40 protein-coding genes and 2 pseudogenes (2 of these 42 cut by a window edge) are annotated in these 57,671 nt (G+C 59.5%); 16 read left to right on the forward strand and 26 right to left on the reverse strand.

The annotated features are described in order from the left end of the window. The 12 genes from KGB18_RS05780 to KGB18_RS05835 form a co-directional block, all read right to left on the reverse strand. Positions 1-941, reverse strand: partial view of an MMPL family transporter gene (locus KGB18_RS05780; RefSeq protein WP_223569515.1) — the 5' end (the start) only. It extends 1,399 nt beyond the left edge of the window; only the first 941 of its 2,340 coding nucleotides appear in the window; it begins with the start codon at positions 939-941; the stop codon falls past the left edge of the window. After that, positions 925-1,497, reverse strand: coding sequence for an outer membrane lipoprotein carrier protein LolA (locus KGB18_RS05785; RefSeq protein WP_201061427.1), 573 nt, complete (start codon positions 1,495-1,497; stop codon positions 925-927). Before KGB18_RS05785 ends, KGB18_RS05780 begins: the two co-directional genes overlap by 17 nt. Before the next feature lie 161 nt (positions 1,498-1,658). Beyond that, complete coding sequence (locus KGB18_RS05790) at positions 1,659-2,084, reverse strand: acyl-CoA thioesterase (protein ID WP_123721562.1); 426 nt, start codon at positions 2,082-2,084, stop codon at positions 1,659-1,661. Then, positions 2,077-3,621: a histidine ammonia-lyase gene (gene hutH / locus KGB18_RS05795; RefSeq protein ID WP_223569516.1), complete on the reverse strand. Its 1,545-nt coding sequence runs from the start codon at positions 3,619-3,621 to the stop codon at positions 2,077-2,079. The genes KGB18_RS05790 and hutH overlap by 8 nt, the downstream gene beginning before the upstream one ends. Continuing rightward, a complete protein-coding gene (locus KGB18_RS05800; protein WP_123721560.1) occupies positions 3,602-4,549 on the reverse strand; it encodes a glycosyl transferase in 948 nt (315 codons plus the stop codon). The genes hutH and KGB18_RS05800 overlap by 20 nt, the downstream gene beginning before the upstream one ends. Continuing rightward, complete coding sequence (locus tag KGB18_RS05805) at positions 4,546-5,280, reverse strand: glycosyltransferase family 2 protein (protein ID WP_223569517.1); 735 nt, start codon at positions 5,278-5,280, stop codon at positions 4,546-4,548. The genes KGB18_RS05800 and KGB18_RS05805 overlap by 4 nt, the downstream gene beginning before the upstream one ends. Then, positions 5,273-6,955, reverse strand: coding sequence for an acyl-CoA synthetase family protein (locus KGB18_RS05810; protein WP_223569518.1), 1,683 nt, complete (start codon positions 6,953-6,955; stop codon positions 5,273-5,275). The genes KGB18_RS05805 and KGB18_RS05810 overlap by 8 nt, the downstream gene beginning before the upstream one ends. Beyond that, on the reverse strand, positions 6,952-7,497 hold the full coding sequence (locus KGB18_RS05815) for a membrane protein (RefSeq protein ID WP_038978633.1): 546 nt from the start codon (positions 7,495-7,497) through the stop codon (positions 6,952-6,954). Before KGB18_RS05815 ends, KGB18_RS05810 begins: the two co-directional genes overlap by 4 nt. Then, the gene (locus tag KGB18_RS05820) at positions 7,494-7,748 is read right to left on the reverse strand and encodes an acyl carrier protein (protein WP_123721557.1); all 255 of its coding nucleotides are present in this window, start codon (positions 7,746-7,748) and stop codon (positions 7,494-7,496) included. The genes KGB18_RS05815 and KGB18_RS05820 overlap by 4 nt, the downstream gene beginning before the upstream one ends. Positions 7,749-7,757: 9 nt before the next feature. Continuing rightward, positions 7,758-8,018, reverse strand: a complete 261-nt coding sequence (locus KGB18_RS05825; protein ID WP_123721556.1) for a phosphopantetheine-binding protein — start codon at positions 8,016-8,018, stop codon at positions 7,758-7,760. After that, on the reverse strand, positions 7,999-8,808 hold the full coding sequence (locus tag KGB18_RS05830; RefSeq protein ID WP_123721555.1) for a lysophospholipid acyltransferase family protein: 810 nt from the start codon (positions 8,806-8,808) through the stop codon (positions 7,999-8,001). Before KGB18_RS05830 ends, KGB18_RS05825 begins: the two co-directional genes overlap by 20 nt. Continuing rightward, entirely contained in the window at positions 8,784-9,509 is a 726-nt protein-coding gene (locus tag KGB18_RS05835; RefSeq protein ID WP_123721554.1) for a beta-ketoacyl synthase chain length factor, read from the reverse strand. Before KGB18_RS05835 ends, KGB18_RS05830 begins: the two co-directional genes overlap by 25 nt. Positions 9,510-9,866: 357 nt before the next feature. On the opposite strand from KGB18_RS05835, the gene KGB18_RS05840 reads away from it, so the two are divergent. Then, positions 9,867-10,637 (forward strand): ParA family protein, encoded by a 771-nt coding sequence (locus KGB18_RS05840; RefSeq protein ID WP_008009127.1) that lies wholly within the window; start codon positions 9,867-9,869, stop codon positions 10,635-10,637. A 130-nt stretch (positions 10,638-10,767) separates the two neighbouring features. Here the strand turns inward: KGB18_RS05840 and trxC are convergent, their stop codons facing one another. Next, the gene (gene trxC / locus KGB18_RS05845; RefSeq protein ID WP_030129872.1) at positions 10,768-11,202 is read right to left on the reverse strand and encodes a thioredoxin TrxC; all 435 of its coding nucleotides are present in this window, start codon (positions 11,200-11,202) and stop codon (positions 10,768-10,770) included. A 194-nt stretch (positions 11,203-11,396) separates the two neighbouring features. Between trxC and KGB18_RS05850 the strand changes: the two genes are divergently transcribed. Further along, positions 11,397-11,693, forward strand: a complete 297-nt coding sequence (locus KGB18_RS05850; protein ID WP_123721553.1) for a type II toxin-antitoxin system HigB family toxin — start codon at positions 11,397-11,399, stop codon at positions 11,691-11,693. After that, positions 11,690-12,091, forward strand: a complete 402-nt coding sequence (locus tag KGB18_RS05855) for a type II toxin-antitoxin system HigA family antitoxin (RefSeq protein WP_123721552.1) — start codon at positions 11,690-11,692, stop codon at positions 12,089-12,091. Before KGB18_RS05850 ends, KGB18_RS05855 begins: the two co-directional genes overlap by 4 nt. 5 nt (positions 12,092-12,096) lie before the next feature. On the opposite strand, the gene selO is transcribed toward KGB18_RS05855, so the two are convergent. From selO to KGB18_RS29955, 5 genes and pseudogenes are all read right to left on the reverse strand, one after another. Next, positions 12,097-13,560, reverse strand: a complete 1,464-nt coding sequence (gene selO, locus KGB18_RS05860) for a protein adenylyltransferase SelO (RefSeq protein ID WP_123721551.1) — start codon at positions 13,558-13,560, stop codon at positions 12,097-12,099. 48 nt (positions 13,561-13,608) lie between these two features. Further along, a complete protein-coding gene (mscK, locus tag KGB18_RS05865) occupies positions 13,609-16,959 on the reverse strand; it encodes a mechanosensitive channel MscK (RefSeq protein ID WP_123721550.1) in 3,351 nt (1,116 codons plus the stop codon). 34 nt (positions 16,960-16,993) lie between these two features. Beyond that, the gene (locus KGB18_RS05870) at positions 16,994-18,736 is read right to left on the reverse strand and encodes a potassium/proton antiporter (protein ID WP_123721549.1); all 1,743 of its coding nucleotides are present in this window, start codon (positions 18,734-18,736) and stop codon (positions 16,994-16,996) included. 231 nt (positions 18,737-18,967) lie between these two features. Continuing rightward, complete coding sequence (locus KGB18_RS29950) at positions 18,968-19,840, reverse strand: methyl-accepting chemotaxis protein (protein WP_390176098.1); 873 nt, start codon at positions 19,838-19,840, stop codon at positions 18,968-18,970. Further along, a pseudogene (locus tag KGB18_RS29955) lies at positions 19,823-20,659 on the reverse strand (MCP four helix bundle domain-containing protein); the annotation flags it as partial. The pseudogene KGB18_RS29955 and the gene KGB18_RS29950, both read right to left, overlap by 18 nt. A gap of 209 nt (positions 20,660-20,868) precedes the next feature. Between KGB18_RS29955 and KGB18_RS05880 the strand changes: the two are divergent. From KGB18_RS05880 to KGB18_RS29965, 4 genes and pseudogenes are all read left to right on the forward strand, one after another. Continuing rightward, positions 20,869-21,099 carry a hypothetical protein gene (locus KGB18_RS05880; protein WP_007903194.1) on the forward strand — a complete coding sequence of 77 codons (231 nt, stop codon included), beginning with the start codon at positions 20,869-20,871 and terminating at the stop codon, positions 21,097-21,099. Beyond that, positions 21,096-21,398: a cell division protein ZapA gene (locus KGB18_RS05885; protein ID WP_048396096.1), complete on the forward strand. Its 303-nt coding sequence runs from the start codon at positions 21,096-21,098 to the stop codon at positions 21,396-21,398. Before KGB18_RS05880 ends, KGB18_RS05885 begins: the two co-directional genes overlap by 4 nt. Positions 21,399-21,543: 145 nt before the next feature. Further along, positions 21,544-22,581 (forward strand): annotated as a pseudogene (locus KGB18_RS29960) (cache domain-containing protein); the annotation flags it as partial. Positions 22,582-22,716: 135 nt separating this feature from the next. After that, complete coding sequence (locus tag KGB18_RS29965) at positions 22,717-23,448, forward strand: methyl-accepting chemotaxis protein (protein WP_411736811.1); 732 nt, start codon at positions 22,717-22,719, stop codon at positions 23,446-23,448. 146 nt (positions 23,449-23,594) lie between these two features. Here the strand turns inward: KGB18_RS29965 and KGB18_RS05895 are convergent, their stop codons facing one another. Then, positions 23,595-25,397 carry an acyl-CoA dehydrogenase gene (locus KGB18_RS05895; RefSeq protein ID WP_223569520.1) on the reverse strand — a complete coding sequence of 601 codons (1,803 nt, stop codon included), beginning with the start codon at positions 25,395-25,397 and terminating at the stop codon, positions 23,595-23,597. 257 nt (positions 25,398-25,654) lie between these two features. Continuing rightward, the gene (gene putA / locus KGB18_RS05900; protein WP_223569521.1) at positions 25,655-29,608 is read right to left on the reverse strand and encodes a trifunctional transcriptional regulator/proline dehydrogenase/L-glutamate gamma-semialdehyde dehydrogenase; all 3,954 of its coding nucleotides are present in this window, start codon (positions 29,606-29,608) and stop codon (positions 25,655-25,657) included. A 461-nt stretch (positions 29,609-30,069) separates the two neighbouring features. Here putA and putP point away from each other — a divergent pair, with 461 nt between their 5' ends. From putP to KGB18_RS05935, 7 genes are all read left to right on the forward strand, one after another. Next, on the forward strand, positions 30,070-31,554 hold the full coding sequence (gene putP, locus KGB18_RS05905) for a sodium/proline symporter PutP (protein WP_030129880.1): 1,485 nt from the start codon (positions 30,070-30,072) through the stop codon (positions 31,552-31,554). A gap of 286 nt (positions 31,555-31,840) precedes the next feature. Further along, positions 31,841-33,859, forward strand: coding sequence for a type VI secretion system tip protein VgrG (locus KGB18_RS05910; protein WP_223569522.1), 2,019 nt, complete (start codon positions 31,841-31,843; stop codon positions 33,857-33,859). Next, a complete protein-coding gene (locus tag KGB18_RS05915) occupies positions 33,849-34,586 on the forward strand; it encodes a DUF4123 domain-containing protein (RefSeq protein WP_223569523.1) in 738 nt (245 codons plus the stop codon). Before KGB18_RS05910 ends, KGB18_RS05915 begins: the two co-directional genes overlap by 11 nt. After that, positions 34,586-39,391, forward strand: a complete 4,806-nt coding sequence (locus KGB18_RS05920; protein ID WP_223569524.1) for an RHS repeat-associated core domain-containing protein — start codon at positions 34,586-34,588, stop codon at positions 39,389-39,391. Before KGB18_RS05915 ends, KGB18_RS05920 begins: the two co-directional genes overlap by 1 nt. Continuing rightward, entirely contained in the window at positions 39,391-39,807 is a 417-nt protein-coding gene (locus KGB18_RS05925) for a hypothetical protein (protein WP_123721542.1), read from the forward strand. The genes KGB18_RS05920 and KGB18_RS05925 overlap by 1 nt, the downstream gene beginning before the upstream one ends. 495 nt (positions 39,808-40,302) lie before the next feature. Further along, positions 40,303-40,626: a hypothetical protein gene (locus KGB18_RS05930; RefSeq protein WP_123721541.1), complete on the forward strand. Its 324-nt coding sequence runs from the start codon at positions 40,303-40,305 to the stop codon at positions 40,624-40,626. A gap of 384 nt (positions 40,627-41,010) precedes the next feature. Beyond that, complete coding sequence (locus tag KGB18_RS05935) at positions 41,011-41,850, forward strand: 23S rRNA (adenine(2030)-N(6))-methyltransferase RlmJ (protein WP_008009107.1); 840 nt, start codon at positions 41,011-41,013, stop codon at positions 41,848-41,850. A gap of 141 nt (positions 41,851-41,991) precedes the next feature. On the opposite strand, the gene msrA is transcribed toward KGB18_RS05935, so the two are convergent. The 6 genes from msrA to aceE all read right to left on the reverse strand — a co-directional run bounded on the left by msrA (position 41,992) and on the right by aceE (position 53,611). Then, on the reverse strand, positions 41,992-42,639 hold the full coding sequence (gene msrA / locus KGB18_RS05940) for a peptide-methionine (S)-S-oxide reductase MsrA (protein WP_123721540.1): 648 nt from the start codon (positions 42,637-42,639) through the stop codon (positions 41,992-41,994). A 252-nt stretch (positions 42,640-42,891) separates the two neighbouring features. Then, positions 42,892-45,585 carry a putative bifunctional diguanylate cyclase/phosphodiesterase gene (locus tag KGB18_RS05945; protein ID WP_123721539.1) on the reverse strand — a complete coding sequence of 898 codons (2,694 nt, stop codon included), beginning with the start codon at positions 45,583-45,585 and terminating at the stop codon, positions 42,892-42,894. A gap of 220 nt (positions 45,586-45,805) precedes the next feature. After that, complete coding sequence (locus KGB18_RS05950; RefSeq protein ID WP_201061393.1) at positions 45,806-47,200, reverse strand: alkaline phosphatase D family protein; 1,395 nt, start codon at positions 47,198-47,200, stop codon at positions 45,806-45,808. Between the two features lie 120 nt (positions 47,201-47,320). Then, positions 47,321-48,718, reverse strand: a complete 1,398-nt coding sequence (locus tag KGB18_RS05955) for an alkaline phosphatase D family protein (RefSeq protein ID WP_123721537.1) — start codon at positions 48,716-48,718, stop codon at positions 47,321-47,323. A gap of 283 nt (positions 48,719-49,001) precedes the next feature. Beyond that, the gene (aceF, locus tag KGB18_RS05960) at positions 49,002-50,954 is read right to left on the reverse strand and encodes a dihydrolipoyllysine-residue acetyltransferase (RefSeq protein ID WP_223569525.1); all 1,953 of its coding nucleotides are present in this window, start codon (positions 50,952-50,954) and stop codon (positions 49,002-49,004) included. Between the two features lie 11 nt (positions 50,955-50,965). Continuing rightward, positions 50,966-53,611, reverse strand: a complete 2,646-nt coding sequence (gene aceE, locus KGB18_RS05965) for a pyruvate dehydrogenase (acetyl-transferring), homodimeric type (protein WP_123721536.1) — start codon at positions 53,609-53,611, stop codon at positions 50,966-50,968. A gap of 384 nt (positions 53,612-53,995) precedes the next feature. Here aceE and glnE point away from each other — a divergent pair, with 384 nt between their 5' ends. Then, positions 53,996-56,935 (forward strand): bifunctional [glutamate--ammonia ligase]-adenylyl-L-tyrosine phosphorylase/[glutamate--ammonia-ligase] adenylyltransferase, encoded by a 2,940-nt coding sequence (gene glnE, locus KGB18_RS05970; RefSeq protein WP_123721535.1) that lies wholly within the window; start codon positions 53,996-53,998, stop codon positions 56,933-56,935. 346 nt (positions 56,936-57,281) lie between these two features. After that, positions 57,282-57,671, forward strand: partial view of a lipopolysaccharide heptosyltransferase II gene (waaF, locus tag KGB18_RS05975; protein ID WP_123721534.1) — the start only. The gene runs 645 nt beyond the window's last position; only the first 390 of its 1,035 coding nucleotides appear in the window; its start codon is at positions 57,282-57,284; the stop codon falls past the right edge of the window.

The raw sequence follows: 57,671 nt of genomic DNA on the forward strand, positions 1-57,671 counted from the left end.
ATCAGGCTGGAGCCCAGCACCAGCGTCATCACATGCATGTGACCGAACAGCGCCACGCAAGCCACCGCACCGAACAGCATGCCCACCAGCACCGGGACGAACGCCAGCAACACCCGCCAACGCCGGAAGGCCAGCAACAGCAGCAACAGAATCCCGACCGTGGCGCCGCCGCCGACCCAGGTCATTTCGCGAGCGGCTTGCCGTTGACCGCTGGCGGCATACAACAGGCCACTGGCGGCGAGTAGTTGCACGTCCGACCGGGCGGCTTCTTCACGACTGTGCTGGAGCAGGTCAGCCACTTGCAGTGGGAGGTTCATGTCGAACGCGTTGCCGACGGTTCGCGCCCGCAGCATCACCCAACTCATGCCGTCGGCATCGGCAACCAGCGCACCGCTGCCGATGTCCAGTTGCACCGAGCCGTGCTGTGGCTGGCTGTTCTGGATGCGCCCGGTCAGGCCGAGCCAGTCGTCCTGGCTCGGCACCAGGCTGAAGCCGGTGAACGGGTCGAACAGGGCTTGTACCCGTTGCTGAATAAAGGCGTCGGGGTGCTCGATAAGTTGCTGCCGGTCGGCCGCGGACAGCATCGCCAGGCGGCCTTGCAGCAATTGCGTGCGTAGCGCCGGCAAGTCGGCCTGCAGGTTCCACTGGACCTTTTCGAATACGCCGCTGGCCTGCCATTGCTCGCCCAGCTTTTGCGCCATGGCGATGGCTTGCTGGCGGTCTTTATGGCCGACCAGTACCAGCATTTCCCGGTTCAGCGGTTCTTGCATGCGTTGTTCGGCGCGCAGTTCCAACGCGTCCGGCGCGGTACCAGGCACCAGTTCCATCAGGTTGGCCGACAGCGGCGCGTTGTCACGCCATTGCCAGCCGGCGAGCGCGAGCACTGCCAGCAGCAGGATCAGAAACAGCCGCGGCAGCATCCGTTCACTCGGCAAAGTCATGTTGCTCCGCATCGCTCAAAGGTTGTGCGCTAGTGCTGTCCTGCATGCGCAACAGGGTTCGGTCACCCTGGGTTTCGAGCAGCTCGATGCTGTGCACCAGTTCGCCGCCGTCAATGTTGATCTGATTGAACACCTGCTTGAGCAGCATCGAACGCGGGGTCAGGGTCAGTTTCCAGTTTTGTGCGTCGCCGCTCAGCGAAAGCTCGAAATCCCGTTGCAGGCCACTGCTGTCGCCTTGCAGCACCGCGAGGAACAAGCGGTTCTGTTCGGCGCCGGCGCTCTTGTTCGGCAGCATTTGCCAACCGTTGGCATCACGCCGGGCAATGCCCTTGTCGCTGATGCGATAGTCCTGTTGCAGCGGGGTTTTCAGCAGCCAGAGCAGGCCGTGATTCTTCGCCAAAACGAAGGTGCCCTTGCTGGTCAGCGGCTGGGGCAGGGCGCGCAGGTGTTTTTCCTGGATGAAGCTGCCGTGGATCACATCGGGTTTGGCCAGTTGATCGCTGAGTTGCTGTAGATCGAAAGCCTGCGCCAGCGAAGTAAAACTCACCATCAACATGCCCAGCGCAATCCGGTAGCAGCTGCCGAGCCTGCGAGGCTGCGTCCGGCGGCGAAGCCGTCGTAAAACCTGAAAATGCGATACATCAGAAGAAACGCAGGGCGACTGCTGCGCCGCCGAACGCAGGCTTCGCCAGCTGCTACAGAGGGTTTTCAGCAGGTTCATGGCAGCATCCTTTCAACCGCGTCGGTGAACACCTTCGGTGAGGCCAACAGCATTTCGCGGCTGCTCATGTCGACGGCGACCTGCACGGAACAGGCGCGGGTCAGGCGCTCGCCGGTGGCCAGATCGCTGATCAGGTAACTGATCTTCAGGCGGTTTTCCCACTCCACCAGGCTGGCGCGCACATTCAGCTTCTGGCCGAACACGGCGCCACGCACATAGCGCAGCTGCAAGTCGATCACCGGCCACGCGTAACCTGACGCCACCATGGCGTCGTAGTTATGGCCGATCTTGTCCAGCAGCGCACAGCGGGCGACTTCCAGGTATTTGACGTAATGGCCGTGCCAGACCACGTTCATGGTGTCGACGTCAAAGAACGGTACGAGGATTTCCGTGTCGGTGTGAAGCACTCCCTTGCTACGCATGCAGCCTCCAGTGTTGTTCGGCGATGCGTTGCAGGCACAGGCGCAATTCGCCTTCCAAGGCACGGTCTTCGATGACCGGCGGGAAGTCCTTGGCCAATTCTTCGTGCATCGCGGCCAGTGCTGGTGGCAGCGGGCGCGCGTCTTCAGCCTGGCCGCGCAGCCAGACACCTTGGTTGGCGGCCAGCAGCGTGGCAGCAGCGACTTGTTCGGTCAGCTCCAACACGCGGATGGCGTCGCGGGCGGCGATGGTGCCCATGCTGACTTTGTCCTGGTTGTGGCACTCGGTGGAACGCGAAAAGACGCTGGCCGGCATGGTGTTTTTCAGGGCTTCGGCGGTCCAGGCGCTGGTGCCGATCTGCACCGCCTTGAAACCGTGATTGAGCATTGCGCGGTCGGCGGTGGCGCCAGACAGGTTGCTCGGCAAACCATGGTTGTAACGCTCGTCCACCAGCAGCGCGAGCTGACGGTCGAGCAAGTCGGCGACGTTGGCCACCAGGGTTTTCAGACTGTCCATGGCGAACGCGATATGGCCGCCGTAGAAGTGCCCGCCGTGCAGCACGCGTTCGGCTTCGGCGTCGATAATCGGGTTGTCGTTGGCGCTGTTGAGTTCGATCTCGATGAACGAGCGCAGCCAGTTCAGGCTGTCGGCCAATACACCGAGCACGTGCGGCGCACAACGCAGGGAATAGCGGTCTTGCAGGCGATGCAGCGGCGCGGTCGGCGCATCGATCGCCAGATCCTTGCGCAGCCACGCGGCGACTTGCATCTGCCCTGGATGGGGTTTGGCCGCGAACAGGCGCTCGTCGAAGTGCTCCGGATTGCCCTGCAAAGCGACCACGTTCAGCGCAGTGATACGCGTGGCCAGTTGCAGCAGGTAATCAGCGCGGGCGTAAGCCAGGCAGGCAAGGCCGGTCATCACGGCGGTGCCGTTCATCAGCGCCAGCGCTTCTTTGGGGCGCAATACGAGCGGTTCCCAACCCAGTTCGCTGTGCACATCGGCGGCTTGTCGACGCCCACCACGGAACATCACTTCGCGCTCGCCGGACAAAGTCGCGGCGACGTAGGACAGCGGCGTCAGATCACCACTGGCGCCCACCGAACCTTCTTCCGGAATCAGCGGCAGAATGTCGTGTTCGAGGAAGGCTTGCAGACGCTCCAGCAGTTCCACGCGTACCCCGGACACGCCGTAGCAAAGCGATTGCAAACGCGCCGCCAGCACCGCGCGGGTGGCTTGGGCGTCGAGCAGTTTGCCCAGGCCGCAACCGTGGAAGGTATACAAATGACGGGGCAGGGCTTCGACGTGGTGCAGCGGCACCGCTACCACGCAAGAATCACCATAACCGGTGGTCACACCGTAGATCACGCCTTCCTTGTCCAACAGGGAATCAAGGAACTGCGGGCCCTTGGCGATGCGCTGGCGAAACTCAGCGTCGCCCTGCAACTGCGTCGGCACCTGACGGTTGGCCAGGGCCAGCACGTCTTCGATGCGCAAAGGGAGTTCGCCGAAGGTTACCGGCTCAAGCGTTGGCGTCGTCATCGGTCTTCCAGAAAGGGTAAAAGTTGAACCATTGTTGGGGCGCTTCAAGGCAATAGTGACCCAGGCGTTCGGCGTAGCGGGAGGCCCACTGATGAATGACCTGTTCGCGGTCGCTGCGTTTCCACACGATGGCGTCGGCGAACGGTTCGAGGGTCAGCCGATAGTCGCCAGCGGGTTTCTTCAGGCACAGCATCAGGTTTATCGGGCATTTCAGCAGACCGGCCAGCAACCATGGGCCCTGAGGGAACGCGGCTTGATGGCCGAGGAAATCCACGCTCACGCTGCGTCCGCCATGCAGCGGCACGCGGTCGCCGGCAATCGCCAGCCATTCGCCGCGCTCGAGGCGTTCATGCAGTTGCAGCATGATCACCGGGTCCAGCTCGCTGACCTGAATCAACCGCAGATTGGTCGCCCCGGCTTCGCCCAGCAGACGGTTGAATTGTTCGGCGTGCTTGGTGTGCACCAGCACGTTCATGGTGACTTTCTCACCGATCTCGGCCAGCGCCCGGCAGACCTCGAGATTGCCCAGGTGCGCACCCACCAGCATTTGCCCACGTGTGCCGCGCAGTTTATTGCGCAGCAGCGCCGGGTCGATGATTTCGATCTGATCGATGCTCAGCTTGCCGTTCCACACATCGAGTTTGTCGAGCATGGAGTCGGCGAAGGCCATGAACTGGCCGAACACCCGCCAATGGCTCGGGCGCAATTCGCTACGACCGCTCCAGTCGGCAAGCCGCTGCTGGTATTGCCAGGCGCTTTGGCGGGCGTTGCGCCCGAACAGGAAAAAGTACAGCACGATGCCGTACAGCAGCGGGCTCAACAACCGACGGCCCAAGACTTTTGCGCAGAGCGCGGTGAACTTCATCAGCCAGAAGCTGCCACGCTCCTGGCGGTCGGCCCAGTGCTGTTTGTCTGCGTTGTCGCTCATGCTCGCCACCGTCGCCAGAGGATTACTGGTGCCCGCAGCAACATGCCGAAGAACAGCCGGGTGTGCATGCTCGAAATCAGTACATTGTCGTGGAACAGGCGGAAATGCGAGACGCCATCCGAAGGGTAATGGACCCTGGTTTTCAGCCACTGCATCGGCAGATTGCGCCAGGCCAGGCGCACCAGGATGTCGGAGTCGAAGTCCATGCGCTTGCCGATCCTGGCCGAGTCGATCAGTGCCAGGGTCGGCGGCAATGGATAGACACGGAAGCCGCACATCGAGTCGCGAATCTGCAACGACAGGGTGTTGATCCAGACCATCACGTGCGTCAGGTAGCGGGCGTACAAACGGCCCTTCGGCACGCTGGCGTCGTATTGCGGATAGCCGCAGATCACCGCCTCGGGGTGAGCGCGCGAATGCTCGATGAAAACCCTGACGTCTTGCAAGTCGTGCTGGCCGTCGGCGTCCACCTGCAAGGCGTGGCTGAAGCCCAGGCGCGAGGCTTCTCGCAAACCGGTCATTACCGCGCCGCCCTTGCCTTGATTGATGGTGAGCCTGATCAGGTAAACCCGGTCACGCTGGGCCAGTTGATCAAGGACCTTGGCGCAGGCCGGGCTGCTGGCGTCGTCCACCAGAATGCACGGCAGGCCGCTGGCAAGCAGCGCATCGACCACGGCAGTGATTGCGGTTTCGTGGTTGTAGACCGGGATTACGGCGCAGGGGTTATGCATCGCCTGGGGCCTCCAGCAAAATCCGCCCACTGGAGCAGGTGGCGGTTTCATTGCGATAGGCGAAATACAACTTGCTGCGCGCCGAGTCGAAGCGCAGGTGCAACTGGATTTCATCACCGGGACGCACCAGTTGCTGAAATTTCAGCACTTCCATACCGGCGAATTTTGCCGGCAGGTCCATCAATTGCTGACCAAGGTTCAGCGCCCAATCCACCTGCACCACGCCGGGCAATACCGGCGCTCGGGGAAAGTGTCCGCTGAAATACGCCAGGTCTGGCGGGACAGCCAGTTGCAGGCTCCACTCGCCATCGGTGTCGATCTGTTCCAGCACTTCCGGCGCCTTTGGGCGTGGCGCCAGCAATATGTTCTCCACTTCGGCCTGAGGCAGTTTGCCTTGAGCGTTCAGTGGCAATTGTCGCAACAGGCGCCAGCGACGGGGCAGGGCGAGTGCTTCGCAATGCAGGCTCAGGTGTTGGCGCAACTCCTGAGTAAGAGTACGTCGACCCTGATTGCGCAAGGCATGCAAACCCTGCTCACTCAACACCAGCAGTGCGCCCAGCGAAGCACGGTTTTCCTGGACGACGCCAAGCCGCGCTTCAGCGACCCACTCATGGGTCATCAGCGCTTGTTCGAGCATCGGTAGCGAGATACGTTTTTCTTCCAGTTTGACGATTCGGTCCAGCCGTCCCAACAGCTCGAAACGGCCGTCGGCGGCGATGCGCGCGGCATCGGCGGTGTGTTCAATATGGCCGGCCGGCAAGTAAGGTGAGGCGATAAGCAAGGCGCCATCGCTGTCCTGGCTCAGCGCAACATCGGCGAAGGGCTGCCAGAGATTCTGGCCCTGACGCCAGGCGATGCCGCCGGTTTCCGAGCTGCCGAAGATTTCTGTCGGCCATTGTTGCAGGCGTTCATGCAGGCTTTGCGCCGCTTCGACGGGCAACGCACCACCGGAGGAAAACACTCGGCGCACCGCGCTCAGCGCTGGCCAGTCGAGGTTGTCGCCCATGCGTTTGAGCAGCGCTGGGCTGGCGACCCACGCGAAGGCCGGGTGTTCGCGGCTGGCGCGCTGCAGGTCTTCCGGGAAGGCCAGTTGTTTACGCACGAACGAGCGCCCGGCGCACAGCGGCCACAGCACCCGAAACAGCAAGCCGTAGATGTGTTGAGTGGCGACGCTGCCGATGATGCAGGCCTCGCCCAAATCTGCGCCCCACAGGTGCTCCAGCGCTTCGACTTCATTGGCCAGCTGGCGCAGGGTTTTGTCGATGCGCTTGGGTTCGCCACTGGAGCCGGAGGTGCACAGGCTCAGCTGACAGCGATCCAGATCCAGCGGGCTGGCCGGCAGCGGTGAATGGCGATAATCGCTCAGGTGCGCATCGTCGGCCTGATCGGTCAGCCACAGATCGACCTCGGTCGACCAGCGCTGGCGAGTCTGCGCTTGCAGGTCGGCGGGCAGCAGCACGCTGACCCCGGCGCGCCAGGCGCCCAGCAGGGCAATGGCCAGGTCGGCAGCGTCCTCAAGGTGCACGGCGATGCGCTGCACGCCTTGTGCTTGCAGGCCGGCAGCCAGGCTCAGGGCCTGTTCGCACAATTGCGCGTGATTCAACGCCGGTTCGGCCGTCACGGCACGGTCCGGCTGAGCCTTGAGCAACAGTTGCTCAAGTGTTATCCAATTCATGGGCGGCCTCTTACCCGTTGTCGTATCAGCCATTCAATGGCAAACATCAGGCCGATCAATCCGTAGGAGATCAGGCCGGTGTACAACATCCACCAACTCAGCGGCGCCCAAAGGGTCAGGGCGGCGGCGCACAAGCCGTTGCAGAGAAAAAACACGCTCCAGGCAATCGTCACCTGGCGGGTATAGCGAATGGCCCTGGCCGGTAATTCCGGCTCTCGCAGACGGGCCAGGCGTTCAATCATCGGTGGGCCGTATTTCAGGCTCAGGCCGAACAGCACCAGCATGAATCCGCTGATCAACACCGGGTACCAGCGCAGCAGTACCGGGCTGTCGAAGAGCGCCAGCAGCAGGCAAAACCCGATGGCGACCGTGGCCATCCACAGGCTTCCGGGGCGCCGCTCGCCGGTCAGCGCTCGCGCCAGCCACAGGCTACCCAGCAGCAGACCGAACTGCCACGGGGCAAAATGCTCCATGCCGAAATACACCGCAAAGGGGTACAACAGGCCTGCCAGCAGCAGGCCCAGGCCGATCAATCGGCTCATGCGGCGGGTTGAACCAGACGGTAGACCGCCTCGACCACGTCGCTGACGGTACGCACCGATTTGAATTCTTCGGCGGCGATTTTCTTGCCGGTCTGGCGTTTGATGTGATCGATCAGGTCGACCGCATCGATGCTGTCGATTTCCAGATCCTGATACAGGTTGGCCCCCAGGCTGATGCGCTCGGGCTCCAGCTCGAAGAGTTCGACCAGAGCATCGCGCAGGGTATTGAAAATATCGTCACGAGTTTGCATGGTCCGGTCTCAAGCTGCCTGTTTTGCAGTGACGAACGCCGCAAGGCTCGCCACGTTGGTGAAGTGATTACGGGTGTCCTTGGCGTCGGCATCGATTTTGATGCCGTACTTTTTCTGAATCGCCAGGCCGAGTTCCAGGGCGTCTACCGAGTCCAGGCCCAGGCCTTCGCCGAACAGTGTCTGGTCATCGCCAATGTCGTCGACGCTGATGTCTTCGAGGCCCAGGGCGTCAATGATCAGTTCTTTGATTTCACGGTGTAGATCGCTCATCTTCGGCGAGCTCCTTAATAAAGTAATGGTGCAAATAATCATTGAGCTTGCGCGAGGCCTGCGGTGCAGGTCCTTGTGTAGCGAAGGCCTGTGGGTCTATATCGGCCCCGACACGAAAACTGAAGTGCACGCGGCGTTTTGGAATCCGATACCAGGGTTCGGCCTTGGTCAATGTGGTCGGATTGACCTCGATAATCACCGGGGTGAGGATTTTCGCACCGCGCACAGCGATTGCCGCGCCTCCCCGATGAAATGCCGGTGGTTTGCCGGGTTGAGTGCGGGTGCCCTCGGGGAAAATGATCAGGGTCTGACCGCTTTTCAGCGCGTCGGCAGCGGCGTCGAGCATGTCCATGCTGCCGTCGTTGCTGATGTAGTCGGTGCGGCGTAGCGGGCCGCGGGTGAACGGATTTTCCCAGAGGCTTTTCTTGACCACGCAGTTGGCGTGGCCCACCAGGCCGATCAAAAACACCACATCGATCAGCGAAGGGTGATTGGCGACGATCATCTGGCCTGGGCGCCCGAGCTTTTCCGCACCCTGAATGTCATAAGTCAGCACGCCAGTGCGAGCCATGAACCGAATGAAAAACCAGAAACAGCGGCTCACCGTCTGTCGTGCCCGCTGACGATGGGCCTGGGCGTCTCCCGGCAAGCAGCTCAACAGCGGGAACACCACCAGTCGCAGGCATAGCCCGCCCAACCCGAACAGGGTGAAGCTTGCGGCAGTGGCCAGCAGGCGCCAGTAATAGGCGTCGCGGTTTTTATCGGTTACAGGTTGCGTTGCCAGGTCCATAGACGATTTTTCCAGGCATGTTGGCAGGTGGTCTGCTGGCCGAGCAGGGTACGCAACAGATTCAGGGCATGGGGCCAGTGGGTTTTGGACAACGCTTGCGAGGTGCTGTTCAGCGACAGCTGCCACTGATTGCCGGGCGTAATCAGCAGGCCGACCGCATAAGGGAATGGCACGTCGTCGATCCAGGCCGAGTAGGCCGCGGGCGGTTGCTCTTCCGTCACTACCAGCAGTACCGCAGGCGCTCCTTCATCAAGCAATGCCGCCGCCTCTAGCATGCCGTGTTCAAGGCCATCACCGGCCGCAGCGAGGGCGGTCATTTCGCTGGTTTCGCCGCGCATGATCGACCATAGGCCGATGACCGCGTTGTGCACCGACAAGCTGAACTGAGTGGGCGACAACGGTTGGTCAGTCGCCAGATCGCTGAGAATTTCGAAAGTGCGCGGGGTTTCGCCGTGGCGGGAAATAAAGACCAACGGTAGGTCCTGGCGACCATCAGCCAACGGCCAGCCAACGCTGAATGCCATCCGCGCCAGACGGCTGAGTCGCCGACGCTGCATAGCCGGCAAAAACGACACATCGGGGGCGGCATCGCTGGGCTCGAGCACGACCGGTTGTCGGCTCCAGGCCTGCCAATCATCCACGCTTTCAAGCCCAGGGGCCCACGCGCGCCATTGGGCGATGTTGAAATTGATCACAGACATTCATCCCGCCCCTGCGGGCTTCCTTGACGCGGTGAGTCGCAAAAAAGCGCGGCTGACCTTACGTGGCGCTTAACGCCGAGTGGTGCGCATTATCCCGGTGCGGCGGGCGTGTAGCAAATGCTGGTTACATTTTACGCAACGAAATGTACCGTCTGGTTCGCGAAAAAGCTGTCGTTTGGCCATTATCCACGTTGCAGCGGACATGTCTGTCGGCTCTATCGGCTGTCGATGGACGAGTTGGCGGTTTTTTCCGACGGATATTTACCAATGACTGTGTAGTCCCGATGCCGGCGAGGTAGCTAAGCAGCGCCGTGGACTACTACACTCGGTCATTCTTTGATACACGGAGGTTTTGACATGCGGCGCGTGGTGTTCAATCAGAAAGGTGGCGTGGGCAAGTCAAGCATTGCCTGTAATCTGGCGGCGGTCAGCGCCAGCGAAGGCTATCGTACGTTGTTGGTGGATCTCGATGCTCAGGCCAACTCCACTCAATACCTGACAGGACTCACCGGTGATGATATCCCGATGGGGATCGCTGACTTCTTCAAGCAGACTTTGTCCTCCGGGCCGTTCTCGAAGAAAAACCAGGTCGACATTTACGAAACCCCATTCGACAACCTTCACGTCGTCACCGCCACCGCCGAGCTGGCGGACTTGCAGCCCAAGCTTGAGGCCAAGCACAAGATCAACAAGCTGCGTAAATTGCTCGAGGAGCTGGACGGCGATTACGACCGAATTTACCTCGATACACCGCCAGCACTGAATTTCTATGCCGTCTCGGCCTTGATCGCCGCTGATCGTGTACTGATTCCCTTCGACTGCGACAGTTTCTCGCGTCAGGCGCTGTATGGCCTGCTGGCGGAAATCGAAGAGTTGAAGGAGGACCACAACGAAGGGCTGGAAGTTGAAGGCATCGTCGTCAACCAGTTCCAGGCCCGCGCCAGCCTGCCCCAGCAAATCCTCGACGAACTGATCGCCGAAGGGTTACCGGTGTTGCCGGTGTACCTGGCCAGCTCGGTGCGCATGCGCGAATCCCACCAGGCCAACACGCCGCTGATCCACCTCGACCCGCGGCACAAACTGACCCAGCAGTTCGTCGACCTGCACAACCTTCTCGAAAACGCCTGATTCCTGCAAACAACACCGAACCACTGTGGGAGCGAGCCTGCTCGCGAAAGCGGAAGTCCAGTCAACAGAGATGTTGAATGTGAAGCCCTCTTCGCGAGCAGGCTCGCTCCCACATTTATTTGTGGTGGCTCTAAATCCCTTGGCTACGCAGCCAGCTCATCAACTGCGGCAACGGGAAGGCCCCGCTCTGGCGAGCCACTTCCCGGCCGTTCTTGAACAGAATCAGGCTCGGAATCGAGCGAATCCCCAGCTGTGCCGACAATTGCTGATTCGCCTCGCTGTCCAGCTTGGCCAACCGACACTTGCCCGCCAACTGACCCGCCGCTTGCTCGAACACCGGCGCAAACGACTTGCACGGCCCGCACCAGTCCGCCCACACGTCCACCAGCAACGGCAGGTCGCCCTTGATCTGACTGGCGTAATCGCCTTGCTTCAATTCGAACGGCTTGTTGAGCAGGACTTCGGCCTTGCAGCGACCGCACTTTGGGTGGTCATTGAGACGCTCGGCGGGAATGCGATTCAGCCCGTTGCAATGGGGGCAGGGGATGAGGAGTGGGTCAGTCATGAGGATGGTCCTGTTAAGAAGCCGATTACTTCTATTTGGAGACGTTTGCTCATGTTTTCAATCGTGCAGCGACCTGCGATGTAACTAGGCTGGGTTGTACTGAGCGACACCGTTGGTCTGCTTAGAATTATCGCAACTTGCGATATTTTTTATCTGTGATTAACCTCCATAGCAGAATGCGATAAGGATGTTGCATGCATGTGTTCACCGAAAAACCAGTCCGTGAGGCCAAGGAAAAGTGGCCGCGGGCAGCCAATGCACTGGAGCAGTGGTATCGACTTGCCAAAGGGAGTAACCCAAGAGACTTCGCGGCGATGAAGTCGATTTTTCCCGCGACTGACAAAGTCGGCGAGTTTCATGTGTTCGACATCGGTGGCAACAAGTTGCGGCTGATCGCTTTCGTCAGGTATCGGTCTCAAAAGCTTTATATCAAGCATGTGCTGGATCACCGCGAATATGACCGCGGTAAATGGAAGGAGGGAAGGTCATGAGTGTTCTGATCAAAAAGGCTGCCGAGCATTGGGAGTTCGTCTCGCCATTGCTTCGAAAACCGAAAAACGAAGACGACTACGACAGGTTGGCGCAGGCACTCGATGAATTGCTTGAGATGACCGGGGATGATGAGTCGCACCCGTTGATGAGCTTGGTGGATATCATCGGTGACTGGATTGCGGAGTGGGATCGCAAGCATCACCCCATGCGCGAGGCCTCTGGTGCAGAGGTTCTCGGCTATATGATGCGCGAACACGGCCTCAGCCAGAGCGACCTGCCCGGCGTTGGCACTCAGTCGGTGGTTTCCGAGATATTGAGCGGCAAGCGTCAGCTCAACCTGCGGCAGATCCGCTGGTTAGCCGAACGCTTTGGTGTGTCAGTGGAGACGTTTATCTGACCCGCCTACGACGAACAACTGATCTCCAGATGCTTACCCCACTCCGGCGGCCGCTCGGCATAGCTCTCCATTCCAGGCTGCTCCTCGAACGGATTGCTCAATACCGCGTGCAAACGACGAACTTCTGCATAGTCGCCACTTTCCGCCGCATCGATGGCTTTCTGCGCCAGATAGTTACGCAGGATGTACAGCGGATTGACCGCATGCATTCGTTTGCGGCGCTGTTCCTGGTCAACCCCACCTTCACGAGCAACCCGGGCGATGTAGAGCTCGCCCCACGTATCGAAGCCCTTGATGTCGACGAAGTCATCGCGCAAGCGGCTGATGGCCATTTCGGGTGACTCATCCCCCAGGCGGCGGAAGAACAGGCTGTAATCGACGCCGCTGTTCTGCATCAGTTGCAGCAGGTGTTCCAGCAGTTTCTGGTCGTCATCTTCGGCAGTGGTGAGGCCGAGGCGGCGGCGCATCAGGTCCAGGTAGTGGGCCTGAAAGAGCGGCAGGTACAGGCCGAGGGTTTCGCGCAGGGCTTCGACGCTGATGAATGGCGTCAGGGCCTGGGCGAGGGCGCTGAGGTTCCACTGGCCGATCGGCACCTGGTTGCTGAAGGAGTAACGACCCTGATCATCGGAATGGTTGCAGATGAAGTGGGCGTCGAAGTCGTCGAGGAAGGCGAACGGGCCGAAGTCGAAGGTGATGCCCAGGATCGACATGTTGTCGGTGTTCATCACTCCGTGGCAGAACCCATAGGCCTGCCATTTGGCGATCAGCTCGGCGTTGCGCTCGACGATTTCGCGGAACATCGCCAGGTACGGTTCCGGTTGTTCCAGGCAGTGTGGGAAATGCATGGCCAGCACGTGGTTGCCGAGTTCTTTCTGCTGCTCGGGGCGCTTGGTGTAGTAGAAAAATTCGAAATGCCCGAAGCGCACATGGCTCGGTGCCAGGCGCAAGACCATGGCCGCGCGTTCCTGTTTCTCGCGCCAGACCGGCGTGTCGGAGCCGATCACGCACAGTGCGCGAGTGGTGGGAATGTTCAGGGCATGCAAGGCTTCGGAGGCGAGAAACTCGCGGATCGACGAACGCAGCACCGCCCGTCCATCACCCATGCGCGAGTAAGGCGTCTGGCCGGCGCCCTTGAGGTGCAGGTCCCAATGCTCGCCGGCCTCGTTGTAGACCTCGCCCAGTAACAGGCCGCGACCGTCACCCAACTGCGGGTTGTAGGAACCGAACTGATGCCCGGAATAGACCATTGCCCGAGGCTCGGCTTCGGCCCAGAGCTTGTGGCCACCGAACAGCTCGGCGAACACCGGTGTTTCGGCCGCGGCCGGGTCCAGGTCCAGCAACGCCATGGCGGCGGGGCTGGCGACCACCAAGCGTGGCGCGGCGATGGGCTCGGGCAGCACATGGGTTGAGAACGCATCGCCCAGGCGGGCGAAGCGATTGTCGAAGGTCAGTTCGTCGAGGGCTTTCAACGGCCATCTCCAGCAGAATGTCCGAGCATTCTGCTAGGGATAGAGCGGTTAGTCGAGTTCGACAGGTGGCGGCTCGTGCCGCGGTTTGCCATCGGCCAGCGGCACGATGGTTTTGGTTTCCGGCTCGACCGGCACCATCTTGTACTCCTGGCCGTGAAGGTTCTTGAGGTAGACCTCCATTTGCCGGAACGAGATGTTGATCTTCTGCTTCTTGAACTCACGATTTATGAAGCGGTTGACCTCGTCGAGCACCGGGTTACGGTCGCCGAGGTCGCGCACGTGCATGCGCAACTCGTGGTCGAGAGTGCTTTCGCCGAAGTTCAGGAAGTACACGTGAGGCTCTGGATCCTTCAGTACGCGCGGGTTGTCCCGGGCAGCCTTGAGCAGCAGCTCTTTCACCAGGTCCAGGTCCGAGCCGTAGTCGACACCGAGCTTGAGGGTCACCCGGGTGATGGTGTCGGTCAGGGACCAGTTGATCAGTTGCCCGGTGATGAACGTCTTGTTCGGGACGATGATGTCCTTGCGGTCGAAGTCGGTGATGGTCGTGGCGCGGATGCGGATCTTGCTCACCGTGCCCGACAGGTTGCCGATGGTGATGGTGTCGCCGATCCGCACCGGGCGCTCGAACAGGATCATGATGCCGGAGATGAAGTTGGCGAAAATCTCCTGCATCCCGAAACCGAGACCGACCGACAGTGCCGCCACCAGCCATTGCAACTTGTCCCAGCTCACGCCGAGCGTGGACAGGGTCGAAACGAAACCGATGCCGGCGATCACATAGGACAGCAGCGTGGTCGTGGCGTAGGCACTGCCCTGAGCCAGGTTCAGCTTCGACAGCACAAACACTTCCAGCAAACCCGGCAAGTTGCGCGCCAGTGCAAAGGTGATACCGATGATGATCAACGCGCCAAGCATGTCGCCGATGCTGATTGGCACCATGCTCATGTTGGCACCGGTGCCGCTGGTGTATTCGTAGAGGGTGATGTTGTCCAGGTATGAGAATACCGAGATCAGATCGGACCAGACCCAATACAACGCCGCGATGAAACCGCCGAGCAGGGCCAGACGGATCAGTCGCAGGGACTGCTCGTTGACCTTCTCGATGTCCAGGGTCGGCTCTTCGATCACCGCTTCGCCGTCGCCAGCCTCTTTCGCTGCCTGACGTTTGGCCAGTGCGCGTTGATAGGCCAGGCGCCGTGCCGCAACGCTGAGGCCGCGCACGAAGGTCGCCTCGATCACCAGCCAGAACATCAGCAGGTAAAGCGTGTTGATCAACCGGTCGCTGAGTTTCAGCGCGGTGTAGTAGTAGCCAAAGCACACGGCGACGAACAACGCGATTGGCAGGGCGGTGAACAGAACTCCCACGGCCTTGCGGAACAGTGAAGCGTTCTGGTGAGTCGGGCTGCTAACCAGCAGACGGCTGAGTAGCCAGGCCATCAAGGCGTAGCAGGTCAGCACAACCGGCATGCCGAGCACGTCATCGGCCAGAATCGCTGGTTGCAACTCGGCGACTGCTACTACCGCCACCAAAGCCATCACCACCAGGCCGAGTCGACGTATCCAGCCTTGAAGGAATTCGACCTGAGGTTTTTCCCAACGGAAATGCAATTCGGCGACGCCGCCCGGCGCGAGGATACGGTAGGCGGTATAGAACACCAGCCAGGCCTGGGCCATTTGCAGCAGCGCCGCGCCCATATTGGCGTTCTGCCCGCGGGCGTCGATTTGCAACGCCAGGCCGCACAAGGCCAAACCCAGGGCGACGGGCATCGCCAGCAGGATGTTGATCAGAATCGCTTGCGGTGTGTGCCACTGGCTGTCGCGTTTGAAATGGCCGATGTCCAGGTGAACTTTATTCAGGCGGGCATAGAGGTTTTTGCGGCGCCACAGCAGCGCTCCGATCAGAAAGGCCAGCGGCAGAAACAGCAGCGGCCGCTGCGTCAGGCCATCGGTCAGTTCGCTCAGGCTTGAGGCCCAAGGCAGGGTGGTGACCTGACGTTCCAGGCGTTCCGGCACGCCGCGCATCCACTCAAGATCCAGCGGTTTGTTGCTGGGAATCCAGAACATTTGCTCGTCCAGCGTAGCCCGCAGACTTTGCGCGGTGCTGAGCAGTTGCTTCTGGTTGAGTTGCAGCGTGATGGATTCGTTGAGCACCGCGCTCAGTTCGCGATTCAAACGCTCCAGCAGGTCCGCGCGGGTGGTGGCCAGTTCCAGCAGGCTCTTGCGCAGTTGCGGGGTGACTTGCTCGGGAGGTTGAGTCGCCAACAGGTTATCGACATAGGTTGTCGGGTTGCTGAGCAGTTCCCGTTGCTGGCTGACTTCGAACTGATACAGGCGAATGTCGGCGATCTGGTCGGCCAGATCGCGGTCGAGCTTGAGGCGCGGCAGGGCCTGTTTCTGTTTGTAGAGAATCTTGGAGAGCAGCAGGCTGCCCTTGAGCACGTTGATCTGTTCGTCCAGCGCCGAATCGCTCTGGGTCACGCTGTCCAGTTGCTGTTTGGTCTGCAGATTCTGTTGGGTGACTTCGTTGAGACGATCGGTGCTTTTGAGCAGGTAGTCGGAGAGCTTCAGGTTGGCCGCGCTTTCGGTAGCCAGCAGGCTGCTGCCGCCAGCCTTCTGCGCTTCGATGGACTGCTGGGTCACTGTCTCTTGCGACTGGGCCAGGCGTTTCTGGTTGATCAGGGTTTGCAGCTCCTGGATCTCCTGATCCAAGCGATCGGATTTCTCCGAGAGCAAGTCATGCTGACTGTTACCCAAATCCTGCAACAGGCTGTTGCCGGCCAGTTCCTGGCGACGCAACGGTATCAAGGCGTTCAGTGCCGCGAGTTCAGCGTTGAGCTGATCGCGTTGCTCAGGGGTCAAGGTCTTGCCGCTGTCCTTGCCAAGCTTGAGGATGTTATTGATCTGCTGGATGCGCGTCTGGCTGGCAGATATTTCGGCTTGGGCGCGCTCGGGGCGGGTCTGGGCGGTAATGATCAGGCTGTTCGCCTCGGCCAGGGCTTTTTGCAGATCGCTTTGCTGGGTGGAGCGTTCGGTCAGCAATTGCTCAAGCTGCTGAATGGTCTCTTTGGTATAGCGTTGCGCCACCGGAACCACTTTGGTGGCCTTGAGACGGGTCAGTTCGCGCTGGTTCTCAATGTTCTGCTTTGGCGCATTGGTCAGCTGCTGCTTGAGATTAACCAGCTTCTGATCGTAATCGCTCTGGTTGTTGAGTTGGGTGAGCGTGCTCTGCAAGACCGCTTGCAGGGCCTTTTGATCGGCTTCCGGCAGTTTGCGGTCGGCGATCTTGTTCAGGCTCGCCTGCACGGCTTCGCTGGACGGCGGTTCGGCGGCTTGCAGCGTGCTGATGGAAAGACTCAAGCCCAGCAGGGCCATGATGATAAAAGTGCGCAGGGTTGACATAGAGACCGATCGAAAACGAGGCGAAGAATGGAGTTTAGAGGAAGAGTCCCGGTCCGGGGCGACTTCCTTCGGGGAATCTGACGCCTACCTTACCAATCTTGTTCCCTTCCATGACAGCGACGGTCCAGAGGGTGTTGTTCCATTCCACCTGGTCACCCACTACGGGTGCACCGCCCACTTTCTGGGCAATGAAGTGGCCCAACGACATGTTCGGATCGATGCCTTCGACTTTCAACCCGTACAGGGCAGCAACCGCGCCCAGCTGGGCGTCTCCTTCAAGTACGAAGTCGCCGAAGAAGCGCAAATCCAGACCCCGTTGCGGTGCCTGACTGAAGAGTTTTCCGAGGGCCGGAAGGTTGTGTTCATGGCCGATTACGCAGAGCAAATCATCGACTTCGAGCACCGTACTACCCGACGGATGGAGCAGTTGTTGGCCACGAAACAGGGCTGCGATACGGGTACCTTCGGGCATTTTCAGCTCGCGAAGAGGGGATCCAATGCACCATTTCTCGGCACCAAGGCGGTACACGAACAGCTCCCACTCGCTGGTGACATGCACTTCCAGCGCCGATCGAGAGATCGGCAATGGCTCCGGCGGGACGGTCACTTTCAAGAGCTTGGCAACCCAGGGCAGGCTTGTGCCTTGCACCAGCAGCGAGACCAGGACGATAAAGAACGCCAGATTGAAGTAGAGCTGAGCATTGGGCAGCCCCGCCATCAGCGGGAACACCGCCAGAATGATCGGTACTGCGCCGCGCAGGCCAACCCAGGAAATGAATGCTTTTTCGCGGCCATGGAACGCCTTGAAGGGCAACAGGCCGACCAGCACCGATAGCGGACGGGCAAACAGAATCATCCACAGCGCCAGGCCCAGCGCCGGCAGGGCGATCGGCAGCAGGTCATGGGGCGTAACCAACAGCCCCAGCACCAGGAACATGCCGATCTGTGCCAGCCAGGCCATGCCGTCGAGCATGTGCAGAATGCCATGGCGACTGCGGACCGGGCGGTTGCCGATCACCAGGCCACACAGGTACACCGCCAAAAAGCCGCTGCCGTGCAGGGCGTTGGTCAGGGCAAACACCACTAGACCGCCAGCGATGACCAGAATCGGATAAAGGCCGGTGGCCAGGTGGATACGGTTGACCAGTTGCAGCATGAGCCAGCCACCGCCGAGGCCGATCACACCGCCGATGCCGAACTCGCGCATCAAATGCAGGAGCAGATTCCAGTGCAGCCCGGTTTCGCCACTGGCGAGCATGTCGATCAGGGTCACGGTGAGGAACACCGCCATCGGATCGTTGCTGCCGGATTCGATCTCCAGGCTCGCGCTCACCCGTTCGTTCAGGCCCTTGCCGCCCAGCAGCGAGAACACGGCCGCGGCGTCGGTGGAGCCGACGATGGCGCCGATCAGCAGGCCCTGAATCAGATTGAGGTCAAACAACCACGCTGCTGCCATTCCGGTCAGGCCGGTGGTGATCAATACGCCCACCGTGGCCAGCGACAGCGCCGGCCATAACGCCACGCGGAAACTCGCCACCCGGGTGCGCAAGCCGCCGTCGAGCAGGATTACCGCCAGAGCGAGGTTGCCGACCAGATAAGCCGTTGGGTAGTTATCGAAAATAATGCCGGCACCGTCGACACCAGCCGCCATGCCCACCGCGAGGATGATCACCAGAATCGGGATACCGAGACGCGATGAAAGTGAGCTCACCAGAATGCTCGCACCTACCAGCAACGCGCCGATCAAGAACAGGCTGTTGATGGTCGTCGCATTCAAAGGCAGTACTCCAGAAAGCTAAAGGCGGGCACAAACTGACCATGCAGTCTGCGTGCCAGCGATTCTAACCTGTTGAAATGTGATGCTGTCAAAAAGCTTTTAACGTGAGTCGGCTGATCGTTCCCACGCTCTGCGTGGGAATGCAGCCCGGGACGCTCTGCGTCCCAAGAGCGGACGCGGAGCGTCCATAGAGGCGTTCCCACGCGGAGCGTGGGAACGATCAGTCGCAGGTTACAGGCTAAACCGCCCAACCATGTTGTTCAGGTCCAGCGCCAGGCGCGACAGCTCGTTGCTGGCAGCGCTTGTCTGGTTGGCACCGGTAGCCGATTGCACCGACAGGTCACGAATGTTCACCAGATTGCGGTCCACTTCACGGGCCACTTGCGCCTGTTCTTCGGCCGCGCTGGCGATCACCAGGTTGCGTTCGTTGATTTCGACGATGGCGCTATTAATAGTGTCCAGCGACATGCCTGCACCGCGAGCGATATTCAAGGTCGACTCGGCGCGCTCGGTGCTGTTGCGCATCGAATCCACCGCGTGTTCGGTGCCGCTCTGGATGCTGCCGATCATCCGCTCGATTTCGCTGGTCGACTGCTGGGTGCGATGGGCCAGGGCGCGCACTTCGTCGGCGACCACTGCGAAACCACGACCGGCTTCACCGGCACGAGCTGCTTCGATGGCGGCGTTCAACGCCAACAAGTTCGTCTGATCAGCCAGGCCGCGAATCACGTCCAGCACTTTGCCGATGTCTCGCGACTCGTTGGCCAGATCGCCGATCAAGGTGGCGGTGCTCTGTACGTCGGCACTCATGCGCTCGATGGCACTGACGGTTTCCTGCACCAGATCACGACCATCGCCCGCCGAAGTGGTGGCGTTTTTCGAAGCTTCGGAGGTGCTCACGGCGTTGCGGGCGACTTCCTCCACGGCGCTGGTCATTTCATTGACCGCGGTGGCAGCCTGTTCGATTTCGTTGTTCTGTTGAGTCAGGCCGCGAGCGCTTTCGTCGGTGACGCTGTTGAGCTCTTCCGCGGCGGAGGCCAGTTGCGTGGCCGAACCGGAAATCCGTTGCAGGGTGTCGCGCAGTTTGTCCTGCATCTTCGCCATCGCGGCCAACAGGCGACCGGCTTCGTCTTCACCATCGACCATGATCGGACGCGTCAGGTTGCCTTCGGCAATTTCTTCGGCAGCGCTCAGGGCGTTGGCGATGGGTTTGGTGATGCTATTGGTCAGCAGCCAGGCGAACAGCAGGGTCAGGCCTGTGGCGATCACCAGCAGGGTCACTACCAGGCTGAAGGCTGATGAGTACTCCTCGGCAGCTTGCTGGTTGGTGTCGAGGGTCTGCTGAGTGTTGATCTCCAGCAAACGGTTGAGCACGGTGTTGATGGCTTCAGAGTTGTTCAGCAAATCGGTGTTGACCAATGTGCGCAGTTCGTCGACCTGATTGTTGCGCGACAGGCTCTTCATTCGGTCCTCGATCTGGCGATATTGCCCCAGCAGCTGCACATACTGATCATAGGCCGCACGTTCCTGTGGGCTGGCAATCAGTTTTTCGTAGACGGCTTGAGCCGCTCGGATCTGCTGGTTACGGGTTTCCAGCAGGTCCATGGTTTTCTGCTGGACGTCCGGCTCGCGGTTCACCAACAGACGGTAAGACAGGACACGCAGGCGCAGGGTTAGCTGAGTGAACTCGTCGAGGCTTTTAATGCTCGGTACGCTGTTCGAGGTGATTTCCTCGGCGGCGCCCCGAATCTTGCTCATCTGGTTCAGCGCGAACACCCCCAGAACCAGCATCAAGCTGCCTATCAAGGCAAAACCGAGGAAGGCCCGCGGTGCGATATTCATATTTCGTAAGGACATGGTTTTCACCGAAAAAAGCACATCTGTGCGGGGCTGAGACTGTTGCATGCATGACTTATCGGTCATGCGACTAAAGTCTTGAGGCGCTGCGCGCTTTTGTCGCAGAAGGGCCGCGGCGACGAAGTGCAGGAACCAGAACCGCCAATCACAGTCTTTAAAACTCGCGAGGAAGGTCGCCCGCCAGGAAAATCAAGGCCTTGCGCCTGCATAACCCTGGCATCTGTGGTGACTTTTCTTTATCGTACGCGCCCTTTGAAAATGCCCGGAAAATCAAAATGTTGGAAGCATCCCTAAGCCAATTGGAACAACTGGTCAGCGACCTGGTACAGCAGAACCAGACCCTGCTCGGCACCAATCAATCCCTGAGTGCAGAACTGGCCCAGGTCAAGGATGAAAACGAAAGCCTGCAACTGAGCTTGATGGAACAGGAAGAGAAGCAAGGCGCCACCGCGGCACGCATTCAGGCCTTGGTTGAGCGCGTCAGCGCCGGCCCTGTCAGCGCATGAGTTACGGCGCCGCAGGGGTAAAAGTCGTCTCGATTCTGGGGGAGGACTATTCGATCAAGGCGCCGGCCGGGGAAGAGCAGACCCTGCTGGACGCCGCATTAATGTTGAAGGCCGCCTTGGCCGAGACTAAAAAGAAATACCCGACGCTGATCGGTGACCGCTTGCTGGTGCTGGCGGCGATGAATCTGTGCTCGCAGCAGATCGAAATGCAAAAGCGTCATCAGGAGGAACTCAACCGTTACCAAGAGCAAGTCAGCGCCACGGTTGAAGTGATCGCCAAGACAATCAATCAAGCCTGATCAGCTTTGCGCACAACCAAAGAATAAATTGTCGCTTGCGTTGTATACAATCGGCATGGCTGTTGCAGTGTTTCAGCCTCTTATTCTTTGGGGGTGCTCCATGCATTTCTGGCGACGCAGTATTCAATGGCAGTTGATCCTGAGCATGGGCACCGCCCTGCTGGTCAGTATTCTGATCGTGGTTGGCGTTTATACCCTCGTGGTCAACCGCCTCGCCCAGCGCTATCTGGTCGAACAAGCGCTGCCGTCGAGCATCGAGGCGATGCGCAACGACATCGAACGAATCCTCGTTCAACCCCTCACCGCCGCCAAGGACATCGCCAGTAACAGCATGGTGCGCGACTGGTTGGCCGGGGGTGAGAACAATGCCCAGACCGCCACATTCGTGAAGTATCTGGAAGGCATCCGCGCCGAGCACAAAGCCTTTACCGCGCTGATTATCGGGGCCGCTTCAAGCCATTACATCACTGAAAAAGGCCTGGACCGAACGCTCAGCCGTTCCAATCCCAATGACGCCTGGTTCTATTCTTTCCTGGACAGCAACCAGCCGCGCACCCTCAATATCGACAATGACACCGCCACTGGTGAGTTGGCGCTGTTTATCGACCTCAAGGTCGAGCAGGCCGGCAAAGTCGTGGGCGTCGCCGGGCTGGGCCTGAGCATGAAAGAGCTGTCGGAGTTGATCCAGAATTTCAACTTCGGTGAGCGCGGCAAGGTCTATCTCGTGCGCTCCGACGGTTTGATCCAGATTCACCCCGAGACGCAGTTCAGCGGCAAACGCACGCTGGTCGAGCAAATCGGCGCCCCGGCGGCGCAAGCGGTCATGGGGCAGCTCTCTACCTCCACCGCGTCCGCCACCAGCAGTTTTGTCCGCGATGGCGAAGATTTTCTGGCATTGAGCCTGCCGCTGCGTGATTTGGGCTGGACCTTGGTGGCCGAAGTGCCGCAGTCGCAGATCTACGCCGAAGCCCGGCGCGCGATGTGGATGAGCAGCGGCATCGGTCTGGCGGTGGCGCTGATTTGCCTATTGCTGGTGGTGTTGCTGGCCCGTGGATTGGTGCGACCGATTCGTCAGGTAACAGCGGCGCTGGTAGCCATCGGTAGCGGTGGTGGAGATTTGACCCACAGGTTAGATTCCAGCCGCGCCGATGAACTGGGTGACCTCGCTCGCGGCTTCAATCGGTTCCTGGAAAGTCAGCGCGACATGATCGGCGAAGTCCTGGCCACCAGTGAGCGTTTGCGCACGGCGGTCGGCCAAGTGGCACGGGTGGTGGACAACACGGCCGAACGCTCGGGCCGTCAGCAGGAAATGACCGACATGGTCGCCACCGCTGTCCACGAGATGGGCCTGACCGTGCAGGAAATCGCTCAAAACGCCGGCAACGCGGCCGTCGCTTCGCAAACCGCGCGGGATGAAGCGCTGCAGGCGCGAGAAGTGGTGGGCGGATCGATCCGGCATATCGAAAGCATGTCCGACGAGATCGGCATCGCTGCCGGTGCGGTGGGCGAGTTGGCCCACCAAGTGGCGTCCATCGATCAGGTGTTGGCGGTGATTCGCGGGATTTCCGAGCAGACCAATTTGCTGGCGCTCAACGCGGCTATCGAAGCGGCGCGGGCTGGGGATATGGGCCGCGGGTTTGCGGTGGTGGCCGATGAAGTGCGGACCCTGGCGCGGCGGACTCAGTCGTCTACCGACGAGATCCAGCAGATGATCGGCAGCCTCAAGCAGGGCGCGGAGAATGCGGTGTCTTCCATGCACGCCGGGCAAGCGGCGACCGGCACCGGTGTTGAGTCGAGTCAGCGCACCGGGGCGTCGTTGACGGCGATTACCGGGCAGGTCGAGCGCATCAGCGACATGAACCATCAGGTGGCCACGGCGACGGAAGAGCAGTCGGCGGTGACGGAAGAGATCAACCGCAACGTGCAGGGGATTTCTGATTTGGCGCGGGCTACGGCGGGGGAAGTCAGGGCTTGTCGGGAAGACTGTCAGACGTTGCAGCGCTTGGCGGATGATCTGGCGCGGCAGATGGGTGGGTTTCGGTTGAGCTGATAAATGTATTGCCTGTACTGACGCCATCGCGGGCAAGCCCGCTCCCACAGGATTTGGGTGTTGAACACATTATCTGTGAACAACAGAGATCCCTGTGGGAGCGGGCTTGCCCGCGATTGGATGCCAGTTTCGCCACAAAGCTTCGGTCAGAACCATTCATCCCGCATCGCCAGGCACACATCATCCCGCGCCTCAAGAATCGCCAGCTCATGGTGACAACCCGGCACTTCCCACGTCAGGAAATACCGCGCCGCCTGCAGCTTGCCTTTATAAAAGCTCTCATCCGCCGCATTCCCCTTGGCCAATCCTTCCTCGGCGCGAATCGCCTGTTCCAGCCAACGCCAACCAATCACCATATGCCCGAACACTTTCAGATACAGCGCCGAGTTCGCCAGGCTGCTGTTGACCTTGCCCTGAGCCAGATCGGTCAGCAGGCCGATGGTCACGGTTTGCAGGCGTGCCACCAGTTTCTCCAGCGATTCACGCAGCGGCGTCAGTGATTCATACGCCTGCGCTCGCTCGGCGGTGTTGGCGATCAGGCGGATCAGTTGCTTGAGCCCCGCGCCCCCGTTCTGGGCCAGCTTGCGCCCCAGCAAGTCCAGCGACTGAATGCCGTGAGTACCTTCATGAATCGGGTTCAGGCGGTTGTCGCGGTAGTACTGCTCCACCGGGTACTCACGGGTATAACCGTGGCCACCGAGAATCTGGATCGCCAGTTCATTGGCCTTCAGGCAAAACTCCGACGGCCAGGATTTGACGATCGGCGTCAGTAAATCCAGCAGCTCATGGGCCTGTTTGCGCTCGGCTTCGTTCTCAAGGGTCGTGGTGTCGTCGAACAGCCGCGCCGCGTACAACCCGAGGTCGAACGCGCCTTCGACGTAGGCTTTCTGGGTCAGCAGCATGCGTCTGACGTCGGCATGCTGAATGATCGCCACCGGTGCGGTGGTCGGATCCTTGCTATCCGGCACTCGACCTTGCGGACGTTCGCGGGCGTATTCCAGTGAGTACAGATAACCGGCGTAACCCAGCATCACCGCGCCCATGCCGACGCCGATCCGCGCCTCGTTCATCATCTGGAACATGTAGCTCAAACCGTGGTGCGGCTTGCCCACCAGATAGCCGACACACTCGCCGTTGTCGCCGAAATTCAGCGCGGTGGACGTAGTGCCGCGCCAGCCCATCTTGTGGAACAACCCGGCCAGCAATACGTCGTTGCGCTTGCCGAGACTGCCGTCATCGTTGACCAGAAACTTGGGCACGATAAACAGCGAAATGCCCTTCACCCCGGCCGGTGCGTCCGGCAGTTTGGCCAGCACCATGTGCACGATGTTTTCCGACAGCGGGTGATCGCCGCCAGAGATGAAGATCTTGTTGCCCTTGAGTCGATAGGTGCCGTCGGACGCGGGTTCGGCGCGTGTACGAATATCCGACAACGACGAGCCGGCATGCGGCTCGGTCAGGGCCATGGTGCCGAAGAAACGGCCGTCGATCATCGGTTGCAGGAAGCGCTGCTTTTGTTCATCGGAGCCGAAGCTTTCGATCAGGTTCGCCGCGCCCATGGTCAGGAACGGGTAAGAGGTCGACGCCGCGTTGGCCGACTGAAAGTGCGCAAAGCAGGCCTGGGACAGCAGCGTAGGAAGTTGCATGCCGCCGGCATCGAAACTGCGCGCGGCATTGAGGAAACCGGCTTCAAGGAAGGCATCCACCGCCGGTTTCACTTCCGGAATCAGAATCGCCTGACCGTCCTCATAGCGCGGTTCGTTCTCGTCGCCCTTGCGGTTGTGCGGGGCAAAGAACTTCTCGGCAATGCTGCGGGCCGTGCCAATGGCCGCGTCGAACGTCTCGCGGTTGTGCTCGGCAAACCGCTCACGCTGGGTCAGGCCCTCGGCATCAAGGACTTCATACAGCTCGAAAGCCAGATTACGGGAACTGAGCAACGTCTCGGACATGGCGGCCTACCTTTTTTTGGAATGGACCGAGTCTAGGCGGGAGGAGGGTGGGCTGAAAGGATGATTGATGAGCGTGATGGTGGAGCAGAGCGGCGGCTTAGCAGGCGATACAAGCAACTGTGGGAGCGGGCTTGCCCGCGATGGCGTCAGACCAGTCAATATCATCAGTGACTGATACATCGCTATCGCGGGCAAGCCCGCTCCCACAGGTATTGTGTAACCAGGCACCCATTGCAGGTGCCCGGTCTTATTGCGGTTTAGCCGATCGTCATCAAACTGGCATTACCCCCCGCCGCAGCGGTGTTAACGCTCAATGCACGCTCGATCACCAGACGCTCCAACGCAATGTTGGTCTCGCCTTGCGACAAACCATGAACCCCAACAATCGCACCGCCACGCTTGGCCACTTGCTGGCAGACCGCACGCAACTGGTCGGAATGGCCATGATGCAGAACCGCATCAATCACCACTTCGTCCTTGGTCCAGTCGGTAACCCGCTTGATCCGCGCCTGGATTTCTTTCGGCAGGCGTGCGAACAGGGCCTTGGCCGGTTCAGCGTCCGGCCATATCGCCGAGCCGCCCACGGCTAATACCGCAGCCAGTTGGGTCAGCAAATCGCCTTCGACTTCCGCCAGGCACAGCACGTGTTCGCGCGGCAGGATGGCGTAGCTGTTGCGCTCACCGGTCGGGCCCGCCAGAACACGGGTGATCCCGCTTTGCGATTGCGCCGCGAACTGTACGCACAAGGTGCTCAAGTCTGCGAACTTATTGCTGTCAGCCCAGGCTTTCAGCGCGGTCAGCGGTTTGCTCATGGCATCACGCAGGCGGACGTCCGGTGCAGCGATAGCGTCGCCGCGGGCGAAGGATTGTTCGATCGCATCGATAGGACGTGTCGACAGCAAGCGGTACAGGTACAGCGGACCACCGGCTTTCGGGCCAGTGCCTGACAGGCCTTCGCCGCCGAACGGCTGCACGCCGACCACGGCACCGACGATGTTGCGGTTGACGTAGACGTTACCGGCGTTGACGTTGTCGATCACCTTGGCGATGGTCTCGTCGATGCGAGTGTGTACGCCCAGGGTCAGGCCGTAGCCGGAAGCGTTGATCTGGCCGATCAGTTGATCGATCTCTTTGCGCTTGTAGCGAACCACGTGCAGAACCGGGCCGAAGATCTCCCGTTGCAGTTCGTCGAAGCTTTCCAGTTCGATCAGGGTCGGCATCACGAAGGTGCCGCGTTTGACTTCTTCGCTGTTGGCGATGGCCACCTGGTACACGTTGCGACCTTTGTCGCGCATGGCCTGGATGTGCTTCTCGATCCCCGCCTTGGCTTCGGCGTCGATCACCGGGCCGATGTCCACGGACAGGCGCTCTGGATTACCGAGACGGCATTCAGCCATGGCGCCCTTGAGCATTTCGATGACACGGTCAGCGGAATCTTCCTGCAGGCACAGTACCCGCAGCGCCGAGCAACGCTGGCCAGCACTGTCAAATGCCGACGACACCACGTCGATCACAACCTGTTCGGTCAGCGCCGAGGAGTCGACGATCATCGCGTTCTGGCCGCCAGTTTCAGCGATCAGCGGAATCGGACGGCCCTGAGCATCCAGACGACCGGCGACGTTGCGTTGCAGCAAACGAGCGACTTCGGTGGAGCCGGTGAACATCACGCCTTTGACGCGATCGTCGCCGACCAGACGGGCGCCGACAGTTTCGCCACGGCCCGGCAGCAGTTGCAGCACGCCTTCCGGAATCCCGGCTTCGAGCAGCAAACGCACGGCTTGAGCGGCCACCAGCGGGGTTTGTTCCGCAGGTTTGGCCAGTACCGGGTTACCGGCGGCCAGAGCAGCAGCGACCTGACCACTGAAGATGGCCAGCGGGAAGTTCCACGGACTGATGCAGACCACCGGACCCAACGGGCGGTGGGCATCGTTGGTGAAATCGTTGCGAGCCTGCACCGCGTAATAACGCAGGAAGTCCACGGCTTCACGCACTTCGGCGATGGCGTTGGCGAAGGTCTTGCCGGCTTCGCGAGCCAGCAGGCCCATCAGCGGCTGGATCTCGCCTTCCATCAAATCGGCGGCACGTTCCAGAATCGCGGCGCGTTCGGCCGGCGGAGTGGCCTGCCAGATCGGTGCAGCTTTCAGGGCGCACTGGATCGCGTTATCGACGTCTTCGACGGTGGCTTCCTGCACATGGCCAACCACGTCACGCAGATCGGACGGGTTCAGGACTGGCGCAGGGGTTTCAGTGCTGGACGCGCAACCGAGCATCGGCGCCGCTTTCCAGTTGTTGTGAGCAGTGGCCAGCAGGGCGCACGACAGGGAAGCCAGACGATGTTCGTTGGCCATGTCGATGCCGCTGGAGTTGGCGCGCTCGGCACCATAAAGATCACGCGGCAACGGGATACGCGGGTGCGGCAGGCCGAAGCCGCCTTCCAGCGTAGCCATCTGCTCGATGCTGGCCACTGGATCGGCCACCAGTTCCTGAATCGAAATAGACTGGTCGGCGATGCGGTTGACGAACGAAGTGTTCGCGCCGTTTTCCAGCAGACGACGCACCAGGTACGCCAACAATGTTTCGTGCGTGCCAACCGGTGCGTACACGCGGCACGGACGGTTCAGCTTGCCTTCGGAAACTTTACCTACAACCTGTTCGTACAGCGGTTCACCCATGCCGTGCAGGCACTGGAACTCGTACTGACCGGGGTAATAGTTCTGACCGGCGATGTGGTAGATGGCCGACAGGGTGTGGGCGTTGTGCGTGGCGAACTGCGGATAAATGACTTCCGGCACCGACAGCAGTTTGCGTGCGCAGGCGATGTAGGACACGTCGGTGTACACCTTGCGGGTGTAGACCGGATAGCCTTCCAGGCCTTCGACCTGGGCGCGCTTGATTTCGCTGTCCCAGTACGCGCCTTTCACCAGGCGAATCATCAGGCGATGACGGCTGCGGCGAGCCAGGTCGATCACGTAGTCGATCACATACGGGCAACGCTTCTGGTACGCCTGGATCACGAAACCGATGCCGTTCCAGCCGGTCAGTTGCGGCTCGAAGCACAGGCGCTCCAGCAGATCCAGCGACAGCTCGAGGCGGTCGGCTTCTTCGGCGTCGATATTCAGGCCGATGTCGTATTGCTTGGCCAACAGGGTCAGCGACAGCAGGCGCGGGTACAGCTCTTCCATCACGCGCTCGTACTGGGCGCGGCTGTAACGCGGGTGCAATGCGGACAGCTTGATCGAAATGCCCGGGCCTTCATAAATCCCACGACCGTGAGAGGCTTTGCCGATCGAGTGGATGGCTTGTTCGTACGAGGCCAGGTACTTCTGGGCGTCGTACTCGGTGAGTGCAGCTTCACCCAGCATGTCGTAGGAATAGCGGAAGCCTTTGGCTTCGAACTTGCTGGCGTTGGCCAGGGCTTCGGCGATGGTTTCGCCGGTGACGAACTGCTCGCCCATCAGGCGCATGGCCATGTCGACGCCCTTGCGGATCATCGGCTCGCCGCTCTTGCCGATGATGCGGCTCAGGGACGATGTCAGGCCAGCTTCGTTGTGGGTGGCGACCAGTTTGCCGGTCAGCAGCAAGCCCCACGTGGCGGCGTTGACGAACAGCGACGGGCTGTTGCCCAGGTGCGGATGCCAGTTGCCGGTGCTGATCTTGTCGCGGATCAGGGCGTCACGGGTGCCTTTGTCCGGGATGCGCAGCAGCGCTTCGGCCAGGCACATCAGCGCTACGCCTTCCTGGGACGACAGGGAAAATTCCTGCAACAGGCCCTGAACAATCCCGGCACGGCCGCCGGCGCTTTTCTGATTGCGCAGTTTCTCGGCAATCGAGGCAGCGAGCTTGTTGGTGGCTTCGGCCATCGCGGCCGGCAGGCGCGCCTGCTCGATCAGCATCGGCACCACTTCAGGTTCCGGGCGACGGTAGGCGGCAGTGATAGAAGCGCGCAGCACCGATTGCGGCAGGATGCTTTCAGCGAATTCCAGGAAGCACTGATGCGCGTGATCAACGTGGATCTCGCCCGCTTCGTCAACTTCCTTGCCGTTCAAACCGTTCAGCTCGGACAGGGTTGCACCACCCTCGAGTTTTTCCAGGTAATTGAAAATTGCCTGCTTGATCAACCAGTGCGGCGTGCGATCAATCGAGGTCGCGGCGGCCTTGAGGCGTTCGCGGGTCGGGTCGTCAAGTTTGACCCCAAGAGTGGTGGTAGCCATATTTTTATCCTCATGTTTGCCACGACCGCGTGGCATCAGCTGGCGGCAAGATTAGCTGTGCGTCGGTCGAGGTGCAACCGGGTGCAACCCTTTTTTTGTCGGAATAATAAGCAGCTCGTCAGGAAACTGATTCTGGTACATCTCTCCCGCGCCTGCTTGGTGCTTTTACTTCTAGCGCAACCTGGAAAACGCCCTAAAAAGGAGCAAAAACCGACCCTTTTCAGGAAAATCCGACTAGGTGCAACTTATTCGTACGAAACTGGTTGCACCCTATTTGCTTTGTTGAATAGCATTCGCGGCCAAGGTGCAACCGGTCAAAAAGATCGGTGTGCCGGCTGATGGCTTTCCTGGGGAAACATCAGTCATAAATGCGCGGGATCCGGAATCGTCTGTCAAACGTCGTCGTTTGCGAGCGGTTCACCAGCCGCCGTTACATAAAAACAATGCCAGGGCGTAACTCAATGAGCGTAAGCAATCCAACCCTGATCACGTTCGTGATCTACATCGCAGCAATGGTGCTGATCGGCTTCATGGCCTATCGCTCCACCAACAACCTTTCTGACTACATTCTGGGCGGTCGTAGCCTGGGCAGCGTCGTGACTGCACTCTCCGCTGGTGCTTCCGACATGAGCGGCTGGTTGTTGATGGGCCTGCCAGGCGCTATCTACATGTCCGGTCTTTCCGAAAGCTGGATCGCCATCGGCCTGATCATCGGTGCTTACCTGAACTGGCTGTTCGTCGCCGGCCGTCTGCGCGTGCAGACCGAGCACAACGGCGATGCACTGACCCTGCCGGATTACTTCTCCAGCCGTTTTGAAGACAAAAGCGGCCTGCTGCGGATTATCTCCGCGGTCGTGATCCTGGTGTTCTTCACCATCTACTGCGCTTCCGGCATCGTGGCCGGCGCCCGTCTGTTCGAAAGCACCTTCGGCATGTCCTACGAGACAGCGCTGTGGGCCGGTGCTGCGGCGACGATTGCCTACACCTTCGTCGGTGGTTTCCTGGCAGTGAGCTGGACTGACACCGTACAAGCCACGCTGATGATCTTCGCCCTGTTGCTGACGCCGATCATCGTGCTGCTGGCCACCGGCGGCGTCGACACCACGTTCCTGGCCATCGAAGCGCAAGATGCCAGCAACTTCGATATGCTGAAAAACACCACCTTCATCGGCATCATCTCGCTGATGGGCTGGGGCCTGGGCTACTTCGGCCAGCCGCACATCCTGGCGCGTTTCATGGCGGCGGATTCGGTCAAGTCGATTGCCAAAGCGCGTCGCATCTCCATGGCCTGGATGATCCTGTGCCTGGGCGGCACCGTCGCTGTAGGTTTCTTCGGTATCGCTTACTTCTCGGCGCACCCTGAACTGGCCGGTCCTGTGACCGAAAACCACGAACGTGTGTTTATCGAACTGGCGAAGATCCTGTTCAACCCATGGGTTGCTGGTGTGCTGCTGTCGGCCATCCTGGCTGCCGTTATGAGTACGCTGAGCTGCCAACTGCTGGTGTGCTCGAGCGCCCTGACCGAAGACTTCTATAAAACCTTCCTGCGTAAAACCGCTTCCCAGATGGAACTGGTCTGGGTCGGCCGTGCCATGGTGCTGCTGGTTGCCTTGATCGCCATCGCTCTGGCGGCTAACCCGGAAAACCGTGTGTTGGGTCTGGTCAGCTACGCTTGGGCTGGTTTCGGTGCCGCTTTCGGTCCAGTCGTCCTGATCTCCGTGATCTGGAAAGACATGACCCGCAACGGCGCACTGGCCGGCATCCTGGTTGGCGCGATCACCGTGATCGTCTGGAAACACTTCGAACTGCTGGGCCTGTACGAAATCATCCCTGGTTTCATCTTCGCCAGCCTGGCGATCTACTTCGTCAGCAAAATGGGCGCACCGACCGCCGGCATGCTTCAGCGCTTTGCCGCGGCCGAGAAGGATTTCCGCCTGAACCAGTGATGGGGATGAGCTGATGCTCTGATCTTCCGCTGAACATGAAAACGGTCCGCTTCCTTTTGGAGGCGGGTCGTTTTTTTTTGCGCTTTTACGTCTGGCGCAGGGCGTGAAGCCCGCTCCCACATTTGTTCGGTGGTGCTTCTGACAGGAATGTCTGTAGTTCTATATCTCAACTTGTGAAGGAAAAATCCCTAAAAAAGTAGGGAAAATCTGATTTCCTTGTCCCTCCGTCAACACCCCTTGTCGCTCATGCAGAATCGCCCGCCTTCATTCTGCAGAGACACATCGGATGTTCGCGCCTGCCAATCAACCGCGTTTCACGTTGACCCTCGACGGCGTCCAGAATGAGCTCAAGGTACTTGAGTTCACGGGCAAGGAAGCCATCAGCCAACCCTACCGCTTTGACCTGGAACTGGTCAGCGAACGGCCCGACATTGACCTCGAAAGCCTGCTGCACCGTCAGGCGTTTCTGAGTTTCGATGCACAAGGTTCCGGTATTCACGGTCAGATTTTTCGCGTCGGCCAGGGCGATTCCGGCCAACGTCTGACGGGCTACCAAATCAGTATCGTGCCGCGTCTGGCGTACCTCGCTCGGCGCATCAATCAGCGAATCTTCCAGCACAAAAGCGTGCCGGCGATCGTTACGCAAATCCTCAAAGACCACGGCATCCAGCGCGATGCCTTCGAGTTCCGACTCGGCAGCGATTACCCCGAGCGCGAGTACTGCGTGCAATACGCCGAAAGCGATCTGGCGTTCATCCAGCGGTTGTGTGCAGAAGTCGGCATTCATTACCACTTCCAGCACAGCCCCGACGGGCATCTGTTGGTGTTCGGCGATGACCAGACGGTTTTCCCCCGGCTGCCCGAGCCGACGCTGTACCTGCCGGGCAGTGGGATGGCGGCGGATGCGCCGGCGGTCAAACGTTTCAACGTGCGGCTGGAAACCCGGACCACAGCAGTCACTCGCCGGGACTACGACTTCCAGAAACCGCGTTTGCAACTCGAAAGCCGCCTCGACAGCGAGCAGCGCCCGGTGCTCGAGGACTATCACTTTCCCGGCCAATTCACCGATCGCGAACACGGCAAACATCTGGCTCAACGGACCTTGGAGCGCCACAGTGCAGATTACCGCCAGGCCGAAGGTCGCGGCGACGAATCTGCTTTGGTCAGTGGGCATTTCCTACACCTCGCCGACCACCCGCGTCAGGCGTGGAATGACCTGTGGTTGATCACCGAAATCGAACACCGTGGTCGGCAGCCGCAGGTGCTGGAAGAGTCGGCCACCGGCGACAGCCCGGATGATTTCCAGGGCTATCGCAATACCTTTCTGGCGACGCCGTGGGACGTTTCCTTTCGCCCGCCGCTGGGGCCAGAAAAGCCGCGGATGCTCGGCTATCAACCTGCCGTGGTCACCGGCCCGACTGACAGCGAAATCCATTGCGACGAGTACGGTCGGGTCAAGGTTCAGCTCGCCTGGGACCGTGACGGCCAGCTCAACGAGCATTCCAGTTGCTGGTTGCGTGTTGCCACTGGCTGGGCGCACGACCGCTACGGCAGCGTGGTGATTCCGCGCGTCGGCATGGAGGTGCTGGTGGGGTTCGTCGACGCCGACGCCGATAAACCGCTGGTCATGGGTTGCCTGCCCAGCGCGGCGACCCCGGTGCCGCTCGATCTACCGACGGACAAGACCCGCAGCATTTTCCGCAGCCAAAGTAGTCCCGGTGGCGGCGGTTACAACGAATTGCGCATCGAGGATCGCAAAGGCGCAGAGGAAATCTACCTGCGCGCCCAGCGGAACTGGACTCAGCATGTACTGAACGATCAACAGGTGCAGGTCGACAACCAGCGCAGCATCGTCGTCACCGGCAGCGCCCGCCATGAACTGAAGGCCGACGAAAAACGCATCACCCACGGTCAGCGCCAGACCGAAGTGCGGCTGGACGATCACCTGGTGGTGGTCGGCGACCGGCACATTCGCGTGACCAGTCAGGCCCTCAACGCCAGTCAGCAATTCCACGTCAGCGCCGGCCAGCAAGTGGTCATCGACGGCGGCGCCAGCGCGACCATTCAAGCGGGCGGGCAGTGGATCAACATCGGCCCTGGCGGGATTTTCAGCAGCGTGCCGATCCAGGTCGGTGGCGCACCGATGGCGGCCATGGCTGCGGCGCCGAGCCTGCCGGATGTTCCGTTGAAACTCGCCGCCGCCCCGGCGGCGCTGCTCAGTGCCGCACAAATACTCAGCCTGCAAAGCGACGCGCCATTCTGCGAGGAATGCGAGCGCTGCAAGGACGGTGTTTGTGCCGCCTGATGCCTTGTCACCTCAGGCCTGGCTGGAGCGCCAGCCGCTGAAACCGTCAGAGCAACTGTTCGCGATTTTCAGCAGTGCCAGTGCTGCTGAACCCTTTAAAACTTGGCAACGCTCAATCACCGCTCTAGCGCCGAGCCCTATCTGGGCTGACACCGCGTATGCCGAGTGGGAAGCGGTGATGCCCTATGTCGGAATCGTCGCTGCTGGTAGTGAGTTTATGGCGTGGGTTGCTACGACCGAGTCCCGCGATTGGGGGTGGTTGGCGGTTTCTTCTGCTTCTCAAGAAGCGCTGGTCGAGCATTTGCGCAGCCTCACTCAAGCTCTTTTGCCAAACGGCAACGTGGTGTTTTTCCGTTTTTGGGATGGGCGTTATTTGCTGTCGATTCTTCAGTCTGCTGACGTTAACGCCACACAGTTAATGCCTGTCATCGACCGTTGTTTGATCAATGGGCAACCGCTCGATATCGGTGGCAGTGCATTGAAAACCGCTAGGGATTTTCCGTGGTGGGAAGTTTCTGAATCGCTGCTCAAACACCTCGCCGCCGAGTCCGCCACAACCCGCATCAACAACTTGATGAAGTGGTTGAGTGAGGACCGCCCAGACCTTTATGAAGCGTTTTCCGAACGTGTGTTGCGGCACAAAGTCGCGAGCTTTCTTGAGATGCCAGACCTGCCTCAAGCCCCGAAATCAGCTTTGGTGGATTATCTGATGACGGAGCTGAACTGATGGATCAGATCGTACGGATCGAGCAGGAGCTCGACGGTTTTAAAGACACCTTGAGTTTGTATCGCCAGCAACTTGGCAGCTTCTTGAACCGGAATGCGGACAGGGTCAGCCGGGCTACGGATATGCCATCGCTGATGGACATGGAGCGGAAGATCAAGCTGGGCAATACCAGCAAGTCTGTAAGTAGTCGCGATGACGATTTTTATTCCAGCGTTGCGCAGTGTCCGGACAGCGGAATTCTGGAGATCGAGAGCAAGTTCGAATCGGTTTATGACATTCCGTTGGGGAATATTCAGATCGATGTGATTGCAATGGATGGCGGTAAGTCGACGTCTGTGACGCTCGATGAAAACGGTAAAGGACAGTTCGAAGGCTTACCCGGCAAGTTCTATCGCGTTCATGTTCAAAGTGAAGTTACCCCGACTCAAATCAATGATCTTTTCTCCTCATACGACGGCCTGACCACAGAGCTGGAGGGCTGGCTACGCAAGGAGTGGGAGGGGTTCAAACCGCAATGGTCGCAGTCGACTTTTGTGGCCGCTGGTAACGGAATGCTGGCGGGAAGTTGGGCAGCAGTCATGGGTGTTTGGGATGGCCTGAGCCTTGTCTTTGACATCCTTAAGAATCCTGCCGCTCACCTTGAACAACTTGGCAGCAGTGCACAGCAACTCATCGATCTGGCGAAGCAATCACCAGCAACGATGGAAAAAGCCATGCTGCTGGCAAGCGATGAAGCGGCGCTTTGTCTGCTGTTTCGTGCCGCGAGTCTTTGGCTTTCGGCGTTACCGCCTAGCGAAATGGCTGGTAACTCGGCAGAGGTAGCCAGCCATGTCATTGTCTCGGTACTGATCGATATTCTGATTGCTTTGGCGCTGGCCTGGACGGGTGTAGGTATACCCGTCGCCAAAGCCTATCTCACATTTCGCGGGATTAAGTACGGGGCGTTGCTGGCTGGTCTTGCGATGCGTTTCGTCGATGCGACATTCAGCATCCTCACCACCTTCATGAAGTACGTCGACCAGTACAAAGCAGTCGCTGCACGCGGTGTTGCAGCGGGTCTGAAAAAAGGTCGGATGCAACTGCGCTGGGATGCCAAACGCAACACCACGCTCAAGCAAAACGAACACCACGACGACGCGTCGAAACAGGCGACAAACCCCAACGGCGACAGCGCCACATGCGCACCGTCGACCTGCAAAAATGGCTGCCCGGTATCGATGGTTACCGGCGAAGAACTGCTGACCCTCACCGACGGTTCCCTGGACGGAATCCTACCGTTCGACTTCACCCGGCTCTATCGCACCAGCGCTGCCGAGATCGACTGCGGCCTCGGCTTTGGCTGGAGTCATTCGCTCGCCCATCGGTTGGAGATGGAGGGCGATCAGGTCATCTGGATCGACCACGAAAACCGCCGCACCACGTTCCCGCTGCCGAACCACGAGCGCCCGGCGATCCACAACAGCCTGTCGCGCGCGGCGATTTATCTCGGCGCTGACCCCGAGGAACTGATCCTCGCCCAGGCCGGCGACGACGCGCGTTTTTACCACTTTCATAACGGCCGGCTAACCACGATCAGCGACGTCTATGACAACCGCTTGCGCATCATCCGCGACCGTCAGGAGCGCATCCAACGCCTCGATAACGGCGCCGGTCGTGCCTTGCTGTTGCGCTATGACCGCGCTCATCTGATCGCCGTCGACTACCAGGTGTTTGTCCCGGCGCAGACCCTCGCCGAGGCCTGGCACACCGAACAGACGTTGGTCAGTTACCACTACGACGAGCGCGATCTACTGATTGAAGCGAGCAACGCCGCCGGCGAGAGCGAGCGTTACGACTACGACGACCGGCACGTCATTCTGCAGCGGCAGCTGGCCGGTGGCGCGAGTTTTTTCTGGGAGTGGGAGCGGTCTGGCAAGGCGGCACGCTGCATCCGGCATTGGGCGTCGTTTTCGCAGATGGATGCGCGGTATGTCTGGGACGATCAGGGCAGCGTTACGGTCCTGAACATCGATGGCAGCGAAGAGGTTTATGTCCACGATGACCGGGCGCGGCTGGTGCGCAAGGTCGAGCTGGACGGTGGCGAACACCTCAAGGCCTATGACGACCAGGGTCGACTGATTGCAGAGCAGGATCCGCTCGGGGCCGTCACCGAATACCGTTACGACGAAGTCGGACGGTTAGTGGCGCTGATTCCGCCGGAAGACGAGCCGACGGCCTACGAATACCGCAACGGTTTCCTGCATGCGCGCTATCGCGGCAAAGCGGTGTGGAAATACCAACGCAATGCTCAGGGCGATGTCACCGAGGCGACCGATCCGGACGGCCAGGTCACTCATTATCACTACGACCCTCAGGGGCGGTTGCTGTCGATCCGCTACCCGGACACCAGTCGCCATGTGTTCGTCTGGAATGCCTTGGGGCAGTTGCTCGAAGAGACCTTGCCGGACGGTGGGCAGCGACGGTTTTCCTACGACGCATTGGGGCGGCAGATTACCCGTCAGGACGAACACGGTGCGCTCACCCAGTACCAATGGGACGCCGTTGGCCGACTGATCCAGACGACATTGCCGACGGGTGCCAGCCGCGCCTTCTCCTACAACGCCTACGGCAAGATCACTGCCGAACGCGACGAGCTGGGCCGCGTCACCCGTTACGAATACGCCGACGATCTGCACCTGGTCAGCCGCCGGATCAACCCCGACGGCACCCACCTCCAGTACCGCTACGACAACGCGCAGCTGCTGCTGACGGAAATCGAAAACGAATCCGGCGAAACATATCGGCTGGATTACACGCCCAATGGATTGATCCGACAGGAAACCGGATTCGACGGCCGCCGTACCGCGTACGTCTATGACCTCAATGGCCACCTGCTGGAGAAAACCGAGTTCGGCGCTGACGGTTCGCAGCTGATCACCGCTTACGAGCGGGATTCGGCAGGGCGCCTGCTAGTCAAAACTCTGCCCGACGGCCTGAAGGTCGAATACCGCTACGACAGCCTCGGCCGACTGATCGGTGTCGACGACGGCCACGACCATCCGCTGGAATTCGAGTACGACCAACAGGACCGCCTGATCACCGAGCATCAGGGCTGGGGCACGCTGCGCTATGGCTACGACGCCTGCGGCCAACTCAATCGCCTGCGCCTGCCCGACGGCAGCAAACTCGATTACCACCACGCCAAGGGCGGCGCACTGACCGCCATCGACCTCAACGGCGCGCGGCTCACCAGCCACCAATTTACCTTCGGTCGCGAACAACAACACCAGCAAGGCCAGCTGCTCAGCGACTATGCCTACGACGATCAGGGGCGTCTGAAAGCCCACGCCATCAGCCAACAGCAACAACCGATCTATCGTCGCGACTATGCCTACAGCGCCAACGGCAATCTCGACCATATCGCCGACACCCGCCACGGCCAACGCAACTACACCTACGACTCGCTAAACCGCCTGACCCGCGTGCGCCACACCCGCGACGACCCACCGGAAACCTTCGCCCACGACCCCGCCGGCAACCTGCTGATGCAGGACCGCCCCGGCGTCGCAAAAGTGGTGGGCAATCGCCTGCTCATGCAAAGCGACCGCCACTACGATTACGACGCCTTCGGCAACCTCATCCGCGAACGCCGCGGTACCGCGAAAAAACTCGTCACCGACTACCGCTACGACTGCCAACACCGCCTGGTCGGCGTCACCACCCCAGACGGTCGCACCGCCAGCTACCGCTACGACGCCTTCGGCCGCCGCATCGCCAAAACCGTCGACGGCAAAACCACCGAGTTCTTCTGGCAAGGCGACAACCTCGTCGCTGAAAGTAGCCGCGAGCAGTACCGCAGTTATGTCTACGAACTTGGCACCTTCCGTCCGCTGGCCATGCTCGACGGCAAAGGCCCACGAAAAGCCTGCCCGTTCTACTACCAACTCGATCACCTCGGAACGCCGCAGGAACTGACCGATTTTGGCGGCGAGATCGTCTGTTCAGCGAAGTACAACGCATACGGCAAAGTCACGCATTTGGTGTTCGGCGGGGGCGAGCAGCTTGAGCAACCGCTACGGTTTCAGGGGCAATACTTCGATGCCGAGAGCGGCCTGCACTACAACCGGCATCGCTACTATGATCCGGAGGTCGGACGGTACCTGACGCCGGACCCGATCAAGTTGGCGGGTGGGCTGAATCAGTACCAGTACACGCCGAATCCGACGGGGTGGGTTGACCCGTTGGGGTTGAGCGGGAATTGTCCGCCGCCGAATAAGCCTGGGTGTTCTGCGCCGGATGGTGTTGCTGGTGTCAGGGTGGATGAGGGCGACCCACCGCTGCCGAAGTTGACGACTGAACAGCGGCGCGCGCGGATAAATGAGTTGGCTGAGGCGAATGCCAAGGGGCGGGTCATGGCGATGGAGGATAAATACGATATGCACACTGTTAAAAAGCACAGTTCAGAAATACCTGATGCTGCGCTCAAGCAGAGGGCTATAAATGGAGCGCATCCTAAAACGGGAAGAGTTCCAGTACCTCCAAGAGGAAATTTAAGCTCCCAGTTCGCAAACTGGAGGGTTCATTTTAATGCGTTGAACAAAGCTATGACGAGGGAAAGGCTAGGGCTGGCCCCATATACAGGTTGGGATCACAATAATGACCCAATTGTAAGGATGGAGTTGCCTGGGGCGGGTCGCGGTTATCGGCCTAATAAACAAGACAAACAAAATCCCACGCTGAATGATGATTTGAATTGGTTCGAGGTTAAGTTCGATCAGGATAAGGTGGCTTGGCCGTATACGGGTTTTCCCTCGGAGAGAAAGTAATGTTGAAAGATCCTTTTATGAATGAAGATTTTGAACCGAACCTGATGTGGTTTATTGGGGTATTTAATGTCTATGACCGTGAGGAGACTCGTGGGGAAGAACTCGTAGCCTTTGATCCTGATAACCAGGTTGATAGAGATATTCTGATTATTAGGTATAGTTTGCAATTAGGGTGCTTGTCTTATCGGCATAAGTTTTTGTTGCTTGAGTTTTTGGCCGAAAAGCTAAGAGATTGCAACTATGACTTTCAAATTTTGTTCAATATAGACGATATATATGACTCAAGTTGGCCGCGAGCTGAATGGTATGCGCTGAAAGACCCACGTGGTTTTTTTGAAGATATATATAGATTGGCAAGCGAAGAGTGGAAAGACGATCTTCAGAAGGCCAGCCTTGAAGATCAATCAACTTGGTAAGGTCTGTTATCTCTGAGGTAGATAGATTTCATGACCGCTTCGCGCTCAATCGCGGGCAAGCCTCGCTCCTACAGGATTGAAGTCGTTCCCATTTTTGGCGATCTACCTCGATTCTGTAGGAGCGAGGCTTGCCCGCGATTGCGGTCTCAAAGACAGCGAAATTTCTGGGCAAGGTCGTCGGAAGTTTCCTTCAAAACGTATCGGTTTCCATGAACTGGTGCGAAGTGAGATCCATGGATAGTCTTTGGCTGTCGCTGCAAATGCAGTGGCAGGGTGTAGGAACCCTTGGAAATTCACCGCGCATCAGCGCTGTCGTTTGATTGCGGCACTTAATTCGTGTCCGTAAGATCGTTCGCGGCGGCTGTGCGCGGGGCACGCTTCGGCGTGGCTGAGTTTGGTGGATTCCTCAGTTTCCTACTCCCGCGTACGGCTGCCACCCAAGCCCGTAGGAAAGGCCGTTGGTAGCTTAAATTTATCCGCCAAAGGTCTCAAAAAATGAAAACACTGACCCCTGATCCTCCCTACGAAAAAATAATCCCTCATCCCGAAAACCGCTTCATGGCATTGACCGGCAACTGCACCGACATGCCCACGCTGTTCGTCGATACCCACGCGCCGCTCGATGTTTTATACGACGCTGCCAACTATCGAATTCGCGCCGTCACGCAGGTGCTTGAGAACATGTCGATGCGCGGTTCGGTTGAGTGTGAATCGTTCATTCTTAGTGATTTTGCGTTGTTGTGTGCCATTCCGTTGCGGGATGGGTGTGATGTGCTGGATGTGATTGGGTGGCGGTTGCGGGCTCGGCCTTCGGACTAGCGCCGAGCAGCTTTTGTGGCGAGGGAGCTTGCTCCCGCTGGGCTGCGCAGCGGCCCCAAAATCAGCAATCCGGTTTTTTTAGGCAGACCGCGGTGTTTGGTTTGGCGACTGCTGCGCAGTCGAACGGGGGCGAGCCCCCTCGCCACGGGGTTTTGTGGTTGACCGGGATATTGTGGGGCTGCTGCGCAGCCCAGCGGGAGCAAGCTCCCTCGCCACAAGGGCAAAGATCAAAAGATCGCAGCCTTCGGCAGCTCCTACAGGGGGTTGTGATCATCCCCTTGCTCTTGCGTTGGGGTGATTGCCGGGCAGATTGTCCGCTCAGCCGCGAACCCCTGACGTTCTGCGCCGTACAAGGTAAACTTCCCGGCCTTCGCAGGAGCAATCATGAATTATCGTCACGCCTTCCATGCCGGCAATCACGCCGATGTGTTCAAACACCTGACTTTGACCCGCCTCATCGCCTTGATGTCGCGCAAGGAGCAGCCGTTTGCCTATCTCGACACTCACGCCGGTATTGGTCTGTATGACCTGCAGGGCGATCAGGCCAGTCGTACCGGTGAGTACCTGGAAGGGATCGCGCGGTTGTGGGATCAGCCGGATTTGCCGGCGCTGACTGCTGATTACATGAAGGTGCTGCACGACATGAACCCGGATGGCCAGTTGCGCTATTACCCGGGGTCGCCGGAGTTGGCGCGGCGTCTGACGCGGCCGCAGGATCGGCTGATGCTCAACGAGAAGCACCCCGAAGACGGCTTGCTGCTCAAGGACAACATGGCCGGTGATCGTCGGGTGAAGGTTCACTTGGGCGAGGGCTGGCATGTGCCGCGTGCGATGTTGCCGGTGCAGGAGAAGCGGGCGGTGATGCTGATTGATCCGCCGTTCGAGCAGCTTGATGAGATGCAGCGTTGTGCGGCGTCGTTGAAAGAAGCGATTGGCCGGATGCGTCAGACAGTGGCGGCGATCTGGTACCCGGTGAAGGACCAGCGCATGTTGCGTCGTTTTTATCAGGATCTGGCCGGCACGGGCGCGCCGAAGTTGTTGCGGGTGGAGTTGCTGGTGCATCCGTTGGATACGCCCAATAGCCTGAATGGCTCGGGGTTGGCGATTGCTAATCCGCCGTGGGGGCTTGAAGAGGAATTGCGTGAGTTGCTGCCGTGGTTGTCCAAGAAACTTGGGCAGACCCAGGGTGGGTGGCAGATGGATTGGTTGATTGCCGAGAGTTGATACATTGCATTAGTGGTGTCTGATCCGACGCCATCGCGGGCAAGCCCGCTCCCACAGGGTGTTATGTCGATCACAACATAGTGGTCAGACACATCACCTTGTGGGAGCGGGCTTGCCCGCGATGCTTTCAGGGCCCGAAAATCAGATCGGGCAAGTCACGCCTGTACCGCCAATCCCGCAATACCCTTCAGGGTTCTTGGCCAGGTACTGCTGGTGATACGCTTCGGCGAAGTAGAACGTCGGGGCTTCTTCGATTTCGGTGGTGATGGTGCCTTTGCCAGCCTTGGTCAACTCGGCCTGGAATACCTGCTCGCTGTGCTTGGCCGCAGCCAGTTGCGCCGGGTTGGTGGCGTAGATCACCGAGCGGTACTGGGTGCCGATGTCATTGCCCTGGCGCATGCCCTGGGTCGGGTTGTGCAGTTCCCAGAACATTTTCAGCAGCTGTTCGTAGCTGACTTTTGCCGGCTCGTAGACCACCAGTACCACTTCGCTGTGACCGGTCAGGCCCGAGCAGACTTCTTCATATGTCGGGTTCGGGGTAAAGCCGCCGGCGTAACCCACCGCCGTACTGACCACGCCTTCGCGCTGCCAGAACTTGCGCTCCGCGCCCCAGAAGCAGCCGAGGCCGAAGATCGCGAAATCCACGTCGGTGACGAACGGGCCCAGCAGCGGGGCGTCGTGGACGAAGTGTTTTTCCGGCACGGTCATTGGGGTTTCGCGGCCAGGCAGAGCTTGTTCTTTAGTCGGGAGCACGTTTTTGTTCACCAGGATTTCCGAGCGCAGAACCATGATCAGTCCTCTCAGTCAGGTTGAGATGTAAATAAACAGACTGCCAGTGTGCCTAATGCCGGTCAGTTACGCACTACCCCTGTGGGAGTGGGGCCTGTGGCGAGGGGGCTTGTCGGAACGCCGCATCGCCCCGTTTGAGTGCGTAGCACTCACAAGATTTTTGAACATCAGAGATTTTGGGGCTGCTTTGCAGCCCAACGGGGGCAAGCCCCCTCGCCACACAGGCTCGCTCCCACAGGGATTGCGGTGTGCTCAGGCGATTGGGCCGCGCGGGTAGCGTTTGAGCTTTTCGATCAGCTCGGAACCCGGGATCGGTCGGTCGAACAGGTAGCCCTGGCCGACGTCGCAGCGGTGGCGGCGCAGGAAGGCCAACTGCTCGGCCGTCTCGATGCCTTCAGCCACAACCTTGAGTTTCAGGTTGTGGGCCATGGCGATCACCGCGGAGGTGATTTCCATGTCGTCCTGGTTGTCGGGGATTTCGTGGATGAAGCTTCGATCGATCTTGATGATGTCGATCGGGAATTTTTTCAAGTAACTGAGCGACGAGTAACCGGTGCCGAAGTCGTCCATGGCCAGGGTCAGGCCCAGACGCTTGAGCTGGTCGAGCTGCAAGTGGGTGTCTTCGGTGGCTTCCAGCAGCAGGCCTTCGGTCAGTTCCAGCTCCAGCAGGTTCGCCGGCAGCTCTTCTTCCTTGAGGATGTTGGCGATGGACGCCACCAGGTCCGGGTCGGAGAACTGTTTGGGGGACAGGTTGATCGCCACTTGCAGATCGCCGAGGCCGGCGGCGGTCAGTTCTTTGCTCATGCGGCAGGCCTGGCGGGCGATCCATTTGCCGATCGGGATGATCAGCCCGGTTTCTTCGGCGACGCTGATGAATTGGTCCGGGCGGATCATGCCTTTTTCCGGATGGTTCCAGCGCAGCAGCGCTTCCATGCCCAGCAGGCGACCGCTGCGCAGGCACAGCTTGGGCTGGTAGAACACATCCAGCTCGTTCTGGGTCAGGGCGCGGCGCAGGTTGTTCTCGACGAACAGTTTGTAGCTGGCCTCGGCATTCAGCGCTTCGGTGAACACCTGCACTTGGTGTTTGCCATTGGCCTTGGCCTTGTGCAGCGCCAGGCCGGCGTTACGCATCAGCGTTTGTGGGTCGCGGCCATGCAGCGGCGCGCAGGCCAGGCCCACGGAGCCGGTGACGCTGATCAACTGGTTGTCGACGAACATCGGTTTGTCGAGGGTCGCCAGCAATTGGTTGGCGACCTGCTGGCCAGTCGAGAGGTCAGTGTCGTCCAGCAGCACCGCGAACTCGTTACTGGCGAAGCGCGCCAGACTGCCGCTCGGGCTCAGGCTGTTGCGCAAGCGTCGCGCCAGGCTGATCAGGAGCTTGTCGCCGGTCTGGTGGCCGAGGCTGTCGTTGATGCGTTTGAAGTTGTCGATGTCCACCAGCAGCAGGCTGATCGGCGTGTCGCTGTCTCGGGCGAAGCGTTCATCAAGGTTGCGGATGAACGCCGGGCGGTTGCCGAGGTTGGTCAGATTGTCGGTGTAGGCCAGGCGCTCGATGCGCTGCTGGGCGAGCTTGGTCTGGGTGATGTCTTCGTAGATGCCGATGTAGTGCGTCAGCTCTCGGTTGTCGCCATAGACCTTGGAAATCGACAACTGGCCCCAGTAGGGTTCGAGGTTTTTGCGCCGGCTCTTGAACTCGCCCTGCCAGCTGTTGCTCTTGGCCAGCGCCGACGGTGCGTCGAACAGCAGTTCGCTGAGGTTCTCCAACGCAGGCAGTTCCGATAGCCGCTGGCCGTGGACTTCCTCGGTGGTGTACTGGGTGATCGCCGTGAAACTTGGGTTGACGTACTCCACCACGCCATCGCAATTGACCAGCAGAAAGGCGTTGGCGCTTTGCTCCACCGCACGCTGGAACAGGTGCAGGGCGCTGGTGGCGGTGCGGCGGTTGTGGTTGTTGATGACTTGGGCGAACTGATCCGCCAGCTCGCCGGCAAAGGCGATTTCGTCCGACTGCCAGGCGCGGGTCGCACCGATCTGTTCCAGGCAGAGCACGCCGACCACTTGGCCATCGACGCGGATGCTGGCGTCGAGCATGGCGTTGACGTCGCGCGGGCGCAGGCTCTCGGCTATTTCCCGGGTACGCGGGTCGCGCATGGCGTTGTGGGCATCGATAGCGCGCCCGGTGTGCAAGGCGTCGAGGTAATCGGGGAAACCACTGACATCGATCGGCTCCGGCAGTCGGTGACCCCGGGTAACGCGGTGATAGGCGGAGATCGGCGTCAGTAGCGAGCCGTCGAGGTTCCACAGGCTGGCGCAGTCGACTTCATAGATGTCGCAGGCACTGCGGGTGATCAGCTCGGCGGCTTCTTGCAGGGAATTGTTGGTGCTGTAGCGCTGGCGGGTCAGCAGCAGAATCAGATCTTGCTGGGCGCGCACCCGGTCCAGGTGCTGCAGTTGTTCCTGCTGGGCGCGCTGATTGAGTTCCAGGGCAATTTGCAGGCGTGAGTTCTGGGTTTCCAGATCCAGCGCCGGCGTTAGCGGTTCGCCGTCGAACAGACCGTCCACCACCATAAGGTAGCCGCGCAGCAGGTGTCGATTGTGTTGTTTGTAAGCTTCGCCCAATTCCAGCAGGCTCAGTACGCCTGCGGCAGTGTGCAAGGTGTAGCGGATCAGGTAATGCGGGCTATCGGCGAGTTGCTGCTGGATCGTGTCGTGCAGTTGATAGCGCGCTTCCGGCTCCATCAGGCTGGCATAGGGCGAGCCGACCAGGGCACAGAGCTCCACTGCCGGCAGGCCAAACTGTCGTTCGCAATTGGGGTCGAGAAACAGCAGCGCCCAGCTCGGTTCATTCAGCCGTTCGAAACGCAGCATGCCGAGCCGCGAGGGCACAGGCAACTGCGTCACTACCTCGGCCACCATACGGCTGGCGGCATCGGGTTGGCTCTTCATATGGAGGGAAACTCGCTTCGAATATGCTGATCGCGCCGGGCTCTCGCCCTCTTTACTGTTGTCTGCGGCAAGGTTGCATCATTGCGACACCGACTGACAAGAGACATGAAGGCCAAGTGCTATAAGAATATGTCGGCAGAGAGGACGATTTCTGCAGGCCGCCGTATGGTTTTATAGTTCCGCCGGTGAAAAGTCAGCTCCGCCGGCGGATTGGACGGGGTTAGCGCAGGGCAATGTTGACCGTTTCCAGGAGCGTGCCTCTCTTGTTGTGGAAGCTCACCGAAACGATATCGCCTTCGACAGTGACGCGTGAAAAATTATCAGTACTGATTACTTTTGCGCAGGTAAGGGTGTGCGCATAGGTCGCCCCGTTGACTGTGCTCAGCACCTGATCGAGCATAAATGCGTCTGCGGTCGGGGGGCCGAACAAGGGAATACAGTTCAATGGCGAGCAGACGATGGTGTGGACAACGAAGTCTTTGTCCTCCGAGTGCGTGAGCTTGCTTGTCATCGAGGCATGAACGTCTCCGGCAATAAAAAATACATTTTTGACTTTGTTCAAGCGGATGCTTTCAAGAATTCGATTGCGTTGCTCGGCAAAGGATTTCCACGAGTCTTCTCCGTCCTCCTTCAAGTCCGGGTAAAACATGACGCTGGTAACGACGAATTTCACTTTGGCGGTACTGCAGGCTAACCAGTCGAGCAATGCCTTTTCTTGTTCAATATCGAGTATCCGTCGATCCTCGGACGAGAGGTTTCGTTGCGTGCGAGTATCCAGAACAAACCATTCGACGCTGCCATGTGAAAATTGGTACCAGTAATGAGTCGGTCGATTGCTCAGTGATCCATCGGGTAAAAGTGAGTGAGCGGGACCGTGGCTGGACTGGTAGATCTCATAGGCACGTATTGCGTTGTTAAATAAGTCTGTGTCTTCATCAGATTTGTTGGCAGGCCAGTTATCCTCTATTTCGTGATCATCCAGGATCATGTAGGTGGGTGTCTTTGCCATGAGTTTTCGAATGTTCTTTTCAGAAAATGCCGCTCTATATTTAAGAAGAAAATCATTCAGTGACGTGTCTTGGCCTAACGCGTTCATATCGTCGGCATAGATTTGGTCGCCTACCATGACAAGCGCGTCGGTTTTGATTTTTTGTCTAGCCATTGCCCTGAAAATAGACGAGCTTTGCCCTGCGCTGATGGGGATTCCAGCGGTAATGTTTAAATATCTGCATGAGCCGATGAGGTAGCTGCGCTTCAAGTTGCTTGTGTCGCTCTGTGTTCGGAATTTGAATTTTTTTTGGGGCCAAATGAATGATTCTGTAGCGTCTGGATCCGCCAGGAACTCATTGCTTGCATTGCACCAGCCAATCTGGAACGTATAGTTCTTGTTTGAGCTAAGCCCTGATAACTGGATGACCACAGTGTTGTCATTCTCTCTTTGTATCGTTTTCGTGTGTACTTTCCACAGTGTGTTCCTGGAGTCTCGATAGCGAACTGCAGCTATCCTGACGCTGTTGTCTTTTTTGAGTTGATCTCCGCCACGCAGAAAGATTCTCGCTGTTGTCGTCGTTATGTGCCCGAGAATAGGGCCTACGGTAGTATTTTGTAGTTGCACGGTGTTCTCCATTTATAACCTGATTTCCGTAGGCAAATTAGGGGAAGCACAGCGAGGCTGTGCGATAGATATTTATCGTTGTTGTACTCAATTGTTTTTCTGGATGTTTACTTTCCAGTGTCAGCGCAATGAAATTTCAGTGGTTTGCAGCGCTTTGCCATCCTTGGTGTGATAGCTGATTCGAATCTTTTCCAAATCGACAACCACATGGGCAAAGTTGTCTTCACTGATCACCTGACTGGTCAGTTCGTGTCGATAGTTGCCGGCGGTCGTCAGGGCCAGCGGTTGGTCGAGGATGAACGTGGAAGCCTTGGCATACGGCAGCAGTTTGCTGTTGCACAGGGGTGAGGAGACAATGGTGTGCACCTCGAAGTCCGGGTCTTCGCTATGGGTCAGGCGGCTGGTCAAGGAGCCGTGGACATCGCCAGAAATGAACAAGACGTTCTTGATGCCGTGCGTACGAATCGTCTCCAGCAGCCGTAGTCGTTGTTCCGGGAAAGCTTTCCAGGCGTCATCGCCGTTAAGTTTTCGGTCGGGGTAGAACATGACGCTGGTGACCACGAATTTGACCCGGGCCGTGCTGTTGATCAGCCATTTGAGCAGCGCCTGCTCCTGCTCTTCATCAAGGATGCGCCGGTCGCTGGCCGACAGATTGCGTCGGGTTCGGCTATCGGTAATAAACCATTCGATATCGCCCTCGGTGAATTGATACCAATAGTGCGGCAACAGCGCTCTGTTGACTTGCCCGCTGGCAAGCAGTTCATGTACGGGGCTGTGGCTGACTTGATAGAGCTCATACGCGGCCATGGCGTTTCGGTATAAGTGAACATCGCTCTTACTTGCATTGGCGGGCCAGTTGTCTTCAATTTCATGGTCATCGAGGATCATGTAAGTCGGCACGCCGGACATTAACGTCGAGATATGCGGCTGAGAAAAAGCCGTGCGGTATTTGCTGAGGATGTCTTTGTATTCCCGGTCGGGGGCCACGAGGTTCAGATCATCGACGTAGATTTGGTCGCCAGTCATCAGCATGGCGCTGATAGGCGGCTCGGCGCGTTCCGCCAGGTTTTTGATCGAGGCAAAGATCCGATCGCCCAAATGCGGTGCCGAGGCAATGCCGGCGGTCATTCGCAGGTAACGACATGAGCCTACGATATAGGCCCGTGGCGTGGTGGTTTTGCTGGACTGTGTGCGAAAGCGGTAGATCTCCCGCGGCCATTGCAGCGGCAGCTCCTGGATCGTCTCCACGGTATGCACCGGGCTCATGGGGCTGAACCATCCCGCCTGATATTCATAGTCGGTATCAATGGCGAGATCGGTGAGTGCAATCACATCGGACATGTCGCGCAAGATGGTCAGTTCTGTAAATACGCCTTTGGACCAGTGTTCTTCACCGGCGCGTCGATAACGGATGCCTGCAAATACCAAGGCATTATTTTGTAATTCACCGCGCAAGAAAATGCGGGCATGGTTAGTTGTGGTGTGGCCAATAATCGGGCCGACAGTCGGTTTGAACATGTTCGAATCCATTCGAAGTAATGCTAACTAAGCAGATTAAGTTGTCGAAGTTTCTATTGGAAATTCTCCTAACTAAGACTAGTTATTGGTTCGCAAAAAATATCGGGAGGAAGTGGACTCGAGTTGTAGGCGGCGTAAGCCATGAATGTAGGAATAAGGTGCAGAGGAGGGCTTTCTTCAGGGCAAAAAAAGCCCCGCCAAATTGGCGGGGTTGAGGTACGAGCGTGGCGCTCGGAAAACATGGACCGCGACTGGCCCTCCGGTGAAGGAGGGCCGGCCGGTGTTACAGCAGGATGGTGCGGATGTCCGCCAGCAGGTCGCTCAGACGCTTGGTGAAGCGTGCAGCAGCGGCGCCGTTGATCACACGGTGATCGTAGGACAGCGACAGCGGCAGCATCAGTTTCGGCTGGAAGGCTTTGCCGTCCCAGACTGGCTGGATGGTTGCCTTGGAAACACCGAGGATCGCCACTTCCGGCGCGTTGACGATCGGCGTGAAGCCGGTGCCGCCAATGTGGCCGAGGCTGGAAATGGTGAAGCAGGCGCCTTGCATGTCGTCAGCGGTGAGCTTTTTGTCGCGGGCTTTGGCAGCCAGCGCAGCGGCTTCGGCTGCCAGTTGCAACAGGCTCTTCTGGTCGACGTTCTTGATGACCGGTACCAGCAGGCCTTCAGGGGTGTCGACCGCGAAGCCGATGTTCACGTACTTCTTGCGGATAATCGCCTTGCCGCTTGGCGCCAGCGAACTGTTGAAGTCCGGCAGTTCCTTGAGCAGGTGCGCGCAGGATTTGAGCAGCAGCGGCAGGATGGTCAGCTTGACGCCGGCCTTCTCTGCAACGGCTTTCTGAGCAATACGGAACGCTTCCAGCTCGGTGATATCAGCCGAATCGAACTGAGTCACGTGAGGAATGTTCAGCCAGCTGCGATGCAGGCTCGACGCGCCGATTTGCATCAGGCGAGTCATCGGCACTTCTTCGGTTTCACCGAAGCGGCTGAAGTCCACGACCGGAATCGGCGGGATGCCCGCGCCGCCGGTTGCGCCGCCAGCGGCCGGTGCTTCCTTGGCCTTCTGCATCATGGCTTTGACGTAAACCTGCACGTCTTCTTTCAGCACGCGACCGTGTGGGCCACTTGGGCTGACCGCGCTCAGCTCGACGCCGAATTCGCGGGCCAGTTGGCGCACCGCCGGACCTGCGTGAACCTTGGCGCCCGGTTTGGCCGGTGCAGCAGCAGGTGCGGCAGGTGCCGGAGCAGCAGGTGCTGCGGCGGCTGGAGCAGGAGCGCTAGGTGCAGCAGCGGCTGGCGCCGGAGCTGCAGCAGGTGCCGCGCCTTTGACTTTCAGCTTCAGGATCAGGTCGCCGGTACCGACTTCGTCATCCAGCTTGATGGAAACGCTTTCCACCACGCCAGCGGCAGGCGATGGAATTTCCATGCTCGCCTTGTCGGATTCCAGGGTGATCAGCGACTGGTCGGCGGTGACGGTATCGCCAGCCTTGACCAGCACTTCGATGATCTTGGCCTTGCCCGCAGAACCGATGTCCGGGACGTGAATGTCCTGAACGGTGTCGGCAACCGGAGCCGCCGGAGCCGCAGCGGCTGGCGCTGGAGCAGCGGCAGCAGGTGCAGCAGCCTGGGCTGGCGCGGCCGCGGCCGGTGCAGCAGCACCCGCCACTTCCAGGTCCAGAATCAGGTCGCCGGTGCCGACTTCGTCATTGAGCTTGACGCTGATGGCCTTGACCACGCCAGCGGCAGGCGATGGGATTTCCATGCTCGCCTTGTCGGATTCCAGGGTGATCAGCGACTGATCAGCCGCGACGGTGTCGCCGACCTTGACCTGGATCTCGATGATCTGGGCCTTGCCCGACGAACCGATGTCCGGCACGTGCACTTGCTGAATGCTGGCAGCAGCAGGCGCGGCAGCTGGAGCAGCCGGCGCTTTCGCGGCAGCGGGCGCAGCTTCAGCCTTGGCAGCCGGCGCAGCGGCAGCCGCAGGGGCAGCCGCAGCGACACCTTCGACTTCCAGCTCCAGCAGTTCGTCGCCTTCTTTCAGACGATCGCCCAGCTTCACTTTCAGGCTCTTGATGATACCGGCCTTCGGCGCAGGCACTTCCATGCTCGCCTTGTCCGACTCAAGTGTCAGGATGCTCTGGTCGGCTTCGATACGGTCGCCGACCTTCACAAACAGTTCAATTACTTCACCTTCACCGCTGCCGATGTCAGGTACGCGAATGAGTTCGCTCACAGAGTGTCTCCTCAGCAGTCCAGTGGGTTGCGTTTTTCCGGGTTGATACCGAACTTGGCGATGGCTTCAGCCACCACTTTAGGTTCGATATCGCCACGGTCAGCCAAAGCTTCCAGGGCTGCCAACACCACGAAATGACGATCGACTTCGAAGAAGTGACGCAGCTTCTTGCGGCTGTCACTGCGGCCGAAACCATCGGTGCCCAGGACTTTGAATTCCTTGGACGGGACCCACTGACGAATTTGCTCAGCGAACAGCTTCATGTAGTCGGTAGACGCGATGACCGGACCCTTACGGCCGTTCAGGCACTCTTCGACGTAGCTCAGTTTAGGCTTCTGGCCCGGGTGCAGACGGTTGCTGCGCTCGACGGCCAGGCCATCGCGACGCAGTTCGTTGAAGCTGGTAACGCTCCACACGTCAGCGCCGACGTTGAACTGTTCACGCAGGATCTTCGCCGCTTCACGGACTTCACGCAGGATGGTGCCGGAGCCCATCAGCTGAACGTGGTGCGCCGCTTCGCGGGTGTCTTCCTCGAGCAGGTACATGCCCTTGATGATGCCTTCCTCGACACCGGCCGGCATGGCTGGTTGCTGGTAGGACTCGTTCATCACGGTGATGTAGTAGAAAACGTCCTGCTGCTCTTCGGTCATCTTCTTCATGCCGTCCTGAATGATCACCGCCAGCTCGTAGCCGTAGGTTGGATCAAAGGTGCGGCAGTTCGGGATGGTGGCAGCCAGGATGTGGCTGTGACCGTCTTCGTGTTGCAGGCCTTCGCCGTTCAGCGTGGTCCGGCCGGCGGTGCCGCCGATCAGGAAACCACGGGTGCGGCTGTCGCCAGCGGCCCAGGCCAGGTCGCCGATACGCTGGAAGCCGAACATCGAGTAGAAGATGTAGAACGGCAGCATTGGCTGATTGTGGCTGGAGTACGAAGTACCGGCAGCGATGAAGGAGCTCATGGCGCCCGCTTCGTTGATGCCTTCTTCGAGGATCTGGCCCTTCTTGTCTTCTTTGTAGAACATCACCTGGTCTTTATCGACTGGCTCGTAGAGCTGGCCGACGGAGGAGTAGATGCCCAACTGACGGAACATGCCTTCCATACCGAAGGTACGGGCTTCGTCCGGGATGATCGGAACGATGCGTGGACCGATTTCCTTGTCCTTGACCAGTTGCGCGAGGATCCGCACGAAGGCCATGGTGGTGGAGATTTCACGGTCGCCCGAACCATCCAGAATGGCCTTGAGGGTATCGAGGGACGGGGTCGGCACGCTGAAGCTTTGAGCGCGGCGCTGTGGCACGAAACCGCCCAGTGCAGTGCGGCGCTCACTCAGGTAGCGGGCTTCGGCGCTGTTTGGTTCCGGCTTGAAGAACGGCAGGTTTTCCAGCTCTTCGTCTTTGACCGGAATGTCGAAGCGATCACGGAACAACTTCAGGCTGTCGACATCGACTTTCTTGGTGTTGTGCGCAGTGTTTTTCGCTTCGCCGGCACCGGTGCCATAACCTTTGATGGTCTTGGCCAGGATGACGGTCGGTTGTTCTTTGTGGTTGACCGCTTCGTGGTACGCCGCGTAGACCTTGTAAGGGTCGTGGCCGCCACGGTTGAGTTTCCAGATCTCGTCGTCGGACAAGTCTGCAACCATCGCCTTGAGTTCTGGCGAGTTGAAGAAGTGTTCACGCACGAACGCGCCGTCTTTGGCTTTGTAGTTCTGGTACTCGCCGTCGATGACTTCGTCCATGCGACGTTGCAGGATACCGTCGACGTCTTTGGCCAGCAGTGGGTCCCAAAAACGGCCCCAGATGACTTTGGTCACGTTCCACTGAGCACCGCGGAACACGCCTTCGAGTTCCTGGATGATCTTGCCGTTGCCGCGAACCGGGCCATCAAGGCGCTGCAGGTTGCAGTTAATGACGAAGATCAGGTTGTCGAGCTTCTCGCGGCCAGCCAGCGAGATGGCGCCCAGGGATTCCGGTTCGTCGCACTCGCCGTCGCCCAGGAAACACCAGACTTTTTGCTTGCCTTCCGGGATGAAACCACGGGCTTCCAGGTACTTCATGAAGCGTGCCTGGTAGATCGCCTGGATCGGGCCCAGACCCATGGATACAGTCGGGAACTGCCAGAAGTCAGGCATCAGCCATGGGTGCGGATAGGACGACAGGCCCTGACCGTCCACTTCCTGGCGGAAGTTGTTCATCTGGTCTTCGGTGATGCGGCCTTCCATGAACGCGCGGGCGTAAACGCCTGGCGAGGTGTGGCCCTGGAAGTAGATCAGGTCGCCGCCGTGCTCGTCGGTCGGGGCCTGGAAGAAGTAGTTGAAGCCGATGTCATACAGGGTCGCACTGGAAGCGAAGCTGGAGATGTGACCACCCAGGTCAGAATCTTTCAGGTTCGTACGCATTACCATGGCCATCGCGTTCCAGCGTACCAACGAGCGAATGCGGCGTTCCATGAACAGGTCGCCAGGCATGCGTGCTTCGTGGGTAACGGGGATCGTGTTGCGGTAAGGCGTGGTGATGGCGTAAGGGAGCTGCGAGCCGCTACGGGTCGCGAGTTCGCCCATACGGGTCATCAGATAGTGAGCACGGTCTTCGCCTTCTTTGTCGAGAACCGATTCCAGGGCGTCCAGCCATTCCTGGGTTTCGACGGGATCGAGGTCTTGCATGGCTTGCTCCAGGGCGGAAAGGCTTCCAGAATCGGTTGCCTGAGTTTGCGACTGGCCTTGTGGGCAGACGATATAAATTCTTGGATTGCCGAGAGGTATGTTCCGGCGGCGTGTAGTTTTACTACAAATCATCGGGCATTTCAGCCTTTCGAATGTATAGACGAGTAGTAAAACTACAGAAGATTGGCTTGTGGCCTCCGGCTGCGTTGTGAGAATAATCGTTAAGGTTGGTCTTTTGCCAACCAAAAAAGGTGAAGGCTTGATGATCGCTGCCAAAAATAAACAAATTTCAGCTATTTCTAACCTTTGTTCGACAGTCGGTCAGGTAGCGAATTTTCACGAATCACTACATGCAGCCCTTCACACGCCGATCAAGGATAGACCATGAGCCTCCCTTCGCTTGCCGAACTGCCCGGCGTACTCCTGCCATTTGTCACCCGTGCCGAGCAGTCGTTCCGTACGGCTGTCGCGGCGCTTGCCGATGATCATGGCCTGTCTGTCTGGACGCCTGAGCGCTGGGCCCAATTTGCCCGCGTCACCGCGGCCAGCGACTTTGTCATTGAACAGAGTGTGCGTGACCCTTTGATGTTGCTGGAGCTGGTGCAGTCCGGCGAACTGGATCGCGTCTTTGCGCCGGGCGAGTTGTGCGCACAGATTGCGACGGCGGTGAGCACCGCCGAAACCGACGACCAGCTTGGTCGCGCCTTGCGTCGCCAGCGCGCACGCCAGCAAGTGCGGATTATCTGGCGCGACCTGACTCGCCAGGCCGATCTGATCCAGAGCTGTCGCGACCTCTCGGACATGGCCGATGCCAGCATCGATCAGGCCTATCAGTGGTTGTATCAGCGCCATTGCCAGCAGTTCGGCACGCCCACCGGGCGACGTAGCGGCGAGCCGCAGCAGATGGTCATCCTCGGCATGGGCAAGCTCGGCGCCGTGGAGCTGAATCTGTCGTCGGACATCGACTTGATCTTCGCCTACCCCGAGGGCGGCGAAACCGTCGGTGTGAAGCGGTCGCTGGATAACCAGGAATTTTTCATTCGCCTCGGCCAGCGGCTGATCAAGGCGCTGGACCCGATGACCGTCGACGGTTTCGTGTTCCGCGTCGACATGCGCTTGCGGCCGTATGGTTCGTCCGGCGCGCTGGTGCTGAGCTTCAATGCACTGGAGCAGTATTACCAGGATCAGGGCCGCGACTGGGAACGCTACGCGATGATCAAGTCGCGCGTGGTGGCCGGCGATCAAGTGGCGGGCGCGCAACTGCAAGAGATGCTGCGCCCGTTCGTTTACCGGCGTTACCTGGACTTCTCGGCCATCGAAGCGCTGCGCACCATGAAGCAGCTGATCCAGCAGGAAGTCCGGCGCAAGGGCATGGCCGACAACATCAAGCTGGGTTCCGGCGGCATTCGTGAAGTCGAATTTATCGCCCAGGCCTTCCAGCTGATTCACGGTGGCCGCGACCTGAGCCTGCAGCAGCGTCCTCTATTAAAAGTACTGAGCACCCTCGAAGGTCAGGGTTACCTGCCGGCGGCGGTGGTCAGCGAGTTGCGCGAAGCCTACGAATTTCTGCGTTACACCGAACACGCGATCCAGGCGATTGCCGACCGCCAGACCCAGATGCTGCCGGATGGTGAACAGGATCAGGCGCGCATTGCCTTTATGCTCGGATTTGCCAACTGGACAGCTTTCCACGAACAGCTGATGTACTGGCGTGGCCGGGTGGCCTGGCACTTTGCTCAGGTGATCGCCGATCCCGATGAAGAGGCCGGCACCGAGAGTGAAGTGGTGGTCGGCGGCGAATGGTTGCCGCTGTGGGAAGAGGCTCAGGACGAGGAGGCCGCCTGCCGTCAACTGGAAGAGGGGGGTTTCGCCGACGCTTCCAAGGCGCTGAAAGCCTTGGCCAGTCTGCGCGGCAGTCCGCAATTGCGCGCCATGCAGCGCCTGGGGCGTGAACGCCTCGATGCTTTTATTCCGCGCTTGCTGGCTCAGGCTGTGGAGCATGCCAATCCCGATCTGGTGTTGGAGCGGGTGCTGCCGCTGGTGGAGGCCGTGGCGCGTCGTTCCGCCTATCTGGTGTTGTTGACCGAGAACCCCGGCGCCTTGCGCCGCTTGTTGACGCTGTGCGCCGCGAGCCCATGGATTGCCGAACAGATCACGCGCTTCCCGCTGCTGCTCGATGAGTTGCTCAACGAAGGCCGGCTGTTCAAGCCACCGCTGGCGCCGGAATTGGCCGCCGAGTTGCGCGAGCGTTTGACGCGGATTCCCGAAGACGACCTCGAGCAACAAATGGAAGCCCTGCGGCATTTCAAACTGGCGCACCGCTTGCGCGTCGCCGCCTCGGAAATCGCTGGCAGCCTGCCCTTGATGAAGGTCAGTGATTACCTGACCTGGCTTGCCGAAGCGATCCTTGAACAAGTGCTGGCCCTGGCCTGGCGCCAGACCGTGGCCAAGTACGGTACGCCGCTGCGCACCGACGGCAGCTTGTGCGACCCTGGTTTCATCATTGTCGGTTACGGGAAAGTCGGCGGTCTGGAGTTGGGGCACAGTTCGGACCTGGATCTGGTGTTCATCCACGACGGCGATCCGCAGGCCGAAACCGACGGGCCGAAGCCTATCGATGGCGCACAGTTTTTTACCCGGCTCGGGCAGCGCATCATTCATTTGCTGACGGCGCAGACCAACTCCGGCCAGCTGTATGAAGTGGACATGCGTCTGCGGCCTTCCGGTGCGTCCGGTCTGCTGGTGAGTTCTTTGGGGGCGTTTGCCCGGTATCAGGAAAACGAAGCCTGGACCTGGGAACACCAGGCGCTGGTACGGGCGCGGGTGCTGGTGGGCAGTCAGGATGTCGGCCAGGCATTCGAGAAGGTGCGCGCGGCGGTATTGGCCAAGCCACGGGACCTGCCGACCTTGCGCCAGGAGGTCAGCGAGATGCGCGCCAAGATGCGCGATAACCTCGGCAGCAAGAGCACGGCGGCGGGCACGGCGGCAAATGCCTTCGAGGCCACGGCGCCATTCGATCTCAAGCAGGATGCCGGTGGTATCGTCGATATTGAATTTATGGTGCAATACGCGGCTCTGGCATGGTCTGAAGCGCATCCGTCATTGCTGCGCTATACCGACAATATCCGCATTCTGGAAGGGTTGGAGGAGGTCGGGCTGATGCCCGCCGAAGATGCCAGCCTGTTGCGTGAAGCCTATAAGGCCTACCGCTCCGCCGCTCACCGGGAGGCCTTGCAGAAGGACGCCGGGGTGATACCGGGCGACCAGTTCGTGGATGAACGACGGCAGGTAATGCGGATCTGGCGCGAGCTGGGGTTAAGCTGAGACGGGATGTTTGCAACACCTGGTACCCAATGTGGGAGCGGGCTTGTGGTGAGGGGGCTTGCCCCCGTTTGAGTGCGTAGCACTCACAAGATCTTTGGCATATCAGAGATTTTTGGGGCTGCTTCGCAACCCAACGGGGGCAAGCCCCCTTGCCACAGGTCGCTCCCACACTGGATCTGCGGTGTTTGGTAGATTGAGGCAGCTAAGCTGTATCGCATGGATGTGCACAAAATTGATCCGACGAGCCCCAATCGGCTCGTCCAAATGACCTGACGGTTCACCCCGAAGGTGCTGGATTCTCGAGGCGGGGAGGCGTATGCCTCCCCGGCTCGTTTATGGAAACCACATGAAAATTCTGATCGTTGGGCCCAGTTGGGTCGGTGACATGGTGATGGCGCAGACACTTTTTCAGTGTCTCAAGCAGCGCCACCCGCAGTGCGAAATCGACGTGCTGGCCCCCGAGTGGAGCCGGCCGATTCTCGAGCGCATGCCCGAAGTGCGCCAGGCCTTGAGCTTCCCGCTCGGTCACGGCGTGCTGGAGCTGGCGACGCGTCGGCGCATCGGTAAATCCCTGGCCGGCCAGTATGACCAAGCCATTCTGCTGCCCAATTCCCTGAAGTCGGCACTGGTACCGTTTTTTGCCGGTATCCCGAAACGCACCGGCTGGCGTGGCGAATTCCGCTACGGCCTGCTCAATGATGTGCGCACGCTCGACAAAGAACGTTACCCGCTGATG

The organism is Pseudomonas sp. BF-R-26, from assembly GCF_019947395.1.
Lineage (GTDB): Bacteria > Pseudomonadota > Gammaproteobacteria > Pseudomonadales > Pseudomonadaceae > Aquipseudomonas > Aquipseudomonas farris.

Bases quoted from the DNA above. Each gene is read 5' to 3' on its own strand.
- KGB18_RS05885 (WP_048396096.1), top strand. From the start codon at position 21,096: ATGAGTTACGGCGCCGCAGGGGTAAAAGTCGTCTCGATTCTGGGGGAG.
- aceE (WP_123721536.1), bottom strand. From the start codon at position 53,611: ATGCAAGACCTCGATCCCGTCGAAACCCAGGAATGGCTGGACGCCCTG.
- KGB18_RS05955 (WP_123721537.1), bottom strand. From the start codon at position 48,718: ATGTTCAAACCGACTGTCGGCCCGATTATTGGCCACACCACAACTAAC.
- glnE (WP_123721535.1), top strand. From the start codon at position 53,996: ATGAGCCTCCCTTCGCTTGCCGAACTGCCCGGCGTACTCCTGCCATTT.
- KGB18_RS05815 (WP_038978633.1), bottom strand. From the start codon at position 7,497: ATGAGCCGATTGATCGGCCTGGGCCTGCTGCTGGCAGGCCTGTTGTAC.
- KGB18_RS05935 (WP_008009107.1), top strand. From the start codon at position 41,011: ATGAATTATCGTCACGCCTTCCATGCCGGCAATCACGCCGATGTGTTC.
- KGB18_RS29950 (WP_390176098.1), bottom strand. From the start codon at position 19,840: ATGGCGAAGATGCAGGACAAACTGCGCGACACCCTGCAACGGATTTCC.
- hutH (WP_223569516.1), bottom strand. From the start codon at position 3,621: ATGACGACGCCAACGCTTGAGCCGGTAACCTTCGGCGAACTCCCTTTG.
- msrA (WP_123721540.1), bottom strand. From the start codon at position 42,639: ATGGTTCTGCGCTCGGAAATCCTGGTGAACAAAAACGTGCTCCCGACT.
- KGB18_RS29965 (WP_411736811.1), top strand. From the start codon at position 22,717: ATGGTCGCCACCGCTGTCCACGAGATGGGCCTGACCGTGCAGGAAATC.
- KGB18_RS05820 (WP_123721557.1), bottom strand. From the start codon at position 7,748: ATGCAAACTCGTGACGATATTTTCAATACCCTGCGCGATGCTCTGGTC.
- KGB18_RS05920 (WP_223569524.1), top strand. From the start codon at position 34,586: ATGGATCAGATCGTACGGATCGAGCAGGAGCTCGACGGTTTTAAAGAC.
- KGB18_RS05850 (WP_123721553.1), top strand. From the start codon at position 11,397: ATGCATGTGTTCACCGAAAAACCAGTCCGTGAGGCCAAGGAAAAGTGG.
- KGB18_RS05805 (WP_223569517.1), bottom strand. From the start codon at position 5,280: ATGCATAACCCCTGCGCCGTAATCCCGGTCTACAACCACGAAACCGCA.
- putA (WP_223569521.1), bottom strand. From the start codon at position 29,608: ATGGCTACCACCACTCTTGGGGTCAAACTTGACGACCCGACCCGCGAA.
- putP (WP_030129880.1), top strand. From the start codon at position 30,070: ATGAGCGTAAGCAATCCAACCCTGATCACGTTCGTGATCTACATCGCA.
- KGB18_RS05925 (WP_123721542.1), top strand. From the start codon at position 39,391: ATGTTGAAAGATCCTTTTATGAATGAAGATTTTGAACCGAACCTGATG.
- KGB18_RS05825 (WP_123721556.1), bottom strand. From the start codon at position 8,018: ATGAGCGATCTACACCGTGAAATCAAAGAACTGATCATTGACGCCCTG.
- KGB18_RS05840 (WP_008009127.1), top strand. From the start codon at position 9,867: ATGCGGCGCGTGGTGTTCAATCAGAAAGGTGGCGTGGGCAAGTCAAGC.
- KGB18_RS05830 (WP_123721555.1), bottom strand. From the start codon at position 8,808: ATGGACCTGGCAACGCAACCTGTAACCGATAAAAACCGCGACGCCTAT.
- KGB18_RS05785 (WP_201061427.1), bottom strand. From the start codon at position 1,497: ATGTTGATGGTGAGTTTTACTTCGCTGGCGCAGGCTTTCGATCTACAG.
- KGB18_RS05835 (WP_123721554.1), bottom strand. From the start codon at position 9,509: ATGTCTGTGATCAATTTCAACATCGCCCAATGGCGCGCGTGGGCCCCT.
- trxC (WP_030129872.1), bottom strand. From the start codon at position 11,202: ATGACTGACCCACTCCTCATCCCCTGCCCCCATTGCAACGGGCTGAAT.
- KGB18_RS05895 (WP_223569520.1), bottom strand. From the start codon at position 25,397: ATGTCCGAGACGTTGCTCAGTTCCCGTAATCTGGCTTTCGAGCTGTAT.
- KGB18_RS05800 (WP_123721560.1), bottom strand. From the start codon at position 4,549: ATGAGCGACAACGCAGACAAACAGCACTGGGCCGACCGCCAGGAGCGT.
- KGB18_RS05810 (WP_223569518.1), bottom strand. From the start codon at position 6,955: ATGAATTGGATAACACTTGAGCAACTGTTGCTCAAGGCTCAGCCGGAC.
- KGB18_RS05790 (WP_123721562.1), bottom strand. From the start codon at position 2,084: ATGCGTAGCAAGGGAGTGCTTCACACCGACACGGAAATCCTCGTACCG.
- KGB18_RS05880 (WP_007903194.1), top strand. From the start codon at position 20,869: ATGTTGGAAGCATCCCTAAGCCAATTGGAACAACTGGTCAGCGACCTG.
- KGB18_RS05930 (WP_123721541.1), top strand. From the start codon at position 40,303: ATGAAAACACTGACCCCTGATCCTCCCTACGAAAAAATAATCCCTCAT.
- KGB18_RS05945 (WP_123721539.1), bottom strand. From the start codon at position 45,585: ATGAAGAGCCAACCCGATGCCGCCAGCCGTATGGTGGCCGAGGTAGTG.
- KGB18_RS05910 (WP_223569522.1), top strand. From the start codon at position 31,841: ATGTTCGCGCCTGCCAATCAACCGCGTTTCACGTTGACCCTCGACGGC.
- mscK (WP_123721550.1), bottom strand. From the start codon at position 16,959: ATGTCAACCCTGCGCACTTTTATCATCATGGCCCTGCTGGGCTTGAGT.
- KGB18_RS05855 (WP_123721552.1), top strand. From the start codon at position 11,690: ATGAGTGTTCTGATCAAAAAGGCTGCCGAGCATTGGGAGTTCGTCTCG.